This window comes from Nocardioides stalactiti (assembly GCF_014180715.1).
In the GTDB taxonomy this organism is placed as follows: domain Bacteria; phylum Actinomycetota; class Actinomycetes; order Propionibacteriales; family Nocardioidaceae; genus Nocardioides; species Nocardioides stalactiti.
The window spans coordinates 1-57,671 of the sequence record NZ_JACEFC010000008.1 but is presented as its reverse complement, the minus strand read 5'-3'; the positions used below and the strand labels follow the sequence as shown (position 1 = coordinate 57,671).

The following is a 57,671-nucleotide window of genomic DNA, read 5'->3' as shown; positions in this document are numbered from 1 at the left end:
GTCCGCTGCACTGACGGCGAGCGGGACGAAGAGCGCCCCGAGCGGCTCCGTCACCACCGCGTCCCCGAAGTCGAAGAACCGCAGCGGGACGTCCGCGGCGGTCGCGACCACGTTGGCGGAGTGCAGGTCGTTGTGGTTGAGGGTCAGCGGCAGGTCGAGCTCGGCGACCTGGTCCGACCACCGCTCGACCGTCGGGAGGAAGAGCCGGAGCCGCTCGGCGACGTCCTCGGCGAGCCGGCGGGGGTCGCCGGCGGGCAGGGCCCCGAGCCGCCCGATCGCGTTGCCGGCGTACGTCGTGGCCTCCTCCGGCGGGAGCTGGGTCAGTCCCAGGTCGTCGGCGTGCGGGACCGCGGCGCGTTGGAGCAGTGCGGCGTCCCGGACGATCCGGCACCAGGTGTCGACGTCGTGGTCTCCCCCGGCCTCGGCCAGGGTCCGGCCCAGGTCCTCGGTCAGCAGCAGGTCTCGATCGCCGTCGGCCGCAGCGACCGGTACGACGTACCGCGGCGCGATCCGCGCGAGGGTCGCCACGAGACGTGCCTCGTGCGCCTGGCCGGGGCAGTTCTGCTTGGCGTAGTACGAGCGGCCGGACGCCTCGACCCGCCAGACAGCCGCCCAGGGGCGGACCTTGTGCGGTACGAGCAGCGACGGCTCCCCCACCGCCGCGGTGACGAACGCACGGAGCTCGTCGGCGAACGCAGCGCTCCGCCACACGGCGCTGGTCCAGGTCTGCACGCCGCAAGCGTGACCCAGGTCCGGGCCCCGCGCCAACGGCTTTGTTGACCCGCCCAGGGCCACCGCCGGCGCCCGTTGCCCATCGGTGCCCGGAACTCCTACGAAACCGGGGGCCGGCGCCGATGAGAAGAGGAATCTGCACGTCGTCGGACACCGTGGAGGGTCACGTGATCGCGCGCGTCCTCCGGGAGGCTGCACCGCCTCTTGTCTTCGCCGTCGCCTACGCGACCGCGATCATGGTGGGGCGCGCCACCCGGATCCCCGGCAGCGAGATCTCCCTCGTCTGGCCGGCCGCCGCCGTCTCGGTCATCTGGCTGCTGTTCATGGCCGAGCGCGGCCGGATCGAGCTGGTGACCAACGCCCTGCTGCTCGCCGGGCTGACCTACGGGATCAACCTCGTCACCGGCGCCGCCGAGGACCTGTCGGCGTGGTTCGTGCTGGTCAACATGACGTTGGCCGTCGTCACGGTCGGACTGCTGCGTGCGTCGCGGGACAAGGTGGCACTCCGGGACCCCGCAGACCTCAGCCGACTGCTGGTGGCGGTCGTCGTCGGCAGCGTCAGCTCCGCCGCCCTCGCGTGGATGTGGTTCGCGATGCAGGGCAGCGGGGACCTCATGACGACGTTCACCCTCTTCGCCGTCCGGAACGGGGTGACGGCCTTCGTCGGTTGCGTCGTCTGGCTGCGGTTGCGGGAGGTGATCTGGACGGTCCCGGTGATGACGCCGTCGCGAGCCGCCGAGTGGATCGCCACGGCACTCGTGGTGTCGTCGATCTTCGTCTGGGTCTTCTGGATCAACCACGGCCTGGAGATCGCGTTCCTCACGCTCGTCCCCGCGATGTGGATCGCGCTGCGCTACACGACCAACGCCGGCACCCTGTTCGCAGTCGTGGCGGGTCTGGGGATCGTCGCCGCGACGCTCGACGGCCGCGGCGTCTTCATCGAGGAGGAGCACCACGTCCAGGCCCTGCTCTCCCAGGCGATGGTCGGCAGCCTGACCCTCATCGTGCTCGCCCTCGCGTTGTTCCGGGACTCTCGGGCGGCGCTCATCAACGAGCTCGAGCGCGTCCACCAGCAGCTCCGCGAGGACATCGCCCTGCGGCGCAGGGTCGAGACCGAGCTCCAGCGACTGGCGTTGCACGACCCGCTGACCGGACTCGCCAACCGGACCCTGCTCCTGCTGCGCGCCGAGGCCGCGATCGAGCACGCGCGTCGCACCGGCAACCGGGTGGGGCTGATGTTCATCGACCTCGACGGCTTCAAGCAGGTCAACGACGACTTCGGCCACTACGAGGGCGACCGGGTGCTGACGGAGGTGGCGCGACGGCTCGGGTCGATCGTGCGGGGACCGTACGACACCGTCGCCCGCCTCGGTGGCGACGAGTTCGCGGTCCTGTGCCCCGACATCGCCGACACGCAGGCGCTGCGGTCGCTGAGCAGCCGGATCCGGGTGCGCCTGAGCACGCCCTACCGGACGACGACCGGCGAGCCGATCGACCACCTGTCCGCGAGCCTGGGGGTGGCCCTCTCGTCACCGGACTCGACGGCGAGCGCGCTCCTCGACCACGCGGACCGGCTCATGTACACGGCCAAGCGTGCTGGGCGGGCCGGCGCCAGCGCACCGCTGTCGAACGGTCGCTGACCCGCACCTCGCCGAGGACCGCGACGAGCGCGGCGACGTCGCGTGACGCGGCCAGCACCGACCCGTCGGGCCGCACCAGGGCCGCCCGCGACCGCCCCGAGGTCAGCCAGCGCCCGAGCGGGTCCCCGGCACGCGCACGGAGCACCTCGAGCGACCCAGCTCCGAACGGTGCCGCGGCCTCGACGGGGTCGAGCGTGACCAGGCACCAGCGGCCACCGGCCACGTCGTCGTACCGCCGGCCGTCGGGGAGGAGTGCGTTCGGGCAGAGGGTGCCGCCCAGCCCGCCCCGGCGCTGGCGCCGGACCAGCGGGCCCCGGGTGAGCGCCGGGGTGGCGCTGTCGAGGACCCGGGCGCGCAGACCGGGCAGCCGGTGCATCCGCGGTACCACCAGTCGCCGCAGCGCGTCACCGACCCGGCCGCCGCGGGTCATCGCGTTGCCGACGAGGATCGCCATCCGGATGATGCCCGTGGCGTGCGGGCGACGCTCCTGCTCGTAGGTGTCGAGCACGCTGGCCGGCAGGCTCCCCTCGACGACGCCGGCGAGCTTCCAGGCGAGGTTGTCGGCGTCACGGAGCCCGGCCCCCATGCCCTGGCCGATGAACGGCGGCGTGAGGTGGGCGGCGTCGCCGAGCAGGAACAGCCGCCCGCGGCGCCAGCGGTCGGCGACCTGGGCGCGGAAGGTGTACTCGGCGACCCGGACCAGCTCGAGGTCGTCGTCAGGCACGCCGGCTACCCACGGCGCGATGAGCGGCCGGAGCGCAGCGACCGAGGCGAAGTCCTCGCTCGTCTCCGTGTCGACGAGCTGGAACTCCCAGCGGTACCGGCGGTCGCTGATCCGCATGTAGGTGCCGGCCCGCCGGGTGTCGCACACCTGGTGCACGCCCTCCCACTGGTCGAGCTCGCGGTCGGTGTTGACGTCGACGACCAGCCAGCGCTGCTCGAAGCGCAGGTCCTCCATTGTCGCGCCGACGGCCCGACGGACCACGCTGTTGGCGCCGTCGCAGCCGAGGACGAACGAGGCCTCCACGGTCTCCTCGCGGCCCGTCGCGCTGTCGGCGAGCAGCACCCGGGCCGGACCGCCGCCGTCGCGGACCTCCCGCACCTCGACACCGCCGCGGAACGTGATCCGCGGGTGCCGCGCCATGGCGTCCCGGAGCACGCCCTCGAGGACGGGCTGGTCGAACATGTTGGCCTGCGGGTAGCCGTGCCGACCGGTCCGTTCGCCACGGCTGAACTGCGCGAAGACACGGTGCTGCGCGTCCTGGAGCCGCAGGCCCTCGGAGGGCCGCGAGATCGCCGCGAACGCGTCGGCCAGCCCGATCCGGGCCAGAACCCGGTACACCTCGTCGTCGAGATGGACCGCGCGGGGCTGAGGATAGACCTCCGTCCACCGGTCCAGGACCAGCACCTCGACGCCGTACGACGCCAGCAGGCAGGCCGCGGTGACGCCGGTCGGGCCGGCACCCACGACGACCACGGGCGGGGAGGCCATCAGGGGTACCGCACCACGGTGCGCTGCGTGCCGAGGTGGATCGCCCCGTCGTCGGTGGCGACCGTGAGCTCCATGACGTCGCCGTCCGCGAGGTACTTCGGGTTGCTCGCCTGACGCTTGAAGAACGCCTTCCACTTCACGTGCGTCGGCAGCAGGGACCCGATGATCTCGATCGGCTTGGGCGGCGCGCTGAGCGCGGTGCCGACCGGCGTGCCGGTGAGCAGCAGGTCCCCCGGGTCGAGACGCTGGAAGCGGCTCAGCGCCTGGAGCGTCTCGAGCGGCCGGAACACCATGTCGCCCTCGACGATGCCGTCCTGGCGGGTCTCCCCGTTGACGGTCAGCCGGAGCCGAAGGTCGCCGAAGCGCCGGAGCTCGTCACCCTCGAGGAGCACCAGAGCCGGACCGACCGGCGTGAACGTCGGGTAGGACTTCGCCTCGAAGAACTGGGTCTTGGGCAGCTGGAGGTCGCGAGCACTGACGTCGTTGGTGACGACGAGCCCGGCGACCAGGTCGGCGAGGTTGTCGGCCGTGACCGCGGTGCCGACCGGGATCGCCGCGCCGAGGACGATGCCGATCTCGACCTCGTAGTCGAGGAACCGCACGTGGGCCGGCTTGAGGACGTCGTCGTACGGACCGCTGATCGAGCCTGACGTCTTGCGGAAGAACGTCAGCGGCACGGTGTCGGGGTTCATCCCGGCGTCGGCGACGTGGGACCGGTAGTTGGTCATCTGCGCGACGACCCGGCAGGGCGCGGTGACGGGCGAGACGAGCGCGAGCTCGGCGACCGGCACGACGTCGGTCGGGTCCGCGGCAGCGGCCGTGACCGCGGCGCGGTCGGCGATCAGCTCACCCGTCGTCTGCGCCGCGGTGCGGACGGGGGCGGCTCCTGCGGCGGTCTGCACCCACCAGGCCGAGCGGTCGTCGGCGTCGAGCGTGCGGAGGACGGAGAGGGTCATGAGCGGGCAACTTTCATCAGGCCACGGAGGCGGTGGAGGTCGAACTCGTTGTCGTCACGGAGGGCGCCGACCATGGAACCCAGCTCGCGCAGGCTCTCGGCGCGCAGCGGCGAGGCCCCCAGGAAGTCCAGGGACGCCGGTGGCCCCCACTGGGCGAGGCCGGAGGCCGTCATCGGCGACCAACCCGGCTCGAGGGTGTTGTCGAAGAGGTCGCCGTCGGTGAAGTGCTCCACCAGCAGGCCGTCGGGGTCGCGCCAGTAGTCGAAGACCTGGCTCCCCTCGATGTGGCGGCCGATCCCCCAGGACCGGAAGTAACCCCGGTCGAGGAGGTGCTGGCCGCCCGCGGCCAGCGCGTCCAGGTCGGCCACCTGGTAGGCGGAGTGGACGTAGCGGTTGCGCGGCCCCAGGGTCATCGCGAGCGTGTGGTGGTCGGTCGGCTCCGACCCGCGGTCGCACCGGATGAAGCTCATCGTGGGACCGCGCTCGCGCTGGCCCTCGAAGTACTTGAAGTCGCTGACGATCAGGCCGAGGTGCTGGAGGTACCAGTCGAGGGTCTCGACGTACCGGGTGGACTGGAGCACCACGTGGCCGAGCCGCTCGACGGTCGCCGGCACCCGGGGCGGTCGTTGGGTGGCGTTGGTACGACGGACGCCGTCCCCCGCGTTGCCGGTGTTGATCCGCAGCGGCTGCTGCCGGGGCAGCGCCGGCAGCACGCGGGTGTCGGCGACGACCCGGACCCTGGCGCCGCTGGGGTCGGTGAGGTCGACGGTGAGCCCGCCGATCGCCTCGGGCAGCGGGCGCACCGAGGTCCCGGTGGCGTCGGCGAGGCGCAGCAGGTCGCGGGTGTCGGCGGCACGGAAGGCCGCGCCGACGTAGCGCGAGCGGCGGCCGCGCCGCACCACCAGGCACGGTGCACCGGGGTCGGCGCCCCGCAGGTGGAGCTCGTCGGCGGTCCGCGCGGACGTGGCGAACCCGAACGCCTGGGCGAAGAGCTCGGTGCGGTCGAGGTCGGGCTTCTCGAGCTCGAGCCAGGCGATGTCGGCGACCTTGACGACCGGGTCGGCCGCCCGGCCGGGGTGCTCCCCGGCGCGCGCGCCCTGCTCGCTGTGCAGGTCGGTATGGGTTCCGTGGTGGTCGCCGTGGTGGTCGCTGTGGGCCACGTGAGGTCCTCTCGTCGAACTTTCTGACGATATCGTCAGATTTGCGCTATCGTTCTGTCAAGAGAAAATGACGAAATCGTCAGAAATCACAGGGATAAGGTGCCGCCGTGACCGAAGCGCCGAGGCTGGACGGCCGCAGGGCCCGGACCCGGGCCGCGCTCGTCGCTGCCGCCCAGCAGCTCCTCGTCGAGGACCGCACGAACGTGAGCGTCCTGGAGATCACCCAGCTCGCCGACGTCGGACAGGGCAGCTTCTACAACCACTTCGAGTCCAAGGACCAGCTGTTCCAGGCAGCCGTGGACGCCGTCCTGGAGCAGCACGGCGCACTCATGGACGAGGTCACCGCCGGGATCGAGGACCCGGCCGAGGTGTTTGCACGGGCGTTCCGCCTCACCGGGCGGCTGCACCGGCTGATGCCGGGCGTCAGCCAGATCATGCTCCGCCACGGCACCGAGATGCTGATGTCCGAGCGCGGGCTCGCGCCCCGAGCGCTGCGCGACATCAGGTCTGCCGCCGCGACCGGGCGGTTCCGCGTGGCCGACCCCGAGCTCGCGCTGGCGGCCGCTGGCGGCGCCATCCTCGCGCTGGGCCAGCTCCTCCACAGCCAGCCCGAGCGCGACGCGGCCAGGTCCGCCGACGACCTGACCGTCGACCTGCTCCGCCTCTTCGGGCTGAGCGAGGACGAGGCGCGGGAGGTATGTGCCCGGCCGCTGCCCGACCTCAGCGGGCTGACCGACCTACCCGGCTGACCCATGCGGGCCGGTCCGATCGGTCCGACCGGTCGATCCCGGCCTCAGGGCAAGCGGTTAGCCTCGAAGCGTGCTCGACACTGCAACGCTTCGGGTGGCGTTCGGGGTGGTGGGGTTCTGTGTGGTCGTCCTCTTCTGGGGCGTCACCTACCGCACCACACGTTCGTCGTACGCACGATGGTGGTGCGTCTCGCTGACCCTGTTCCTGGTCAGCGCGACCCTCTTCCTCTTCAACGGGACGTCCGCGCAGGTGGTGGCCAACCCGCTCGGCAACACTCTCGCGGTCGCGGGCGCCACCGGTGTGTGGGTCGCCGCCCGGTCGCTCCGCGGCGGGACGGTGCCGACCTGGCAGCTGGCGGCGCTGCCGGGTCCCGTGCTCGTCGCGTCCTTCGTCGACGACCCCGCGAACGACATCTGGTCGGGTGGTGCGTTCTACCTCGCCGGGATGGCGATCGCCCTCGGGCTCTCGACCCTCGAGCTGACGGCGTCGCTGCGTCAGCCGGTCCTCCCCGGGGCCGACCGGCCCCAGATGCGCTTCGCGGTCACCTCGCTCGCCGTCGTGTCGGGGCTGATGGCGGTGTTCTACGCACTGCGGACGATCGCCTTCGTCGTCGTCGGACCTGACGGCGAGATCTTCCGCACCGCCTTCGGCTCCCCCGCCACGACCCTGCTCACGATGGTCCTGCTCGTCGTCGTCACCTTCAGCATGTCCGAGCTGAGCCACGAGCAGCAGACCAGTGAGCTGCGCGAGCAGGCCACCCACGACGGGCTGACGGGCCTGCTCAACCGGTCGGAGTTCCTGCGTCGTGCCGACGACGTGTTCGCCGCCGGCGGCAGCGGCGTCCTGATGGTCGCCGACCTCGACGGCTTCAAGACCCTCAACGACACCCGCGGGCACGCCGCCGGAGACCGGGCGCTGATCTGCTTCGCCTCGGCCTGCCGCGCCGTCACCGAGGGCGACGGGCTGGTCGGGCGGCTCGGCGGCGACGAGTTCGCCCTGCTGCTCACCGACGGCGATCGCGCCGAGGAGACCGCCGACCGGATCAGCCAGCTCTTCGTCGCCAGCGCCAACGTCGGCGTCGACAGCGGCGAGCTGACGCCGACGATCAGCTTCGGCATCGCGCCCGTCGACGCCGCCGTGGGCGTCAAGGACACGATCGTGCGCGCCGACGTCGCGCTCTACCAGGCCAAGGCCGCCGGTCGCGACCGCGTGTTCCGCTACGACGGTGCGACCGGCGCCCTGTGAGCCTGCGTCAGATCGGCGCCGCCCAGGTCGCCTCCCAGGTCAGCGGTCCGACGATGCCGTCGACCGACAGCCCGGCCGAGCCCTGGAACGACGTGCACGCCTGCTTCGACTCGGGGCCGTAGATGCCGTCGATCTTGATCCCGTAGCCACGGGTCACCATCTGGCGCTGCCAGGTCTGCACGTCCGTGCCCTGCGTGTACGGCGGGTAGCGGAGCAACCGGCCAGGGAACGGCGGCGGGACGACCACCGTCCCCTGCGGCAGCGCGGCCAGCAGCGCGGTCGGGTCGACGACGCCCCATCCGTGGTCGTTGTCGAACCCGACCCCGCCGAGATCTACCGCCGTCTTCTGGATGAGGGCACGCAGCTGCTGCGGCGAGAGCGACGCGGAGCTGTGCAGCGAGCGGACCGCGGCCACCACCCCGGCGGCGACCGGGCAGGCCGCCGACGTCCCGCTGTCCGAGCTGCCCGGCCCGAACGCCTCCGACCCGAGGAAGTGGGTGTAGCCGCAGATGTCGGGCTTCTGCGCCGACAGCCGACCAGGCCCCTGCGAGGAGTAGCCGACGCGGGTCCGGCTGGTGTCGACCCCTGCCACGCTCAAGACCGACGGGTGGGAGTTGGCCCCGCCGATCGACGGGGCGGGACCGAAGTTGCAGCGGCCGTCGGGGCAGTCCCGGCCGCAGTTGCCCGCCGCGAACAGGATGTCCGCGCCGAGCGCCTCGAGGCTCGCCACGACCAGGTTGAACGGGTGCTGGGAGTTGTCGCTGTAGTTGCCGGGATGGCCGACCGGGAAGTCCCACGCCGGATCGAACATCCCCCAGCTGTTGCTGACGACCAGTCGGTCCATCGGGTCGTCGGCGTTCAGCATCATCATCAGCATCTGGCCGTACGACGCGATGGCGTCGCTCAGGAACCCGGACATCACCGTCGGCCCGCTCCGCTGGCTCAGCAGGACGGCGTGGTCGAGGAGGGTCGCCGCGGGGGCGGCGATGCCGACGTCGTACGCGCACATGGTGCCGTGGCCGACGACGTGCGCACCCGGCTGGGTGGCGACGCCGGACGGCGTGTAGCTGCGCCGCGTGTCGACGCCCTGGGAGCGGCCCTTGCCCTGGAGGTGCGCGACGTTGATCCCGGTGTCGACGATCGCCACCGGCACGTTGCGGCCATCCATGCCGGCCGCCGCCAGGGCGGAGACGTCGAGGAGCTGGGCCACGTCGGTGTGGCTGCCGAACGGCGGCGACCCGGGACAGATGAGCGAGGACTCGATCTGGGCGTCGGCGAACACCCCGACGACGTCGCTGCGGGCGCTCAGCGCCTCGAAGGCCTCGGTTCCGTCCGGGATCTCTCCGCGGACGGCGTAGGTGGACGCGGCGCTGTCGGTGCTGAACGCGAGGGCGGCGCCGATGCCGGACAGCGGCTGCGGGATCGCCACCGGCGCGAACCCGAGGTCGAGCTCGACGGGCGCGTTGGCCACGTCGAGGCCGGCGACGACCGACGGGTCCTGGGACCGACTGCCTTCCGTCAGCGCGTCGGTGGACGAGAGAAGAACGATGACCTTCATGACTTGCTCCTAAGGGGATGGGGAGGGGTGCTACTGGGGCTCGATCGACGGGTCGGAGAACGGCCCGTCGAGCTGGTCGGTGCCGTCGAGCCCGGGGACCAGGCGCTCGTCCACGCGAAACGCGACGCGCCACTGCCCGAGGTCGAGCGGCTGGATGGGGACGACGCCGAAGTGCGGGTCGAGGTCGTCGGCGCTGACGCCGAACCGAGCGGCGATGTCGGTCAGGCTCGGCAGGCCGTCGGCCGTGCACATGAAGAAGGCGTAGGACGTCATCGAGGCTCCTAGGAGTCCCACCGGAAGTACGGGTTGGGGTCCGGGGAGCGCCCGACGCTCTTGCAGATCAGGGCGAGCAGGATCAGCCGTCCCGGAGGCGTGGTCTCCACGACCAGGCCGGGATCCGGCGCCGGGTCCGGCGGAGCGACGATGACCGGCAACCTCGGCTGGAACACCAGCTGGAAGTCGGGAGCACGTCGCGCCTCCTCGACGACCAGGTCGGTCAGCTCCGGTGCCCGCACCAGGGTCACCGGGACGATCGGTTCCGGCTGCGCGACCAGGTCCGAACCGCGCAACCCCAACCGGGAGATCCGGGAGAGCCCGGCGATCCGCATCGGTGCGACCAGGGCCTCGGTCGAGGGCTCGGTCGAGGGCTCGGTCGCGACCGTCTCCGGCACGGGCTCGGGCGCGGGATCGACCACCGGACCCAGGTCGGGGATCGGGCGCAGGTCGCGCAGGAGCTCGAAGCGGGCCACCCGCGGCAGCAGCAGGTCCATCGACGACTGCCCCGACGAGGGCTCCGAGGGCGTCTCCGGCGTCGGCTCGGGCGGGGGCTCGGCAGGCGAAGCGACCGGCGGCGCCTTCTTCGTGATCGTGACGTTGCGCGCGAGCACGATGGCGCGGACATATCTCGGGCACTCCCCCGACGGCGGGTCCCCGCCGTCGCTCAGCCGACGTTGCTCGTCACTGAACTTCCAGCACTGGAGCCGGAACAGCCGTTCGTCGAGCCACTGGCGGTGCAGCTGGGCCGAGGCGTACTCGAAGGAGATCGAGACGGTCGCGTCCTCCTCGTCCGGCACCGTCAGGTGGGCGAGCAGCTCCGGCGGCGCGGCGGCGGCGAGGGCTGCGAGCTCGACCTCGTCCAGGGACACCCGGTCCCAGTTCTCGGCCTCGATGACCTCCTTCGGCAGCGGCCGCACCGGCGAGAACCTGCCGACGCTGGGGTTGTCGAAGCTGCCGATCCCGGCGTCGATCTGGGTCTGCATCTGCTGGCGGGTGCGGTACGGCGCTCGCGCGTCGAGCGCGACCAGGTCGTCGAGAGCGCGCTCGATGTCAGGGCGCTGCGGATAGGCCACCAGGGCCGCCTCCGCCTGACGCTCGGCCTCGACCGCGACCGGGTCGCCCTGGTTGTTCCTGGACTGCTCGCGACTGCGGATCCACGCGTCCTTGAGGGCGAGGTAGGCGCTCATGACGGGGTTCGTCATGCTCACCAACTGTTGCGCTGCGGCGAACCGCTCCTCCTCCTCGGGGGTGCGATCGCCTGCCGCCCAGATCCCGTCGGCGAGGACCGACCGGACGACGTCGTCGAGCTGACGAGGCTCCGAGGGCGGCCACACCGGCCCCTCCGGGACCCAGTTCATCATCATCGAGAACTCGGCGAGCAGGGCGTGCGCCGGACCGTCCGGCGTCGGCCCCAGCGCCGCGCTCAGCTCGGCCGCGTCGAACGCGACCGGTGAGCGCAGCGGGAACGCCAGCGTCACGTCGTCGCCGGCGAAGACCTGGTGGGCCTTCGCCAGCAGCCCCAGGACCGCTCGGGAGTCGAGCGAGAACGAGTCGGGCATCGCGGGCTCACTCGAAGTCCGCGTCGGTGAGTCCGTCCATGGGGTTGGGCGCCTTCCCGACGAGCTCGTTGACGAACCCGATGATCTGCATACCCGGGACCGTGACGGTGGCGCCGTCGACCTGGGACTCGAAGTGGGTGTCGCCCTCGGCGTGGCTGTAGCTGCCCGAGAGCGAGAACGGACCCCACCCCACCGAGCCGCCGACCTCGGTCTTGCTCTGCGACGCCTGGTAGGCCTGCGCGAACTCCTCGGACTCGATGACGATGTTGCGGGCGAAGATCGCCTGCGTGGAGTAGCCGATGAGCTTGCCCTTCGGCGGACGCGCGCCGTCGGACGGGAAGTCGTCGTAGAACCACCCCTCGCCCGGCCGGAGCGTCCAGCCCCGGTTCTCGAAGAACTCCGCGGCGAACCAGGGCCGGCTGATGAGGACGGGGGCCAGCTCCATCGAGAGCCGGAACTTCTCGCACCGGTAGTCGCTGCTCTGCGAGGAGGACGAGTGGCTGGCGTTCGCGCCGAAGCTGAACAGGCCGAACCCGACACTGCCGCCGGCGCTCCAGCTCTCGTTCTCGTAGTGACTGTTGGACTCGGTCTCCTCGTGGCTCATGCCGTACTTGGTCCAACCGCCGGCGTGCGCGAAGTTGCCGGGGACGACCGTCGTGAACCGGAAGACCGACCCGGGGGTCGTCGCCGCGAGCTCCGCCTTGGCGAGGTCCTCCTGGAGGCCCGCCTTCCACAGGGTCATGCTGCGCTGGGTGGTCTGGTTGATGAACGCGTTCATCTCGTCGACCTCGTTGCGGTAGCCGCCCGAGACCCACGCGTCCTGCGCCGCCTTGACCTTCAACCAGTGGAGCTCGGAGTTCGACGCCCACTCGGCGACCGCGGCGATGCCCTCGGGCCCCTTCGCAGCATCCGCTTTGATACGCAGGCTGTTGTAGGCCGCGCGCTCGTTGACGTACGCCGCGAGCTTCTCGTTGTAGGCGGTGATGACCGGGCCGTCGACGGTCTTCTCGACCTCCTCGTCGGTGACCAGGTTCTTCTCCACCTTGGTGACCCGCATCAGCTTGCGGAACTTGTCGAGCTTGGCCTCCTGCTCGGGCGTGAGCTCGGACTTGGCCACCTTCGAGAACTGGAGGATGTCGCTGTAGACCTGGGAGAGACGCTGCTGGCTGGGTCGGCTGACGTACTCCTGGTCGGCCCGGTTGTAGGGCGCCGCGAGCGTGGGGATGAAGTCGACGAGCTGGGCGAAGTTGAACGCCTGCTGGAGCAGACGGCGGTAGCCCTCCGCGTCGGCTGCCGCGCCGAAGCCCGAAGCGGCGAAGTCGAAGTCGCCGGCGTCGAACGGCAGGCCGGGGGTACACCAGGTGAGGAAGGTGTCCGCCGAGGCGGGGATCCGTCCGTCGCCGCCGTTGACGATGTTGGAGATCTGGGTGAGCAGGGTGCTGCCGAGCTCGTCGAGTGTCTTGCCCATGGGAGTTCCTTTGGCGTCAGGGATGAGGGAGTCGCGGAACCGGGGGCTGGTTCCGCGTCCGTCCCAGTCAGCCAAGGACCGCGTCTCGGAAGCGTTCCGAGAACGTTCCCGGAGGATGTATCAGCCGCCCCGTCGCCCGATCTGACTGTCATGACGCAAGAACTCGGGGTCGCGACGCCGAGGCGGGTCGACGCTTTGCTCTCGCTGCTCGGCACCTTCCGACTGGAGATCGCCGGCACCGTCGTGGCGGTGCCGATCGGCGCCCAGCGCATGCTGGCGCTCCTCTGCCTGCGGCAGTGCATGAGCCGCCACCAGCTGGCGGGCAGCCTGTGGCCCGACTCGTCCTCGAAGCAGGCGCTCACCAACCTCCGTCAGGTGTGCTGGAGGCTGCGCGACGCGACGGCGGGCGCGCCCGTCGTGGTGGAGAACGGGACGCTCATGGAGCTCGGTCCTGAGGTCCTCTCGGACGTGGGCTGGATGAGCCAGTCACTGCTCCTCCCGGCTGGGGAGGCGACTGCTCTCAGCCGGTCCTTCCTGTTCGACCTGACGCGCACCGAGGCGGCCCACCTCCTGGTCGACTGGGACGAGGAGTGGCTCGAGGCCGAGCGGGAGCGCTTCCGCCAGACGCGGCTCCACGTGCTCGAGCGGTGGGCCGTGCATCTCGCCGAGCAGCGCGACCACGGACTGGCGCTCGAGGCCGGCCTGGCGGCGCTGCACACCGACCCGTTGCGCGAGACGGCCCACCGGACGGTGATCCGCCTCCACCTCCTGGAGGGCAACGTCGCCGAGGCTCAACGCGCCTACGCTCGGTGCCGGTCCCTGCTCTGGGCCGAGCTCGGCGTCGAGCCCTCGCTCGAGACGCGCGCGCTGCTGAGCAGCCCACGCCCCGCAGCCGTCTGAGCCCTCGGAGCGACGGTCAGGATGCGGCCAGCTCGCGCAGACAGGTCTCCAGCTGGTCGCTGGTCCGGTCGCCCAGGCGCTTCAGGCCCAGCGGCAGCAGCGGCTCGACGAGCTTGAGCGCTCCGCGCGGGTGGAACTCGGCGCGGTAGGTGAGAGTGGTGCCCGACGCGTCGCCCTCGAAGGTGATCGTGTCGCGCAGCCGCATCCCGCCGTTCGCGCCCTCCAGCTGGAAGAGCCGGAGCTCGTCGCGCGCGACGACCGTGTACTCGCTCTCGACCTCGTTGCCGAGGAGCCGCGACACGTTGCGATAGACGGTGCCCACCCCTCCGTCCCCCGAGACGCGAACGGTGGTCTCGGTGGGCGGGTCCCACTCCTCGGTGGTGGTGAAGTCGACGACGTACTCCCACACGCGCTGGATCGGGGTCGGGACCGCGATCGTCCGCTCGATGGTCTTCATAGGGGTTGCATTACCCGCGCGGTGCGACGACATCCGGACCGGACACGCACGAAGGGCCCCCGACCGCGTCTCCGCGGTTCAGAGGCCCTTCACTTGCTCCCCCGGTTGGACTCGAACCAACAACCCTCCGGTTAACAGCCGAATGCTCTGCCAGTTGAGCTACAGGGGACCGGCGCCAGCATCAGCCGAGCGCCCGCACAGATTAGCAAGGACGGTGCGCGCCGATGAAATCGGACTCGCCGTGCGGGCGCGGACCTACTCCCCCACGTCACCGCGCGCGGCGGTGACAGCCTCGTCGACCTGGGCGGCGACGTCCGGGTCGTCCGGGTCGAGACCGGCGTCGTACTCCACGAGCCAGGCGATCGGGCCGTGACCACCGGGCGCGCGGCGGCCGAGGACGCGGACCCCGAGCCGTCCGCGGATCGCGACGTGGCGCTGGACCACGATGCTGGCGGTGACCCGCTCCCGGACCAGGGCGAGCAGCCGGTCAGGCTCGGTGAGCTCGAGGAGGTGTTGCGGCTGCGGCTGACCGAAGCTCCCCACCTCGACGACCCGCAGCACGCGCTCGTCGACGTCCCAGTCGGCCGTCGCGACCTCCTGCCACGGCAGCCGGGACGGGTCCCGGTCAGGGAGGTAGAGGGCCTCGCGGGTGCCGCCGACGAGCACGTCGCCCGCGGTGGAGGCCCAGGCCAGCAGGCGCTCCCCCCGGGCCATGCCCTCGAGCCGAGGGCGCCTCACGAGCTGACGATCCGGTCGCGGAGGGTCCGGCGGTGCTGCTCCAGTGCCGCGAGCTCGCCGAACATCTTGTTGTAGTCGACGGCCTGCTCGACCGGGTTGGTGCGCTGGAGCCGCGACTTGAGCTCCGCGATCCGGCGCAGCGTCGTGAGCTCGAGCAGCCGGAACACGTGGTGGGCCACGAACGCCGCGTCGGGCTCGTTGGCCGAGGGGATCGGCTCCACCGCCAGCGCACTCACCGCCGAGGAGACGGCCGGGTCGGTCGCGGCGTCACGGACCTTGCTCACCCAGCCCGGGTCGCCGTCGCCGGCGGCCGGACCGCCCGCCGCCTCGACGAGCGCCCACACCCCGCGGTAGGTGGGGTGGGTGAAGTCGTTGGCGCCGATGTCGGCGGTGGTGCGCCCGATGGCGATCGGGTGCTGGAGGACCAGCTTGAGCGTCTCCCGCTCGATGCCGAAGCGGGGGTCGCGCAGGTCCGGTACGTCGGACCGGGCCGGCCGCGCCTCGACGGTCTCGGGGGCGGACGCGCCGCGGCTCTCCGCCCTGGCGCCACGGGCGACGGCGCGTCGTACCTCGGTCCGGGCCTCCTCGACGTCGACCCCGACCAGCCCCGCGAGCTCGCGGGCGAACGCGTCGACCTTGGACCGGTCGCGGACGCTCGCGACGAGCCGGGCCGCCTCGCGCAGCGCGTCGACGCGGCTGTCGGCCCGGTCGAGGTCGTAGCGGCCGACGACGTTGGCGAGCACGAACCGGTACAGCGGCTGGCGGGTCGCGATCAGCTCACGCACCGCTGCGTCGCCCTGCTTGATCCGCAGGTCGCAGGGGTCCATGCCGTCGGGTGCGACCGCGACGTAGGTCTGGGCGACGTACTGGTGGTCGCCCTGGAACACCTTGAGCGCGGCCTTCTGACCGGCGGCGTCACCGTCGAAGGTGAAGATCACCTCGCCGCGGAACTCCTCGTGGTCGGCCAGCAGCCGGCGCAGCACCTTGGCGTGGTCCTCGCCGAAGGCCGTTCCGCACGTCGCGACCGCCGTCGGCACGCCGGCCAGGTGGCAGGCCATCACGTCGGTGTAGCCCTCGACGATGACCGCCTGCGACGAGCGCGCCATCTCACGACGCGCGAGATCGACGCCGTAGAGCACGTGGCTCTTCTTGTAGATCGGCGTCTCGGAGGTGTTGAGGTACTTCGCCTCGATCTTGTCGTCGTCGAAGATCCGGCGCGCACCGAAGCCGATGGTGTCGTTGTTGGTCTCCCTGATCGGCCACAGCAGCCGGCCGCGGAACCGGTCGTAGGGGCTGCGGCCGACGGCCACCAGGCCCGCTGCCACGACCTCGTCGAGGCTGAACTTGCGGTCGCGGAGGTGGCGCCAGAGCGCCTCGCCGTCGCGCGGCGCGAAGCCGACGCCGAACCTCTCCGCCGCTGCCTGGTCGAAGCCGCGCTCCCCCAGGAACTGCCGCGCCGTCACCGCGTCGGGCGTCACCAGGTGCTCGGCGTAGAACTGCTGGGCCACCGCGTGCGCCTCGATCAGCCGCCGCCGCTGCGGGCCCTTCGGCCGGTCGTCGTCGCCGCCCTCGATCCGCCTCAGCTCGATGCCGCACTTGTCGGCCAGCCGCTCGACCGCCTCGATGAACGTCAAGCCGTCGATCTTCATGAGGAACCCGAAGACGTCACCGCCCTCCCCGCAGCCGAAGCAGTGGAATCCACGGCCGGGGCGGACGTTGAACGACGGCGACTTCTCGTCGTGGAAGGGGCAGAGGCCCTTGAGGGATCCGCCCCCGGCATTGCGGAGGGTGACGTAGTCGGAGACGACGTCCTCGATGCGGGCCTTCTCACGCACCGCGTCGATGTCCTCGTCGCGGATCCGGCCTGCCATGCGGCGATCCTAGGCGCAGCCTCCTACCGTCGGGGTGGGGCATCCACACGCGGCTCGGCCGGTAGTGTCCGGCGGGTGGAGACGGTCGAGGCGCGGTACGACGAGGCCGACCGCGAGCGGATCGTGCCGGAGCCGCCGAAGCGGGTCGACGCCCCCGAGCGCAAGCCGTTCGAGCGCGACCGGGCGCGCGTCGTGCATGCCGCCTCGTTCCGACGGCTGGCCGCGAAGACCCAGGTCGTCGGACCGCAGAGCGACGACTTCGTCCGCAACCGGCTCACCCACAGCCTCGAGGTCGCGCAGATCGCCCGGGACCTCTCCCGCGCCCTCGGGACGCACCCCGACATCGCGGAGACCGCGGCGCTCGCCCACGACCTCGGCCACCCGCCGTTCGGCCACAACGGAGAGCGCGCGCTCAACCGGCTCGCGGTCGACTGCGGCGGGTTCGAGGGCAACGCCCAGACGCTGCGGCTGCTGACCCGGCTCGAGGCCAAGACGCCCGGGGCCGGGCTCAACCTGACCCGCGCGACGCTCGACGCCTGCACCAAGTACCCGTGGCCGCTCAGCGAGGCTCCCGTCCCCGGTGGCGTCCACAGCGACGGCATGACCCGCGAGGGCGCCAAGTTCGGGGTGTACGACGACGACCGACCGGCGTTCGACTGGCTCCGCGCCGGCGCACCCGCGGGACGGCGCTGCGTGGAGGCGCAGGTCATGGACCTCGCCGACGACGTCGCCTACTCCGTCCACGACGTCGAGGACGGGACGGTCGCCGGCCGGATCGACCTGACCCGGCTCGACCGCGACGCGGTCTGGCACACGGTGCGGTCCTGGTACGCCCCCGACGTCGACGACGCCGCGCTCGACGCCGTGCTCGAGCGCCTCCAGTCGATCGGCAGCTGGCCGCGGTCGTCGTACGACGGGACCCGCGGCAGCCTGGCCGCGCTCAAGAACCTCACCAGCGACCTCATCGGCCGCTTCTGCGGCGCGGTCCAGCAGGCGACGTTCGCAGCGAGCGACGGCCCGTTTGTGCGCTACCGCGCCGACCTGGTCATCCCCGAGGACACGTGGACCGAGATCACGGTCCTCAAGGGCGTCGCCGCGTACTACGTCATGCAGGCCGACGACCGGGTCGCCCTCCAGGAGCGACAGCGCGAGCTCCTCGCCGAGCTGGTCGAGGCAGTCTGGAAGCAGGCCCCCGCCGAGCTGGACGAGGCGTTCCGGGCCGACTGGCACGCCGCCCCCGACGATGCCGCCCGGCTTCGCGTCGTCATCGACCAGGTCGCGTCCCTGACCGACGCCTCCGCCGTCGACTGGCACGCCCGCCTGGTCTAGCCCGACCGGTCGTCGCAGATCCGCTCGGGCCGATCGGAACCTCGGGGGCTTCCTCGAGCGTCTGACGGGCAGGAGGCATCGGTGCGGTCGAGGATGGTGGCGTGGACCGAAACGGCAGGAACGCGGAGTTCAGCGACTTCGTCGCGTCCCGGTGGCCCCACCTGGTCCGGTCCGCCGTCCTGCTCGGGTGCTCGCACGCCGAGGCGGAGGACGTGGCGCAGGCGGCCCTCACCAAGTGCCTCGCGAGCTGGTCGAAGGTACGACGTGCGGACGACCGCGACGCCTACGTGCACCGCGTCCTCTTCACCACCTTCATCTCGGCCCGCCGGCGGCGCTGGACGCAGGAGCGACCGGTGGCCGACCTCCCCGAGCAGACCTACGACGACGCGTTCGAGGCAGTCGACGGCACCGACGCGATCGCGCGCTCGTTGAGCCGGCTCACGCCGGACCAGCGCGCGGCCGTCGTGCTCCGCTACTACGCCCACCTCACCGAGCAGCAGATGGCCGTCGTCCTCGACGTGGCGCCCGGGACCGTGAAGTCGCGGCTGTCCCGCGCGCTCACCGCCCTGGCTGCCGACCCCGACCTGACCGAGCTCCGAGGTGCCCCATGACCGACCCTGATCACAACGAGCCCGCCCTCGCCGACCTCCTCGACCGTTCCGCCGCGCGGGTCGTCGTCGGCCCGGCCCCGGTGACGGCCATGGTCGACGGGGCCGACCGGCTCCGCCGGCGTCGTACGACGACCCGGGTCGCGGCCACGGCGCTCGCCGTCGGCGTGGTCGTCGGCGGCACCGCCCTGGCGACCCGGCCCGGCGACGGGCCCGGCCGACCGGCCCGACCCGACCTGCCGGCGGCCAGCACCACCCCCGATCCCGCACCCGATGTCGTCCCGCCCGGCACCCGCCTCGTCGGCATCGGCCAGTCGGCGATCGCCGTCCCGGAGACGTGGGCGACCAACGCTTTGCGGTGCGGCACGGCCGAACGGCCGACGGTGGTGATCGACGTCGGCGCCATCGAGTCGTGCCTGTGGCTCGGTGCGCCGGTCTTCGACAACGTCTGGATCGACCGTGGGGTCAACGAGGAGATGTTCGCCCCCGCCGCGACCGTGGAGATCGACGGCGTCACCGCCGAGCGCGACGAGATCACCTGCACCGAGCCCCAGACCCAGGGCGGCACCCGCGTCCCGCGGCGCTGCTCGGGCACCGTCCACCTGCCGTCCGAGGACGCGTCCTACCGGGCCGAGGCGGCCACCCGGAAGCGGGTGGAGGAGATCCTGTCGTGGATCAGGATCGTGCCGGACCGGGTGGCCGTCCCCGGGCTCGGCAGCCGCAACGGTGCCGACTACCGTCGCCGGCTGGAGGCGGCCGGGCTCCGGATCGAGACCGTGACCGAGAAGCGTCCGGCTTTCCCCACCGACTTCGTTCTCGAGGTCGAGCCGGGGCCCGGCACCCTGCTGGTCCCGGGCGACCCGGTCACGATCACCACCGTCGCGGCGCCCGAGGGGCCCGCCGACGAGGTGGCGGTCGACGTGAACTCGAGCGACCCCGGCGGGGACTACCGCGGCCTCACCGACGCCGAGGTGCGCGCCGGTGCGACCATCCGGCTCGAGGTCGGCTCGACGATCTGGGCCTACGGCCACGGCAAGCGCATCGGCACCCTCGCCGGCGAGGTCTCCGGCCCGTCCCTCGTCCTCGACGACTGGGAGGAGGGGCCGAACTACGGCCGCTCGTGGAACGCGACCGTACCCGGCACCAACACGATCCGGCTGACCATCGAGGCCGACGGTCGCCGGATCGAGATCGGCACGATCACGGTCGTCGTGCGCTGAGCGCGGCGCTCACGTGCCGCCCAGCTCCTCGGCGAGGCCGATGAGGATGCCTTCCGGAACGAGCGGTCAGTACGTCGTGACGTGCACGTGGTCGTAGTGGTTGGCGGTGGCGGACCCACGGTCCGACATGCCCCGCCAGCCCTCGCCGGAGCGCTCGACCGACCAGATGTTCTGGGAGTAGATGACGTAGCTGACACCGAGGTCGGCGTAGTGCTCGCGGACGAACTCCGCGACCTGCCAGCCGCGCTCGCCCGACACCATGATGTCGACCGCGATGCCCTGGGAGTGCTCGCCGTCGCTGCGGAATGTGCCGTAAGCGGTGATCTCGGGGAACGCGGCGCAGACAGCCTGGTGGACCTTCTGGATGTTCGGGCTCACCGCTGACGGCACCGAGGAACCGTTCGTGCAGTCGCCACCGAGGGCGAACGGCTTCTCGGCGCTCAGGTAGCCGGCCGTGACCCAGCGGGCCTTGCCGTCGAGGACGACCTCCTCGCGGCCCTTGGCCTTGCGACCGGTCACGAGGACCTTCTCGCTGCTGTCGAGCTCGCCGACCTTCTTGGCCTTGCCGTCGGGGCGGGTCCAGAGGTTGAGGGTGGTCGTCGTCCAGAGCTTCTTGTCCGCGCCCTTGACCGCAGCCGTGACGGCCTTGTCGGTCATCAGCTTGTCGACGGCGCTGAGCGGCGCCTTCTTCTCCTGGACGGTGCCGCGCTCGCCGCCGCCGCGCGACACGACGAGCTGGCGCTCGGGCGCGTCACCGCCGACGAAGCTGGCCGCCACGGAGGCGTCGGTGGTCAGCAGGTCCTGGGCAGGGCCGGACCCTGCGACGCCTGCCGACACTGCGACACCGGTTGCTACAACTGCCAAGGGGGCCGCGATGAACGCTGCCCGAGGCCTGCGTCGCGCGGTCTCCCGCTTGTGGCTGTGATTGCCTGCCACGCGCTGATTCCTTTGCTTTCGCTTCTCTGTCACGTGCCCGATCCACCGGGGTGGCATCGGGCACGAAGAACCACTAGAACACACGACATTGGGCCTGGCGAATCCCCACGGCGTGTCTTTACCGTGGCCTGAGTCACCCTCCGGTGGTCTCGTCGACCGATTCCTGGAGGTGGAAGTCGGCCCCGTCGGCGTCGTCGAGCCACCCTTCCGGCAGCACGACCCTGTTCCGCGGAGACCCTTGGCGACCCCGGGGAGCGCCCAGCTCGGAGACCGGGTAGGGCTCGTCCGGGTCGAGCTCGGCGAGCAGCCGGTCGAGGTCGGCGAGGGTGTCGACGAGACCGAGGTCGCGCCGCCGCTGACCGCCCGCACCGAAGCCCTTGAGGTACCACGACACGTGCTTGCGGAACTCCTTGCAGCCCCGCTCCTCCCCCATGTGCTCGACGAGCAGCTCGGCGTGCCGGCGCATCATCGTGGCGACCTCGCCGAGGGTCGGCAGCGTGGTGACCGCGGTGCCGCCGAACGCGGCCGCCAGGTCGCGGAACAGCCAGGGGCGGCCCAGGCAGCCACGGCCCACGACGACCCCGGCGACACCGGTCTGCTCGACCATCCGCAGCGCGTCGGAGGCTTCCCAGATGTCGCCGTTGCCGAGCACCGGGATGTCGACGTGGTCGACGAGCGCACCGATGGCGTCCCAGTCGGCCTCCCCCGAGTAGGCCTGCGCGACGGTGCGACCGTGCAGGGCGATCGCGGCACAGCCGGACTCCTGCGCGATCCGCCCGGCGTCGAGGTAGGTGAGGTGGTCGTCGTCGAGCCCCTTGCGGGTCTTCATCGTCACCGGCACGTCGTACGGCGTCGCGGCTGCGACCGCCTCCTCGAGGATCCGCGCGAGCAGGCCCCGCTTCCACGGCAGCGCGCCGCCGCCGCCCTTGCGGGTGACCTTGGGGACCGGGCAGCCGAAGTTGAGGTCGATGTGGGCCACGCCGAACTCGTCGCAGAGGATCTCGGCGGCCTTCCCGACGTACGTCGGGTCGGTCCCGTAGAGCTGGACGGAGCGCACCTGCTCGGCCTCGTCGAAGACCAGCATCCGCCGGGTCGTCGGGTCACCCTCGACCAGCCCCCGGCTGGTGATCATCTCGCAGACGTAGAGCCCGGCGCCGTGCTCGGCGCAGAGCCGGCGGTAGGCGGCGTTGGTGATGCCGGCCATCGGCGCCAGCACGACCGGGGTGGGGACGTGCAGCGACCCGAGGTCCAGGCCCGGGTACGGCACAGTGGAGCCGGGGCTGCTCACCCCTGCTGCTCGCCCTTCTTCTCGTCCTTCTTCTTGTCCTTCTTCGGCTTCTCGATCGCGGTGATCTCGCCGCTCCACGTGACCGGCGCGAGCTCGCCGACGAGGTCGAAGGCGGCCGAGCTGAGGGCCAGGCCCTCGGGCAGCAGGTAGACCAGGCAGAGGTCGGCGGTCTTGCCGGGCTTGAGCTTCTCGGGCAGCTCGCCGCCCGGGCACGGCTCGAACGCCTCCTCGCGGAAGGACAGCGGCTCGTACATGCTCGTGCCGTCGGACAGCGCGTAGAGCGGCACCAGCAGGTCGCCGATCGCCGCCCCGCTGACGTTGGTCGCCGTGGCGCGGACGAAGTAGGGCACCTGGCCCTTCATCTGGGGCGTGATGACCCAGCCCTCGAAGGACTCCTTGTAGGACGTCTTGTCGATCCGGTCGACCGTCAGGTCGAGGGCCACGACCGTGTCCTGCCGCGGCCGCCAGGCGATGGTGCCGGTCTCGCCGAACCCGAGAGAGGTGCCGGGCTCGGTGAGGGTCACGCCCTCGGGCACCGGCAGGTAGCTGCTCGGAGTGGCGTCGGCGGACTCGGTCGGCTCGCTCGGCTCGCTGGCGTCGGCGGTCGACCCGGCGCTCGGGTCGTCGTCGGCGGAGTCCTGGGAGTCGCTGCAGCCGACCAGGAGGCCGGCGGCGAGGACGCTTCCGAGGACGGCCGCGCCGGCGCGCTGGACCATCGAGGACACGGATGAGACAGGGGTCACAGGCACATTCTGTCAGTCGCCGGCGGTCAGCAGCCGACGAACCGCTCGGCGAAGTACGCCGTCAGCCGGTCGAGGCTGACTCGCTCCTGCGCCATCGAGTCGCGCTCGCGCACGGTGACGGCCTGGTCCTCGAGGGTGTCGAAGTCGACGGTGACGCAGTACGGCGTGCCGATCTCGTCGTGGCGGCTGTAGCGCTTGCCGATCGAGCCGGCGTCGTCGAAGTCGATCGTCCAGGCCTGGCGCAGCTCGGTGGCGACGTCGCGCGCCTTCGGCGTGAGGTCGGCATTGCGCGACAGCGGCAGCACGGCGACCTTGACCGGCGCCAGGCGCGGGTCGAGCCGCAGCACGGTCCGCTTGCGGACGCCGCCCTTGGTGTCGGGCGCCTCGTCCTCCTCGTAGGCGTCGACGAGGAACGTCATCAGGCTGCGGGACAGACCGGCCGCCGGCTCGATGACGTACGGCGTGTAGCGCTCGCCGGCCGCCTGGTCGAAGTAGGTGAGGTCCTTGCCCGACGCGGCGGAGTGGGTCGCGAGGTCGAAGTCGGTGCGGTTGGCGATGCCCTCGAGCTCGCCCCACTCCGAGCCCGCGAAACGGAAGCGGTACTCGATGTCGACGGTCCGCTTCGAGTAGTGGGAGAGCTTCTCCTTGGGGTGCTCGAAGTGGCGCAGGTTGTCGGGGTCGACGCCGAGGCCGACGTACCAGGCGGTGCGGGTGTCGATCCAGTACTGGTGCCACTCCTCGTCCTCACCCGGCTTGACGAAGAACTCCATCTCCATCTGCTCGAACTCACGGGTGCGGAAGATGAAGTTGCCGGGCGTGATCTCGTTGCGGAAGCTCTTGCCGACCTGGGCGATGCCGAACGGGGGCTTCATCCGGCTCGACGTCACGACGTTGGCGAAGTTGAGGAAGATGCCCTGCGCGGTCTCCGGGCGCAGGTAGTGGAGGCCGGACTCGTCCTCGATGACGCCGAGGTAGGTCTTGAGGAGGCCCGAGAACTGGCGCGGCTCGGTCCAGGCGCCGCGGCTGCCGCAGTTGGGGCAGGCGAGGGTCGCGAGGTCGACCGCGTCCGGGTCGTCGAGGCCCTTCTTCTCGGCGTACTCCTCCTGGAGGTGGTCGGCGCGGAACCGCTTGTGGCACGACTGGCACTCGGTGAGCGGGTCGGTGAAGGTCGCGACGTGGCCGCTGGCCTCCCAGGTCTGGCGCGGCAGGATCACCGAGGAGTCCAGGCCCACGACGTCGTCGCGCATCTGCACCATGGACTTCCACCACTGACGCTTGATGTTGTCCTTGAGCTCGACGCCGAGCGGGCCGTAGTCCCATGCCGACCGGGTGCCCCCGTAGATCTCACCGCACGGGTAGACGAAGCCTCGACGCTTGGCGAGCGAGACGACGTTGTCGATAGCGGACGGCGGGGGCTTGGCCACGATGTGCACTCCTGGGGTCGGCCGGCTGGCTGCCGGTCTGTGAGTGGTCAGCCTAACGACGCGGATCCGGTCGGACCGAACCGGACGCGCGCCCGGCGCCTCAGGTCTACCGTGGGGGTGCACCCAGGAGGCTCCCATGGGCGACCTCGAGTCCTATCAGCTCGCTGCAGTTGCTCTCGGCGCGTCCTTCTGCGGCCTCGCGCTGGTCTTCGCACTGAGCCTCGAACCCACCCGCGCCAACCTCGCCAACGCGGCGTCCGGCGTCGGCGTCGGCATCTCGTTCGCGACTCCCCTCTTCTTCCTGGACGACGTGAGCACCAGCGCACCCGGACTGCTCCCCCGGCTCCAGGGACTCTCCGAGGTGAGCGTCGGGGTCTTCTCCGCGATCTACATGGCGAGCCTGTTCCGGACCGCGCAGATGACCCCCCGCGCCCGGACGGCAGCACGCTGGGTGATCCGCGCCGGCTGGGCCGAGATCGCCTGGTTCGCGGCAGTGGTGCTGCTGTTCCCCGCCCAACGCCTCAACGACTACGAGCTCTCGGCGTTCGACCGGTCGGCCCACGACGAACCCGGGTTCTGGCTCTTCGCGATCACCCTGCTCGTCATCGGGGTGACCTTCATGGCCGGCTGGGCCCTGCTCGCGACCCAGCAGATCGACCCGGCGGAGAGGGCCCGGGCGATCGCCACCTCGGTGGCCTCGGGCCTGCTCGCCTGCTCGACGGCGGTCCCGTGGGAGGCGTCGGGCGTGCTCGCCGTGCTGGTGATGTCCCTCGTCACGTGGGGTCACATGCACTACGGGGCGGCGCACGCGCGGAGGGCGACGTTCCTGGGCCAGTTCCTCTCCCCGCAGGTCTCGGAGATGATCGAGGCCAAGGGCATCTCGACCGTGATGCGACCGCACCAGGCCGAGCTGTCGGTGATCGAGTGCGACCTGCGCGACTTCACGCCCTACTCCGAGGGCGTGCCGTCGCAGGCCGTGGTCGACCTGCTCGCGGAGTACTACGACGCTGTCGGTGAGGTCGTCGCCCGGCACGGGGGCACCATCACCTGCTACGCCGGCGACGGGGTGCTCATGCTGGTCGGCGCGCCTCTCCCTCGGCCTGACCACGCAGCGGTCGCGGTCGCGCTGGCCGAGGACCTGATCACGGCCGTCGACCCGGTCCTCGAGCGGTGGGCCACCAAGCTCCACCCGCTCGGCGTCGGCGTCGGCGTCGCCAGCGGCACCGTCACCGTCGGCACCATCGGCTCCAGCAACCGGCTGGACTACACCGCCGTCGGCACGCCGGTCAACCTCGCCGCCCGGCTCTGCTCGGCCGCCCGGGCCGGCGAGGTGCTGCTCGACGAGCGGACCGCCCAGCTCGCGGCCGACACCCGGGTCCAGCAGCGCGACCCGATGCGGATCAAGGGCCTCGTCGGCCTCCAGTCGGTCTTCGAGCTCACGGCACCGACACTCTGAGCCTCGACCGGCGCCCCGACCCGAGGTCCGTCAGGTCGTGCGGGACTCCGCGACGTTGAGCACCGAGCCCGGCCCGACCACCTCGTAGGCGCTGGGCTCGTCGAGCGCCCGGCTCAGGGTCGGCACGGCGCTCAGCTTGACGTCGTACGACGAGAGCGCGCGGCGGTAGGCGCCGACGGACTCCCAGCGCGTGGTGAGCACCCACAGGCCGGGGTCGTCGAGGTTGCGGCCGATCTCGCCGCCGAGGTACCCGGGGCGGGCGGCGAGGGTCTCGTGCGCCGTCGCCAGGTCAGCCCGGAACGCGACTTCCTGTGACGCCTCGACGCGGAACCTGTTGACGACCAGCACGGGCCGACCCTACTGTCTATGACAGTCGTCATAGAACTGCGGACGGAGCCCCATGAGCAGTGACCCGACAGCACCGGCCTGGCAGAAGAGCGCCTGCATCCTCTGTGAGTGCAACTGCGGGATCGAGGTGCAGGTCGAGGACCGCCACCTGGTCAAGATCAGGGGCGACAAGACGCACCCGGGGTCGGCGGGCTACACCTGCGAGAAGCCGCTACGTCTCGACCGCTACCAGAACGGCACCGAGCGGCTCACCAGCCCGCTGCGCCGCCGCCCGGACGGCACCTTCGAGGAGATCGACTGGGACACCGCGATCACCGAGATCGCCGGACGCCTGCGCCAGGTGAGGGACGAGCACGGCGGCGACAAGATCTTCTTCTACGGCGGTGGCGGCCAGGGCAACCACCTCGGCGGCAGCTACGGCCAGTCCCTCCAGGCCGCCGTCGGTGCCCGGTACCGGTCCAACGCGCTCGCCCAGGAGAAGACCGGCGAGATGTTCGTCGACGGCCGGCTCTACGGCGGTCACAGCAAGGGCGACTTCGAGCACGCCGAGGTCGTCGTCTTCGTCGGCAAGAACCCGTGGCAGTCCCACTCCTTCCCGCGCGCCCGGCCGGTCCTCAAGGAGATGGCCGCCGACCCCGACCGCTGCATGGTCGTGATCGACCCGCGCCGCAGCGAGACCGCCGCGATGGCCGACATCCACCTCCAGGTGCGGCCCGGCACCGACGCGTGGTGCCTTGCCGCGCTCGGCGCCGTCCTCGTCCAGGAGGACCTGGTCGACCACGGGTTCATCGCCGACCACACCAGCGGCGCCGCACCCGTCCTGGCGGCGTACACCGAGGTCGACGTCGCCGACTACGCCGCGCGCTGCGGCGTGCCCGAGGAGCTGATCCGGGAGACGGCGCGGCGGATCGGCTCCGCGCAGAGCGTCTGCACCTACGAGGACCTCGGCATCCAGCAGGCGCCCCACAGCACGTTGAGCTCCTACCTCAACAAGATGCTCTGGATCCTCACCGGGAGCTTCGCCAAGAAGGGCGGGATGTTCCTGCACTCCACCTTCGCGGCGATCGCGGGCGGCGGCGGGGGTGGCGGCGCCAGGACCACCCCGGTCACGGGCGCCCGGATCATCTCCGGCCTCGTGCCCTGCAACTCGATCGCCGAGGAGATCGACACCAGCCACCCCGACCGGTTCCGGGCGATGTGGATCGACAGCGTCAACCCCGCCCACTCGCTGGCCGACTCGGCGGCGTTCCGTCGGGCCATGGCGGCGCTCGAGCTCAGCGTGGTCGTCGACATCCACCTCACCGAGACCGCCCGGCTGGCCGACTACGTGCTGCCCGCGTCGAGCCAGTTCGAGAAGTGGGAGTGCACGTTCTTCAACGTCGACTTCCCGAACAACGTCTTCCACCTGCGCGCGCCGACGATGGACCCGCTCCCCGGCACGCTGCCGGAGCCGGAGATCTACGCCCGCCTGATCCGCGAGCTCGACGCGATCGACGAGGCGACGCTCGCGCCGCTCCGGGAGGCCGCGGAGGCCGGGCTCACCGCCTACGCCGAGGCGTTCTTCGCCGCGGTCGGCGCCGATCCGCGGGTCATGGGCCTCGCCGGGCACGTGCTCTACGAGACGCTCGGGCCGACGCTGGGGACGGCGCGCGGCGCAGCCGCCGTCTGGGGGCTCTCCCAGCTGTGCGTCATGGCCCAGCCCGAGGCCGTCGCCCGCGCCGGCTTCACCGGCACCGGCTTCGAGGCCGGCAACCGGCTCTTCGAGAAGACCCTCCAGGGCGAAGGGGTCGTGTTCACCCGGGATGCGTACGACGACGCCTGGAACTACGTACGTCGCCCGGACCGGCGGTTCACCCTCGAGATTCCCGACCTGATCGAGCGGATGCGAGCGTTGGCCGACGAGCCGAGCTCGTGGACCACCGAGGAGTTCCCGTTCGTGCTGTCGGCCGGCGAGCGCCGGGCGTTCACGGCCAACACGATCATCCGCGACCCGTCGTGGCGGCGGCGCGACGCCCACGGAGCCCTCCGGATCAACCCGGGCGACGCGGCGTCGTACGGCGTGACGACGGGCGACGCCCTCCGCGTGGTGACCGAGCGGGGCAGCGCGGAGGCGGTCGTCGAGGTGACCGACACCCTCCAGCCCGGCCACGTCTCGCTGCCCAACGGGCTCGGGGTCGAGCATGCCGACGGCACTCCGGGCGTCGCGCCCAACGAGCTGACGTCGCTGCACCATCGCGACTGGCTGGCGGGGACCCCGTGGCACAAGTACGTGCCGGCGCGGCTCGAGCGGGTCTGACCCCGAGGGCCGGACCCGCTCGCGACCGGCTCAGAAGACGATGGAGTCCGTGTAGGAGCCGCACCGGGTCCCGAACCTGATGACGCACTGGTTGTCGGCGGTCCGGTTCGGGACGATCGTCACCGTGCCCAGCTCGCGGTTGGTGCCCGCGACGTACCAGGAGACGACGTAGACCGCGCGATAGGCGTAGCGGTTGTTGGGCTGGTTGGCCGGGTTGAAGACCCACCGCGGGAAGCTCATGTTGCCGGAGAACGACCGGCCACTGTGCTCCTGCCAGGTCCAGGCCTCCCAACGACCGCCCACGTACCGCTGGATGACGTAGAAGCCGTAGATGTCCTGGGCGCCGGCGTAGGCCGGGCTCCGGCCGGCGACGAAGCCGCCGAGCTCGAAGCTCTTGGTGGTCATGTAGTAGCCGTTAGCGAGCCGGACCTGGTGGTCGTAGCCGGTGATCATCGGCGTGTTCACCCACACCGGGCCCGGCCGGTAGGAGGAGGTCTGGATCTGGGCGGCGCCCGCGGACGGCGTGTGCAGCAGCGGCAGCAGAACGAGGGCGAGGATCGCGACGAGGCGGGTGATGGTCTTCATGGTGGTCTCCTGGTCTCCTGGGTGAGTGGTCTCCTCGGATGACAGGAGCGTGCGCGCCAGCACTTTCCGCTCACTTAACGCCGGCTGATTGGACAGGCCGGCATCCCTAGTTGAGAATGATTCTCATGCGCTTCGGAATCGCCGTCGTCCCCTTGACCGCCCTCGCCCTCGTCGCGACCGGGTGCTCGGCTTTCGAGGAGAGTGGTGCCGACCCGAGTGACGGGGTGACCGTCGCGGCGGCCTTCTACCCGCTGGCCTACGTCGCCGAGCGCGTCGCCGGCGACCACGCCGAGGTCACCCTCCTGACCCAGCCCGGCACGGAGCCGCACGACCTCGAGCTCGCCGTCGACGAGACCGCCGAGATCGCCGGAGCCGACCTCGTCCTCTTCGAGCACGGCTTCCAGCCGGCCGTCGACGACGCCGTCGAGCAGAACGCCGGAGGCGTCCCCCTCGACGCCGCCGAGGTGGTCGGTCTGCTGCCCGCGGAGGAGTCTCCCGAGGAGCACGCCGAGCACGAGGACGAGCACGAGGACGAGCACGACCACGGAGACGTCGACCCGCACTTCTGGCAGGACCCGGTGCGGGTCGCCGACCTCGGAGACGCGGTCGCCGACGAGCTCGCCGAGATCGACCCCGGGCACGCCGAGGACTACACCGCCAACGCTGCCGCGCTCCGAGCGGACCTGGCCGCCCTCGACGAGCTGTTCACCACCGGCCTCGCCGACTGCGCCCGGGACACGGTCGTGGTGTCGCACGACGCTTTCGGATACCTGGAGAAGTACGGCGTGCGCATCGCGCCCCTGGTGGGCCTCTCCCCTGACGCCGAACCCAGTCCGGCGGTGCTCGGCGAGGTCCAGGAGCTGATCCTCGACGAGGGCATCACCACGGTCTTCAGCGAGCCGCTCGAGCCGGACCTCGTCGCCGGCCTCGCCGCCGACCTGGACCTCGCGACCGGCAGTCTCGACCCGATCGAGGGGCTGACCGACAGCAGCAGCGGGGAGGACTACGTTTCCCTCATGGAATCCAACCTCGCAGCGATCCGCGCGGCCAACGAGTGCCGGTGACGTCCGCCACCGCACCTGCGGCAGTCGCGATCTCGGGCGGGTCGGTCGAGATCGGTGGACGGCCCGTGCTGCGCCGCATCGACCTCACGGTCGAGATCGGCGACTTCGTCGCGCTCATGGGCGCCAACGGCTCGGGCAAGTCGACACTGGTCCGTGCCTTGGTGGGACTCCGGCCGCTCAGCACGGGCGAGGTACGGCTGTTCGGCACCACTCTCGAGAACTTCCACGACTGGCAGCGGCTCGGGTTCGTGCCCCAGCGGGCCACGGCCGCTTCCGGCGTACCGGTCTCGGTCCACGAGGTCGTGGCGTCCGGCCGACTCACCCACCGCCGGCTGTTCCGCCCCCTGACGCGAGCTGACCGGGCGGCGATCGACGAGGCCCTCGAGGTGGTGGGGCTCGCCCACCGTCGCCGCGACGCGGTGAGCCACCTGTCGGGCGGGCAGCAGCAGCGGGTGCTCATCGCTCGGGCCCTCGCCGGCGACCCGGACCTGTTCTTCCTCGACGAGCCGACCGCCGGGGTCGACCTGCCCAACCAGCACGCGCTCGCCGAGGCGCTCGGCGCACTCAAGGAGCGCGGGGCGACGGTGGTCCTCGTCGCCCACGAGCTGGGGCCGCTCGCCCCGCTCGTCGACCGAGCCGTGGTCATGCGCGACGGCCGCGTCGCCTACGACGGAGCGCCGCTCCGCGACCACGAGGCGCACGAGCCCTGGTTCGCAGACCCACACACCCACCACCACTCCGCGCCGGACCGCCGGCACGACCACGTCCCGCACGTCGCCTCCCCGCTCGACCCGTCCGACCGGGGGCCACGATGAACGACCTCGCCGACCTGTTCGCACTCCCGTTCATGCAGCGAGCCCTCATCGCCGCGTTCGTGACCGGACTCGCCGCGCCGGCGATCGGCACCTACCTGGTCCAGCGCCGGCTCGCGCTGATGGGTGACGGGATCGGCCACGTCGCGGTGACCGGCGTCGCGATCGGCCTGGTCACCTCGACCTCACCGACGTGGACCGCGGTGGTCGTCGCGGTCGCGGGCGCGGTCCTCATCGAGATCGTCCGCGAGCGTGGTCACACCAACGGCGACGTGGCGCTGGCGCTGCTCTTCTACGGTGGTCTCGCCGGCGGCATCTTCATCAGCGGCATCGGCGGGCAGAGCACCGGTGCCCTCCAGCGCTACCTGTTCGGCTCGCTCACCACGCTGTCGATCGACGACGTGCTGGTCACCATGGTGCTGGCCGCCGCCGTCGTCGCACTCTGCCTCGGTCTGGCGCCCCAGCTGTTCGCGGTCGCGCAGGACCAGGAGTTCGCTCGAGTCGCCGGGCTGCGCGTGCGGTTCTACAACGTGCTCGTGGCGGTGCTCGCGGCGGTCAGCGTCACGGTCGCGATGAGGACCGTGGGCCTGCTCCTCGTCTCGGCGCTCATGGTGGTGCCGGTGGCGACCGCCCAGCAGGTGACCCGGTCCTTCCGAACCACCATCGCCGCTGCGATGGTGCTGGGGACGCTCGCCTCGGTCGGAGGGCTCGCGTTCGCCGCCGCCGCCTCGACGTACGACGTCGACGCGACGCCGGGACCGACCATCGTGCTGCTCGCACTGGCCGGCTACGTCGTCGCCTGGCCGGTGGGGATGTGGCTCCGGCGTCGCGCCCGGCTCCGGGCCCCCTTCCCCAGCGGCAGCGCACCCGAGCACGAGCCGACCGGCGAGCATCCCCACCAGCACGGACCGGGGTGCGGGCACCTCGCGGTCCCGCACGACGATCACGTCGACTACGTGCACGACGGACACCGGCACGCCGAGCACGGGGCCCACTACGACGAGCACTGACCCCGGCCCGGCCGCCCCGAGCCGGCCGGTCAGCAGGTCAGCAGGTCAGCAGGTCAGTTGGTCATCCCGGGCAGGCACCCCGGCACGCCGTCGGTGCGACCGAGGTTGAACGCCTCGATCCGCTCGAACGAGTCCCCGTGGTCACCGCTCATGCCCCACGGCGCCTCGTCGGCGATGAAGTTGAGACCGTCGACGATCTCCTTCTCGTCACCGGCCTCGAACTCCAGCGTCGGCGGGTTGTCGCGCGCGGCGCCGTAGAGCACCGCGCCGGCGAGGCAGTCGGCCTGGAGCTCGTACTGCACGCTCTGCAGGTCCATCGACAGGTCCGCCTGGATCGCGTGGCCCCACTCGTGGGCGATGATCAGGTAGGGCCAGGAGTCGCCGATCTCGTAGCCGAGCTCGAGCAGGGTCTTGTCCCACGCGACGTAGTCCCCGTCGGGGCAGTAGAACGCGTTGCCCGGCGGCAGCACCTCACCGAAGCAGACCGGCGCGTTCGCCTCGTCGTAGCCGTCGTACAAGCCGACGACGTTGGGCGGCGTGTAGTCACCGGAGAAGAAGTCGTTCCAGTGCAGGGCCCACCACTCGTCGGTCACCTGCTGCGCGAACTGGATGTCCTCGGCGAGCTCGGCCTCGTCGACCTCGCCGGTCGGCGCGATCGTCATCTCCTCGGTCGCGGTCGTCGTCGGCGTCGTCGGGGCAGTGGTGGTCTCGGTCGGCGCGGTGCTGCTCGCGTCCGCCTCCGGTGTACCGGTGACGATCACGGTCTCGACGTCGTCGGCCTCGTCGTCGCCATCACCGTTGCCGCACGCGGCCAGCGAGAGGGATCCGACCAGTGCGAGCGTGACGATGCGCGCGAAGGGGGAGGACTTCATGGCTCGAAGGATAGGGCGGGCCGACCCGCGGCGGGGGCAGATCCGAGGAGTCCGAGCGCGGGTCGGACTCAGGTCTGGTTCGGCTCCGCGCCGCCGTAGCGACGGTCGCGACGCGCGTAGATGTCGATCGCCTCCCACAGGTGCCGCCGGTCGACGTCGGGCCAGAGGACGTCGGAGAAGACGAGCTCGGCGTACGCCGCCTGGTAGAGCATGAAGTTCGACAACCGCTGCTCCCCCGACGTCCGCCAGATCAGGTCGGCGTCGGGCAGCTCGGGGACGTAGAGGTAGCGGCCGAGGGTCCGCTCGTCGACCTTCGCCGGGTTGAGCCGGCCGGCAGCGACGTCCTGGGCCAGGGCCCGCGCCGCGTCGCCGAGCTCGGAGCGCCCGCCGTAGTTGACGCACATGGTCAGCGTGAGGACCTCGTTGTGCTTCGTCAGCTCCTCGGCGACCTGGAGCTCCTTGATCACCGAGCGCCACAGCTTAGGGGCCCGTCCGGCCCACCGCACGCGCACCCCGAGCTCGTGCATCTCGTCCCGACGGCGACGGATGACGTCGCGGTTGAAGCCCATGAGGAACTTGACCTCGTCCGGGCTGCGCGACCAGTTCTCGGTGGAGAACGCGTAGGCCGAGATCGCCTTCACCCCGATCTCGATCGCTCCCTCGACGACGTCGAACAGCGAGCTCTCGCCCTGCTCGTGGCCCTGGGTGCGCGGCAGCCCGCGCTCCTTGGCCCACCGTCCGTTGCCGTCCATGACGATCGCGACGTGGTGGGGCACCAGCTCCGCCGGGATCGACGGCGGCTGCGCGCCCGACGGGTGCGGGTCGGGTCGGCGGGGCTCCCGTCGCTGGGGGGCCGTGGGTCGGCGGGAGCTGCGCACGGATGAAGGCTAGTCGGCGGCGCGTCAGCGCTCGACGTAGGCCAGGGACCGCAGGCCACGCTCGATCTGCCACTGGACGAACGCGGCCACCAGACCGCTCGCCTCGCGCAGGTGACGAGGATCGGCGGCCTCGACGACCGGCCACTCCCCGGCGAGCAGCCCACCGAGCAGCGTCAGCGTCTCGGGGGCGGGGCTCGCCGAACCGGGGATCCGGCAGGTCGCGCAGAGCACGCCACCCATCGCCGGGTTGAACCAGCGGTGCGAGCCGGCCGAGCCGTCGGCGGCCGGGGACGGCGCGCGACCGCAGTGGGCGCAGTCGACGCACGCCGGCGCATAGCCGGCCACCGCCAGCGAGCGCAGCAGGTAGGAGTCGAGGACGTGGCCGGGACGCCGGTCGCCCGAGGCCATCGCGTGGAGGGCACCGAGGAGCAGCAGGAACTGCTGGACGGCCGGCTCCCGCTCCTCCACGACCAGCCGCTCGGCGGTCTCGAGCATCGCCGTGCCGGAGGTGTAGCGGTCGTAGTCGGCACCGATCGACGCGGCATAGGCGGCGCGGGTCTCGGCCTGCGTGATCGTGTCGAGGTTGCGGCCGACGGCGAGCTGGAGGTCGACGTAGGTGAAGGGCTCCAGGCGCGACCCGAACTTCGACGTCGTACGACGCACGCCCTTGGCGACGGCGCGCACCAGCCCGTGCTGACGGGTCAGCAGGGTGATGATGCGGCCGGCCTCACCCAGCTTGTGGGTGCGCAGGACGATCGCCTCGTCGCGATAGAGCACACCCCCATTGTGGGCGGGGGCACCGACAGTCAGGCCCCGGCGCGCCGGGGGCGCCGCGCCGGACGCCAGCAGTCGAGAACGAACTTGGTCGCCAGCAGGTCCAGCCGCTCCGGTGTCCGCCGCCACTCCAGGATCGACCTGGCCCGCTCGAACGTCGCGTTGGGCAGCTCGCCGGCGAGCATCTCCGCGTCCGAGGCCGGGTGCAGCGGGTCGCGCGGGTGGCCCACGACGAGGGCGGGTGCCGTGATCCGGCGCCGCTCCTTGGCCGGCGGCGCGACCCGTCCGAAGAACAGGCCGTGCACGTAGGCCGCGAGCGCGCCGGGCCGGTGCTCGACGGTGTCGAGGCCGATCCCGAGCCACCACGGCAGGATCCCGCGCGGCACCTTGGTCGTCACGAAGCGCATCCCGGAGATCGCGAACGGGAAGACCCGCGCGGTCAGCAGCAGTGGCGCGAACGACACGATCGCGACCTCGAGCGCGTTGTCGAGGACCGGCATCTCCAGCAGCAGCCCGCGGACCCGGTCCGGGGCGATCGCCGCGACCTCGAGGGAGACGTTGGCGCCGAGCGACGTACCGCCGACGATCGCCTGGGACGCACCGAGGTGGTCGAGGAGCGCCACCACCTGCTCGGCGAACGAGGTGACCGAGTAGGCCAGCGGGTCGTCGGGCTGGTCGGAGCGGCCGTGCCCGAGGAAGTCGAGGGTGACGACGTGAGCGCCCGCCGAGGCGAGGGTGCGTGCCACGTGGTCGTGCATCCGTCGCGGCATCAGCAGCCCCGGCAGCAGCACCACCCAGGCGTCGCCCGTGCCGTACTCGGTGTACTCCAGCCGGTCGCGCCCGCCGTCGGACTCCACGAACAGCTGGCCGATGCGCTCAGAGGCGAGGTGTCGTTCGCTCACGTCGTCATCCTGACAGGCCGGTCAGCCCTGGTGCGGGATCGTCTGCGCCTGCGCCCGGTTGGCCGCGCACACGACCGCCCGCAGCGACGCGGTGACGATGTTGTGGTGGATGCCGATGCCCCACACGATCTCGCCGGCGATCTCACACTCGACGTACGCCGCCGCGACGGCGTCACCGCCGGACGACAGCGCGTGCTCGGCGTAGTCGAGGACCCGGATGTCGGCACCCGCCTGGCGCATCCCGTCGACGAACGCGGCGACCGGGCCGTTGCCCATCCCGGAGAAGGTCCGGTCCTCGCCCCGAACCCGCAGGTTCACCTGCTGCTCGTCGTCGCCCTCGGCGTCGGTGACCGAGCTCCAGCTGGTCAGCTCGTACGGCGTCGTGCGGTCGAGGTACTCGGCCTGGAAGATCGACCAGATCTCCTCCGGCGTCACCTCGCCGCCCTGGCTGTCGGTGTGCTGCTGGATGACCCGGCTGAACTCGATCTGGGCGCGCCGCGGCAGGTCCAGGCTGTGCTCGGCCTTGAGCACGTAGGCCACGCCGCCCTTGCCCGACTGGCTGTTGACCCGGATGACCGCCTCGTACGTACGGCCGACGTCCTTCGGGTCGATCGGGAGGTACGGCGCCTCCCACGGGACCTCGCGCACGGAGCGGCCCTGCTCGGCCGCGATCCGGTCGAGGTCCTCCAGCCCCTTCTTGATGGCGTCCTGGTGGGAGCCGGAGAAGGCGGTGTAGACGAGGTCGCCCGCGTAGGGGTGGCGCGGGTGGACCGGCAGCTGGGTGCAGTACTCGACGGTGCGACGGATCTCGTCGATGTCCGACAGGTCGACCTGCGGATCGATGCCCTGGCTGAACAGGTTCATCGCCAGCGTGACGAGGTCGACGTTGCCGGTGCGCTCGCCGTGGCCGAAGAGGCAGCCCTCGACCCGGTCGGCGCCGGCCATCAGCGCCAGCTCGGTCGCCGCGACCGCCGTACCGCGGTCGTTGTGGGGGTGCAGGCTGATCGCCGTGACGTCGCGCCGGGTGAGCCCGCGGCCGAAGTACTCGATCTGGTCGGCGTAGGTGTTGGGCGTCGACATCTCGACGGTCGCCGGCAGGTTGAGGATGATCTCGCGGCCCGGCTCGGGCTGCCACACGTCGGACACCCGCTCACAGACCTCGAGCGCGAAGTCGGTGGGCGTCTGGGTGAAGATCTCGGGGCTGTACTGGTAGCCGAAGTCGGTGGGGTGGGCGCCGGTCAGCAGGCTGTCGGCGTACTTCATCACCCACTCGGTGCCGCGCGTCGCGATCGCGATGCACTCGGCCTCGGAGACGTTGAAGACGACCCGCTGGAAGAGCGGCGCCGTGGCGTTGTAAAGGTGGACGGTCGCCTTGTCGGCGCCGACGAGCGACTCGACGGTGCGGGCGATGAGGTCCTCGCGGGCCTGGGTCAGCACGGAGACGCGGACGTCGTCGGGGATCCGGTCGCCCTCGATCAGCTGGCGGACGAAGTCGAAGTCGGTCTGGCTCGCGGCCGGGAACCCGATCTCGATCTCCTTGTAGCCCATCCGGACGAGGAGGTCGAACATCTTCATCTTGCGGGCCGGGCTCATCGGGTCGATGAGGGCCTGGTTGCCGTCGCGCAGGTCGGTGGAGAGCCAGCGCGGGGCGGCGGTGATCTTCCGGTCGGGCCAGGTGCGGTCCGGCACAGTGACGGGCTGGAAGGCGGTGTAGCGCTGATGCGGCATTCCGCTCGGCTGCTGCTTCGGGATGGTGGTCATGACTTACCTCGGCTGTCTGAGAAGGAGCGCCGGTCGCGCAACAACACTCCGCAGCGAGGGGGTCCGGCTGGTTCTCAGACCTCGCTGCGGCCGCTAAGAAGCAGGGCGCGCATCATGATGGATCGAGTTTAGCGGACAACCGGCGCCGCCGCGGCTAGCGTTCCGGTCCATGGCGAAGAAGCGTCGCTCCCCGCACGTCCGGCGCGTGGTGCGACCCGCGGCAGCGACCACGGCCGCCCTGTCCGCGGCGGCGTTCGGCGTCGCACCACCGAGCACCGCCGCACCAGCCGCGGGGCAGGACGCAGCGCTCGCCTACGTCGCCACCCTCGGCCACATCGAGGACCTCACCGTGGTCGGCGACACGGTCTACTTCGGCGCCAGCGACGCCGCCCACGGTCGCGAGCTGTGGAGGTCCGACGGCACACCCGGCGGTACGACGCTCGTCGCCGACATCAATCCCGGCCCCGGCGACCCGTTCGACGGCCACGGCGAGAGTCGTCCGGACCTCCTCGGCCAGCACGCCGGGCTCGTCTACTTCACGGCCTTCGACGGCGTCCACGGCCGGGAGCTGTGGAGGTCGGACGGAACCGCCGCAGGCACCGCCATGGTCAAGGACATCAGCCCCGGAACGGCCGACTCCTTCAGCCGCATCGGTCCCCCGCGACTCGCGGTCGTGGACGACCAGGTGTTCTTCACCGCGCCGAGCCCGGGTCAGGGCGTCGAGCTGTGGACGACGGACGGGACCGAGGCAGGCACCGAGGTCGTGGCTGACATCAACCCCACCGGGAGCAGCGCTCCGGCGGGATTGACCGCGGTCGGCAGCGTCCTGTTCTTCTCCGCCGACGACGGCGAGCACGGACGAGAGCTGTGGAAGACCGACGGGACCGAGGCAGGCACCGTGCTGGTCGCGGACGTCAACCAGGACCCGTACGACGAGTCGACGTCCGAACCGCTCGCTCTCACCGCCGTGGACGACGCCCTGTTCTTCTCCGCCGACGACGGCATCCACGGCCGCGAGCTCTGGACCTCGGACGGCACCGAGGCCGGCACGGCCATGGTCGCGGACCTGCGCACGGGCTACGACAGCTACTACGGCACCCCGCTCGGGAGCTCCCCGAACCGGCTGACGGTCGTCGACGGCACGGTGTTCTTCAACGCCAGGGACAACGTGAACGGTCGGGAGCTCTGGGTCTCCGACGGCACCGAGGGCGGCACCGCGCTGGTCAAGGACATCCACCCCGGCGACTCTGGCGAGCCTTACAACTTCCCCCACGACGCCGACCCCGACCAGCTCCTCGCCGTGGGCGACACCCTGTTCTTCACCGCCGTCGACAGTACGCACGGCCGCGAGCTCTGGCGCTCGGACGGCACCGCGGACGGGACCACCCTCGTGAGCGACATCGACCCCGACGAGGACGCCGACGTGCTGTCGTCCGCGATCGGGCTGACCACGGTCGGCGGCTCGCTGTGGTTCTCGATCAGCGACGGCACGCACGGCCGGGAGCTGTGGCGCTCGGACGGCACGGCAGCCGGCACCGCGCTCGTCAGCGACCTGAACCCCGGCCGCGGCAGCTCCTTCCCCTTCGACATCGTCGACCTCGGCGGTGCGCCGTTCCTGACCGCGAGGTCCCAGGGCGACGGCAAGTCCCTGTGGGTGGTCGTCACGGACCCCGCGGGGCGGACCTGCAACGACGTGGTCGCCACGATCGAGGGCTCCGGCAGGATCACCGGGACCCGCGGTGTCGACGTCATCGCCGGCAGCAGCCGCGCCGACCGGATCCGAGGACGCGGCGGCAACGACATCATCTGCGGCGCCGGCGGCGACGACACCGTCGACGCAGGCGGGGGCAGCGACCGCGTCTGGGGCGGCCGCGGTGCCGACGCGCTCGACGTGCGCGACCGGGTCCGTAGCAACGACCGCGCCGACGGCGGCCGCGGCCGCGACACGGCCGAGCACGATCGCGACGACACGATCCTCAACGTGCCCTGACCTGCCGACTAGCGTGAGCGGCATGGCCCGCCTGCTCGTCGTCCACCACTCGCCCACGCGGTCCACACAGGCGCTGCTGGACGCGGTGCTGAGCGGGACGCAGGACGACGCGATCGAGGGGGTCGAGGTCGTCGTACGGCCGGCGCTGGAGGCGACTGCGGACGACGTCCTCGGCGCCGACGGCTACCTGCTCGGCTCGCCGGTGAACTTCGGCTACATGAGCGGGGCGCTCAAGCACTTCTTCGACACGACGTTCCTGGCGGTCGGCGGGGCGCTGGACCCGAGCGGGTCGGCGGGCGAGTCCAGTGGCGCAGTGGGGGCGACCCACGGGCGGCCGTACGGGTTGTGGCTGCACGGGCGCTACGACCTGACGGGCGGGGTACGGGCAGTGCAGTCGATCGTCGGGGCACTCGGGTGGAAGCAGTCCTTCGACGTGCTCGAGGTCCTGGGCGAGGTGACGCCCCGGCACGAGGAGGCGGCGTACGACCTGGGCGCTACGATCGCGGCACTGCTGAGCGGCTGACACGAGCGGCTCGGAGACCTGACGAAGAGGGGGACGGCGATGACGCACGCGCGCACCTTCGGCGCGGCCGCCCTCCTCGCGGTGCTGGCGCTCGGCGGGTGCGGCACCGAGAAGCGAGGCGACAACGTCGACCCCGACCAGGTCGACTCCACGGCCGTCCCCGACGTCGGCGTGTGCCGCAACCTCACCCCCGAGGACGTGGGCCAGTCGGCCAACGCGACCCGCACCGTCGACTGCGCCGACAAGCACACCGCCGAGACGTACGCCGCGGGCACCCTGCCCGACGAGTTCGAGGACGCCGACTACCAGGACGAGTCGGTCGGCGAGTTCGCCTACAAGACCTGCACCCAGAAGTTCGAGAAGTTCCTCGGCGGCGACGAGAGCCTCGTGCTCCGCACGATCGTGAGCTGGGCCTGGTTCCGGCCCTCCGAGAACGCCTGGGACGACGGCGCGCGCTGGTACCGCTGCGACGTCATCGGCGGCAACGCGACGAGCGAGGAGTACCGCCCGCTCCCCGAGACCGCCCAGGGCCTCCTGCTCGGCCGGCCCGACGACCGCTGGCTGATCTGCGCGGCCGGGGCCACGGTTGCCGACGGCGAGAAGGTCCCGTGCGCACAGCCCCACACGTGGCGGGCCGCGACGACGATCAAGCTCGGCGAGCCCGAGGACAAGTACCCCGGCGACGAGGTCGTCGCGAGTCGCACGAAGGCCTTCTGCGCCAACTCGATCAAGGCGTGGCTCAACTACCCCGCCCGCTTCGAGTACGCCTACACCCACTTCCACGAGGCCGAGTGGCAGGCAGGCAACCGGCGCTCGGTGTGCTGGGCGAAGACGAGTGACTAGGCGTTCCCTCGCCGCTCGACGCGCGACGTCGTACGTCGTCGCCGCGGTCGCGTTGATCGCGGTGGCGGGCTGCTCCGACGACGAGCCGACCGAGGACGAGCCCGCCCCCACCGCGCCGACGACGACGGCGCCCACTCCCCCGCCGACCGCGGCACCGCCGCCCGCCGGGCCGGAGGACGGGAACTGCTACGCCCTCACCTTCCGTCAGGCGCTCTCGTTCACAACGCGCGTGGGGCCGACGGCCTGCAAGGACGCCCACACCTCCGAGACGTACGCCGTCGGCGTCCTCGACACGGTCGTCGACGGCCACCTGCTCGCGGTCGACTCGGACCGGGTGCAGGCCCAGGTCGCCGAGACCTGCCCCGCGGCGCTGCCCGACTTCCTCGGCGGCGACCTGGAGGACCAGCGGCTCACCATGTTCCGCCCGGTCTGGTTCACCCCGTCGCTGGCCCAGTCCGACAGGGGCGCCGACTGGTACCGCTGCGACGTCGTCGTCGTGTCGGGCGACGAGTCGCTGGCCGAGCCGGAGGGCTCGCTCGAGGGCGCCCTCGACAAGCCTGTCCTCCGCGAGCGCTACGCGATGTGCGGCACGGCCGCCCCCGACACCGAGAAGTTCGAGCGGGTGATCTGCGGGGCCGAGCACGCCTGGCGCGCGGTGTCGGTGGTCGCGTACGACACGAAGACCTATCCCGGCGCCGAGGCCGCCCGCGACCGGCTCGAAGGGCCGTGCGAGGACGCCGGACTCGACGTCGCCGACGACCCGCTCGACTACGAGTGGGGCTACGAGTACCCCACCAAGGAGCAGTGGGCGATGGGCCAGACCTACGGTCTCTGCTGGGCCCCCGACTAACCCGAATCCCGACCTTCCTGCGTCGAATCCCGACCTTCCTGCGTCGAATCCCGACCTTCCTCGGTCGAATCCTGACTTCTCCCCGGTAGGTACGGATTCGACTCAGGTAGGTACGGATTCGACTCGGGCCGTCAGAAGCCGAGCTTGCGGAGCTGACGGGGGTCGCGCTGCCAGTCCTTGGCGACCTTGACCTTGAGGTCGAGATAGACCGGCGTGCCGAGGAGTGACTCGATCTGCTTGCGCGCGACGGTGCCGACCTCGCGCAGGCGGGCGCCCTTCTTGCCGATCACGATGCCCTTCTGGGAGTCACGCTCGACGTACAGGTTCGCGTAGATGTCGAGCAGCGGCCGGTCCTCGTCGCGGCCCTCGCGCAGTCCCATCTCCTCGACAACGACGGCGATCGAGTGCGGGAGCTCGTCGCGGACGCCGTCGAGCGCGGCCTCGCGGATCAGCTCGGCGGCAAGGATCTCCTCGGGCGCGTCGGTGAGGTCGCCGTCGGGATAGAGCGCGGGCCCCTCGGGCATCAGTGCGACGAGCAGCTGGGCGAGGAGGTCGACCTGGTCGCCGCCCACCGACGACACCGGCACGATCTCGGCCCACTCGGTGCCGGTCTCCGCCCCGAGCACGGAGATGTCGAGCAGGTGCTCGGCGATCCGCTCGGGGGTAGCGAGGTCGGTCTTGGTCGCGATCGCGATCTTCGTCGTACGACGGATCTTGGCGAGCTCGTTGACGATGAACGTGTCGCCCGGGCCGATCTTCTCGTCGCACGGGAAGCAGACGGCGACCACGTCGACCTCGGACCAGGTCGCCTTGACCAGGTCGTTGAGCCGCTCGCCGAGCAGGGTGCGCGGCTTGTGGAGACCGGGGGTGTCCACGAGGACGAGCTGGCCGTCGGCCCGGTGCACGATGCCACGCACCACGGTCCGGGTGGTCTGTGGCTTGTCGGAGGTGATGACGATCTTCTGGCCGACGACCGCGTTCGTCAGCGTCGACTTGCCGGCGTTGGGGCGGCCCACGAAACAGGCGAACCCGCTGCGGAAGCCCTCGGCGTCGGCGAACACCGCCGGCGCCGGAGGGGGCAGCGCCCCGAAGTCCTCGTCGAAGTCCTCGTCGAAGTCCTCGTCGAGGTCCTCGTGGTGCTCGTCGTCCTCAAACCCTGGCACTTCGACCCCTCAACCCTGGCAACTCGTCGGTCATTGCTCCACCTGTTCCCGGGCCTGGTCGTAGTCGGCCCAGATCTGCTCGTCGGTCTTGCCGGCGGCCTTGCCGGCGCGCCAGATCGGGCCGGGGTCGACCTGGCGCGGCTGACGGGCGGCGACCGAGCGCCAGTAGCCCATCACGTCGTAGGCGGTCGAGGGGAGCTTGCGGTCGCGCATGAGGAACTTGCGGATCGCGCGCATCTGCGCGGACTCCCCCGCCATCCAGAAGTAGCCGTCGCCCGCGGGCCACTCGATGGTCTCGACCATCGCGGCGAGCCGGCTCGCGCCGTCGTGGGGCAGCGTCAGCCAGGTCGTGCCCGGGTGTGCCGGCAGGTAGCCGTCGAACTCCTCGGGCCGGTCGGGGGTCTCGACCCAGATCCGGGTCGGGACGGCGGCGCCGTGGGTCTCGGCGATCCGCGCCATCGCCGGCAGCGCCGTGATGTCGCCGACGAGCAGCAGCCAGGCCGCGTCGTCCGGCATGGCGAAGGAGCCCCTGGGCTCGGTGATCGTCACCTGGTCACCCACGCAGTCGCCGCCGGCCCACTCGGTGACCAGGCCGACGTCGTGGACGACCACGTCGATCACCAGCGCGGCCCCGTCCCAGGAGCGCACCGTGTAGTAGCGGCTCTGGAACTGGCCCGGGACGACCAGCCCCACCCACTCGTCGGCGATGCCGGTGGAGGTGAAGCCCGCCAGCCCGGGGCCGCCCAGGGTGAGCCGGACCAGGTGCGGCGAGAGCTGTTCGCGACGGAGGACCTCGGCGACGTACTGCTCGGCCCGGGTGCTCACCGGCTCAGGCTAGCGATCCTCGTCCCGAACCCCGCAGTCGAGAGCGCGATAGGAATTGCCATTGGATCTCTCGCGAGGGCCCAGGATCCGGTCTAGTGTGCGACGGGTGAGTGAGCACGCGACGTTCTGCCGGATCTGCGAACCGACCTGCGGCATGGTCGCCACTGTCGAGGACGGCCGATTGGTCCAGCTCCGCCCCGACAAGCAGCACCCGATCACCACCGGCTTCTCCTGCCCCAAGGGCCTGGAGTTCGTGCACGTCCAGAACGACCCCGACCGCGTGCTCCACCCGCTGCGTCGTCGCCCCGACGGGACCTTCGAGCAGATCTCCTGGGAGACCGCGATCAGCGAGATCGGCACCCGCCTTCGGGCCGTCCGGGAACGCCACGGCGGCGAGTCGATCGGCTGGTACGGCGGCAACCCGACCGCGTTCAGCCACTCCCACGCGTTCTGGCTCAGCGCCTTCGTCCGCGCCCTCGGTTCACGGCACCTCTACACGCCGAACACCCAGGACACCTCGAGCCGGTTCACCGCGTCGGCGCTTCTCTACGGCAGCCCGGTCGTCATCCCGGTCCCCGACCTCGAGCGCACCGACTTCGCCCTCCTCGTCGGCACCAACCCCCTCGTCTCTCGCGGCAGCCTGGTGAGCGCGGGCAACCTGCGCGAGCGGTTCACCGAGATCACGGCGCGTGGCGGCCGCGTGGTCGTCGTCGACCCGCGCCGCACCGAGACCGCCCGGGCGTTCGAGCACGTCGGTGTCCGGCCCGACGGCGACGCCTGGCTGCTGCTCGCGATGCTCCACGTGATCTTCGAGGAGGGCCTGGCCGACGACGTTGCGATCGCGAAGCAGGCCACCGGTATCGGCCCGATCCGGCGCGCGGCGGAGCAGGTCTCTCCGGAGAGCGCCGAGGAGCGCTGCGGCGTCCCGGCGGAGGAGATCCGGACCCTGGCCCGCGCCTTCGCCGGCGCGCCGTCGGCAGCCGCGCACGGCCGTACCGGCGCCTGCCTCGGCCGCTACGCGACCCTGGTCAACGTCCTCATCGACGTGCTCAACGTCGTCACCGGCAACCTCGACCGCGAGGGCGGCGTGCTGTTCGGCCGCGGCACCGTCGACTTCACCCGGCTCGCGCACCTGGCCGGCGCCGCCACCTACGACTCGTACCGCTCGCGGGTCGGCGACCTGCCCGAGGTGCTCGGCCAGATGCCCGCGCCGTTGATGGCTCCCGAGATCGAGACGCCCGGCAAGGGCCAACTGAAGGCACTCGTCGTGTCGGCCGGCAACCCGCTCCTCTCGGTCCCGGGGAGCAACGACCTCGAGCGCGCGCTGAGCAGCCTCGACCTCCAGGTCGGCATCGACTTCTACGTCAACGAGACCCACCGGACCGCGGACTACGTCCTCCCCGCGGCCACCTTCTACGAGCGGGACGACCTGGTGCTCGCGGCGCTCGACCTGCACCTCAAGCCATTCGTGCAGTGGACCGACGCCGTGGTCGAGCCGGCCGGCGAGGCGAAGCCCGACTGGGAGATCGTCGACCTGCTCGGCAAGGAGCTGGGCTTCGCTCCGATGAGCGCGCCGGTCACCAAGCTCGTCGGGCACGGCGGCCTCGGCAGGACCGCCCTCAGGCTGGCCCGACCGGTCGCCGGCCGGCTGACGCCGGCGCTGCTCGTCGACCTGCTCATCCGCACCGGCCGCGACGGCGACCTCTTCGGCCTGCGCCGCGGCGGCCTGTCGTTGAAGAAGCTGAGGGCCAACCCCCGCGGCATCGTGCTGGCCGAGCACCTCGAGACCGGGATGCTCCCCCGGCGCGTCTTCCACAAGGGCCGGAAGGTCCGCCTGGACGGCGCCGTCATCGAGAGCGAGCTCGACCGGCTGCTGGCCAGCCCCGGGCCCGACGAGGACTACCCGCTCCTCCTCATCGGTCGCCGCGACGTGCGCTCCCACAACTCCTGGATGCACAACACCCCGAAGCACCGGGACCCCGAGCGCCGCCAGTACGCGATGGTCCACCCCAAGGACGCCGCCGAGATCGGTCTCACCGACGGCGACCCGGTGCGGGTCACCACGGTGAAGGGGTCGGTCGAGATCCCTGCGCGGGTGACCGACGAGGTCGTCCAGGGCTGCATCGCGGTCCCGCACGGCTGGGGCCACCGCGGCGCCGGCTGGCAGATCGCGAACGCCGCGGGCGGCGCCAACATCAACGAGATCCTGCCGAGCGACCCGAGCGACCTCGAGCGGGCCTCGGGCATGGCGCACCTCAACGCCGTACCGGTGCGCATCGAGGCGGCCGTCCCTGCGGTCTGACCGTCGGGCAGGTCAGGACCCGCTGTTGACGACCGCGGTGTAGGCGCGTCGCGTGTCGTCGGTGGGGACGATGAAGAGCGACGTGGTCGTCCAGTCCTTGCGACGCAGGGTGTAGGTCCCCTGCTTCGGGCCAGGGGTCTTGGTGGTGAACCGCAGCCGGAACGCCGTCTCGGACCCGGCATCCGCGCCGTCGAGGTCGTCGACCGCGACGATCCGGAAGGGGAGGCCCTTGAAGGCGCCGCCCGAGAGGCCGAGGTACTTGCCCTGCAGCGCCTTGAACCGCGGCCGCGTGTAGAGCTGCTCGGCCGTCGTGTACGACGGTGCGGCCTGGGCCGGGGCGGCGAGGACCGTGCCGACGGGGACGGAGATCCCTGCGGTGCCGAGCGCGACGCCGGCGGCCCCGGCTCCGATCAGGCTGCGGCGGGAGACGTCGGTCATGGGTTCCTCCTGGCGGTGCCGACTAGGCTCTGGCGGTGGCCGAGACCGGGTTCTTCACGTACGACGACTTCGCCGACCGGGTCGGCGAGGAGTTCCGGGTGGTGCACCCGGACGCGGTGGGTCTCACGCTCGTGCTGAGCAGCGTCACCGGCGGGGAGGTGGCCGGCGGCGCGGGGCCGGACGGCACCGAGCGACGCCAGTTCTCGCTGGTCTTCCGCGGGCCGACCGACCCGCAGCTGAGCCAGGGCACCTGGGAGCTGGACCACGACGCGATCAACGACCTGGCCCTGTTCCTCGTGCCGCTGGGCCCGGACACCGACGGTCCCCGCTACGAGGCGGTCTTCGCCTAGGCGGATCACCGACGCGGTGGTCACGGCGCGCTCCACTCGAGCCGACGGTAGGCGCCCAGGTCGGCGACCGGTCGGAACCCGAGCCGGGCATAGAGCGCGGCGGCCGGGTTGTCCGACGCGACGTGCAGGCTGACGCTGCGACCGGAGGCCGCAGCCTCGTCCTGGACCCGACGCAGCAGCGCGGTGCCCATCCCCCGCCCCCGCACCTCGGGCAGCAGGCTGATGTCGACGACCCGGAGGTCGCGGTCGGTCCGGTCGACGTACAGCCGCCCGACCGGAGCGCCGTCGACCTCGACGACCTCGAAGGAAGCACCGGGGTGCTGCTCCCGGTAGTGCTGGTCCTGGGCGCGGTACTGCATCCGGACGAGGACGTCGTGCTGCTCCGGGTCCAGCGGGAGGAGCGCGAGGTCGGCGCGCGTCGAGCCGTAGAGCGCGACGAGGAAGGACTCGTCGGCCTCGGTCACGGGCCGCAGGCTCGGCTGCACGGTGCTCACGGTCATCGGGTCACGGCCGCTGCGGGAAGATGCCCTGGAGGGCGATGATGAAGTTGAGCGTGAGATAGGGCTGCATGTTGTTGTGCGGCAGGCTGCCGCCCGCAAGCGTGAGAGCCAGCGGGTGCAGCGTCGTGTTGCTCGTGGACTGGTAGATCTTGCCCCCCGAGGACGGCGCGAAGACCGTGTCGGTCCCCGGCGTCGCCCGGTCGCCCGGGTCGACGGCGTTGGCCGACAGCACGTGGGAGTGCACCGGCATCTCGCTCTCGAGGAGGGTGATCGACGACGCCCCTGATGTCTCGCCGAGGTCGCGCAGGCTCAGCCCCGCCCCCTGCCCCGGCTGCATCGGCGCCATCCCCTGCAGGTCCGGCAGCGCGAAGGTCGACTTGCCGTCGCCGCCGTACGTCGTGCCGAGCAAGGAGAACAGGGCGGTGTTCTGCGAGATCGGCATCAGCTGCCCGTTGCAGAAGGCCCACCCGGTGGGCGGGAAGTTGCCGGCGAAGATCCGGATCTCGGCCACGAACTGGTCTGACATGTCGCTCCTGCTCTCAGGTCTGGCTCGGGAAGACGCCGAACATGGAGATGATGAAGTTGATGCAGAGGTAGGGCTGCATGTTCTCGTGCGGCTGGCTCCCGCCTGCGCTGCCCACCGCGCTCGCGTGGAAGTTCGCCGAGGTGGCGTCGGCGATGTAGGGAACCACGTTGAGCGAGATCGCCGGCAGGGCGCCGGTCGGGTCGACAACGTTGCCCGGGGTGTCGGCGACGACGCCGAACGGGTGGCTGTGGTTGGGGATCTGCTGGACGCTGAGCGTCTCCTGCTCGGTGCCCGCCATCTCCCCGAGCTGGTAGGTCGTGCCGTCCGGCCCGGTGCCCATGTGGATCGGGAACCGGCTGGCGAGGTTGGGGAGGTTGAACGTCTCCTCGCCGTCGCCGCCGTAGGTGGTGCCGATCAGCTGGAACAGCACCTCGTTCTCCGCGATGGGCAGGGTCTGTCCCTCGCAGAACGCCCACCCCGCGGGCGGGAAGTTGCCGGCGAACATCCGGATCTCGCCGATGTACGGCGCCATGTCGTCCCCTCCTCAGTTCTGGCTCGGAAAGATGCCCTGGAGGGCGATGCAGAAGTTGAGCACCAGGTAAGGCGCCATGTTGTTGTGCGGCTGGCTGCCCCCGACGCTCGACACCGTCGCCGGGTTCATCGTCGTCGTCGGCGTGTCGGTGCGATAGACGTTGTTGCTCCCGCCCAGGTAGCGCCCGGTGGGGATCGCCGCTCCCCCGGTCGCGAGGGTCGAGGCGTTGACCTGGTGGGTGTGGGTCGGCATCGTCTGGGCGTTGATCGTCACCGAGGTCGATCCGGCCGCCTCACCCAACGTGTAGCCCGCCCCGAAGTGGAGCGGCACCCGGCCGCGCAGGTTGGGCAGCGCGAACGTGGTCACCCCGTTGCCGCCGTACGTCGTCCCGAGGACCGAGAACAGTCCTTGGTTCTGGTTGATCGGCAGGAACTGCCCGTTGCACAGCGCCCAGCCCTTCGGCGGGAAGTTGAACGCCATGAGCTTGATCTCGCCGAGGAACGGTTCAGACATGTCGGCTCCTTTGGTTCGGGATCGGTCCGGGGGTCGAGCCTGTCAAGACCTCTCGTGGTTCGGTCATCAGGGCACCACCGGGGTCGAGCAGGCGGCTCCGCCCACGTAGCCGCCGCCACCACCCGCGACGTTGTTGCTGACGAACGACGACGTCCCGGCGGGGCTGTTGTTGTTGCCGTTGACGAAGGTCTCGACCGCGAAGTCGTCGTTGTTGGCACCGGCGTAGCCAGGGAGCCGGACCGTCGTCAGGAACCGCTGCCGCAGCCGGAGGTCGTCGTCGCCCGCGACGGCAGGCGCCGCGCCGTCGGCGTCGCCACTGGTGTTGACCGCGTTGTCCTGGATGTCCGCGCAGACCTGGTAGGAGTCGCCGGCCCCGGTGCCGGCGTTGAGCCGGATGCCGAAGATCGCGATCCCGGTCCCGGTCCCGATGTGGTCGATCGTGTTGTTGGTGATCGTCATGTCGACGCTGCCGGACTGTCCGGGAACGTCGCCGGCCTGGACCTCGATGCCGCTGAGGCCGTACTCGCTGATCGTGTTGCCGTCGACCGTCCACGCCATCGTGCCCTGGCCGAGCGACCACAGCTTGAGAGCGGCTCCGTTGATCGAGCCGGAGTCGTTGACAGTCGTCGACCCGACGCCGTTGTTGGTGAAAGTGCCCGTCTGCGTCGACGGCCCCGACCCCTTGACGATCAGCACACCGTTGCCGTCGGCACCGAGGATGTCGTTGTTGCTGATCGTCATCGTCGTGGTCGCCGCCATCGCTCCGCCGCTGAAGATCGTCACGCCGCCGCCCCCGCTGGCGATGGCGGCGGGCAGGTGCTGGTTGTCGAGCACGTTGTAGCTGAGGTCCAGGTCGCCCACCCCGGCGCCGTTGTGCAGGAACTGGACCATGTCGCCGCCGGCACCGTTGACCGAGTTGTTGGTGATCGTCGCCTTGAGAGCACCCGCGGTGTTCTCGGTCTCGAGGTGGATCGAGTCCTCCGCCGGCACCTGGTTGCTGTTCGTGCCGAAGGTGTTGGCGTCGAGGGTGATCCGGTCCAGCGACCCGGCGCTGTTCTGGACCCAGAGGTTGTTCTGGGAGCCGCCGGTGATCTCGCTGTTGGCGATGGAGACGGACCCGGTCAGGTTGGTGGCGTAGATGTTGGAGTCGATCGAGCCGACTCCGCTCTGGTTGATCCCGCTCTCGGAGACCAGCACGTTGTCGAGGGTCAGGCCCACGACGTTCGTCGCCCGGATGCCGAAGTTGTAGTTCTGCCGGAGCGACATGTCGGCGAACGACGGGCCGGTCGTGTCCTTGAGGACGATCGCCGTGCCGGTCGGGACCGAGGTGGCGTCGTCCGCACCGGTCAGCTGCTCGATGCTGCCGCCGTTGCATCCACTCGGGTCGGCGATCGAGCAGGGCTGGCCGCCGGCACCGGTCACCACCAGGCTGCCCAGGCTGCCGGTGGTGTCGAGCACGATGCCGTTGGTCCCGGTGCCGGCCTGGACGCCGACCGTCTGGAACGTGACGTCGGCAGCGCCGATGTCGGTGGTCACGATGCTGATCACGCGACCGCCGGTCGTCGACGCCTGGTTGTTGGTCCCGGTCACCGCGAGCGTCCCGCTCGCGTTGGCGTTGAGCGCTCGTCCGGTGGTCGCCGTGAGATACAGGCTGCCACCCGTGAACTGGAGCGTGTGACCGTCGCTGGCGGTCATCGAGACCGCGTTGGTCGTCGTCGTCTGGATGCCGACCGAGCTCGCGGTGAACTGCGTGGTCCCACCGGTGTTGGCGTTGAGGTTGATGCCGCCGCCGGCGTCGTTGGTGTCGGACACAGCACCGGTGAAGCTCACCGTGCCCCCGGTGCGACCGGTGACCTCCACGGTGTCGCCGGTGCCGTTGTTGATGATGCCGGGGTAGGTGATGGCACCGTTGCCGCCGTTGACGTCGAACGCGATCCCGGCCGCGCCGCTGATCAAGCCGTCGGTCGTGGTGAAGGTGCCGGCGCCGAGCCCATCGAGGTTGATCCCGTCGCCCGTGCTGTTGGTCGAGGTGATGTAGTCGAAGCTCAACGTCGCGTCGGACGACTGTACGTCGACCGCAGGGCCCGCAGTGGCCAGGATCTGCGCGGTCGCGGACCCGATGTTGGGCACCGACCAACCGGTCGAGCTGGTCAGCGCGAGGGCCGTGCCACCGGAGGAGGTGAGGTTCACGGCTCCGAGCGTCATCGAGCCGCTGGCGTTCGTGGCCTGGATCCCGCCCGTGCTGGAGCCGGTCACGATCGCCCCGTCGATGACGGAGTTGACGAGGGAGGTCTGGTTGAGGTCGAGCACCTTCGCGCCGGTCGTGGCCACGATGATCGTGCCGGTGTCGACGAAGGTCACCGTGCCCGCGTTGTTGAGCCGGACGCCGGTCGCGCCGGTGCTGTTGACCGTCAGGTCGCTGATGGTCCACAGGCTGCTCGTGCCGTCCAGCTCGAGGGACGGTTGGGTGCCGGCCGTGCCGGTGTCGATGATCCGGACGTCGGCGATGGTGCCGCCCACGTCGCCGGTGCCACCGGCGATGCCGCCACCGGCTCCGCTCGGGTCGACCTCGATCCCCTGGACGGTGTTGTTGTCGTCGAGGGTGACCACGTCGGCGCCGGTGTTGGTGAGCGTCGGCCGCTTCCCGGCGACCCCCGTCGCCAGCGTGTCGGAGCCGATCACCAGGTCGGCCAGCTCGCCGAGGAGGCGCTGGTTGGCCTTGAGCGTGATGCCGGCTGCGTAGCCGGTCGTCGTGTCGTCGCCGTCGTAGACGTAGATCGTGTTGCCGACGCTCGACGCGTTCTGTGCCTCCACCAGGGTGTTGAACGGCGCGTTCGACACCCCGGTGTCGCTCCCCGTCGTGCTGTTGTTGACGTACCAGACACAGCCGGACAGGTCGATCGTCACGGTGCCGGCGTCGGTGTCGGTGCCGTCGGACAGCTCGTAGTCGAACGTGTCGGTGGTGTCGGTGCAGCCGGGGGCCGGCGTGAACACGAAGTCGCCGTCGGCCTCGATGACCGCGCTGCCGCCGTCGGTGCTGGTGACCGTCTCGGCGGTGACCGTCAGCGTGTCGCCCTCGGGGTCGGTGTCGCCGGCGAGCAGGTCGCCCGAGACCGTCTTGTGCGGCCCGGCCTCGCTCGGCGCGGCGTCGGTGGCGTCGTCGACGACCAGGACCGTGTTGCCCACCGCCGCACTGGCTCCGGTGAACGACTCGTCGTCGGCGACCGGGGCGTCGTTGACGCAGGTGACGGTGACCTTCACCTCGGCCGTGTCGCCCGAGCCGAGGGTGTAGGTGAAGTCGTCGGTCGTCACGCCGTCGTTGCAGTAGTCGGCGTCCGGCTCGTACGTCAGGTCCGCACCGGCGTTGGTGATCGCCACCGTGCCGTTGGTCGGCTGAGTCACCGAGGCGACGGTCAGGCCGGCGCTCTCCGGGTCGGAGTCGTTGCCGAGCACGTCGATGGTGGTGGCCGGGTCGTCCTCGTCGACCGTCTTGGTGTCGTCGACGGCCACCTGACCGTCGGTCACGCAGGTGACGGTGACCGTCACGGTGGCGGTGCCGCCGCCCGGGGCCAGGGTGTAGGTGAAGTCGTCGGTCGTCACGCCGTCGTTGCAGTAGTCGGCGTCCGGCTCGTACGTCAGGTCCGCACCGGCGTTGGTGATCGCCACGGTGCCGTTGGTCGGCTGGGTGACGGACGTGACCNCCGCTGAGGTCGTCGAGGCCGGAGCCGCCGCGGAGGTCGTCGGTGCCCGGGCCGCCGCGGAGGGTGTCGGCGTTGTTGGAGCCGTTGAGGAGGTCGGCGCCGCCCTCACCGAGGATCCGGTCGTCGCCGTCGCTGCCGGTGAGCTCGTCGTCACCGGCGCCACCGAGGATCCGGTCGCCGCCCGGCCCGCCGTTCACGGTGTCGGCTCCGCCGCCGGCGCGGATCAGGTCCTCGCCGCCGAGACCGTTGATCGTGTCGTCGCCTCCGCGGCCGCAGATGACGTCCTCCCCGGCCGTCCCGGTCAGCGTGTCCGGCCCGTCGGTGCCGTACACGGTGCACTTGGCATCGGGGTTCGGGAGCGCCGCAGCCGTCGGCGGGCTCGCCGGGAGCAGCAGGGCCGCCACCACGGCCAGGGCGAACGAACCAGTCCTCGACGCACTCACAATGCTCACCGACAACTCCCGAAAAACTTGGGCCCTTCACCATCGCTGGCGCAGGACGAACAGCCCCCGAGTTGGGACTCTGCCAGCACCAGGTCCCGCCCGCGGCAGAATCGGCCGAAATTTGGTCACAACGGACTAGTTCCGAACCGTCACGGCACCGGGGGCGTCGCGCACCCCGCCCCGCCGACGAAACCGCCCCCGGTTCCGCTGACCGAGGCAAGCGAGGTCGTCCCCGCCGAGTTGTTGGCGTTGAGGAAGGACTGGACGGAGGCAATTGCCGTGTTGCCCCCGGTGTAGCCCGGCAATCTGACGGTGGTCGCCCCCTCCTGGCTGATCCGGAGGTCGGTGTCCCCGGGTACGACGGAGCCGCTGCTGCCGTCGGCGTCACCTCCGAGGTGGACGACGTTGTTGCTGAGGTTGACGCAGGCGGTCAAGGAGTCGCCGCCCGCCCCGGTCCCCCACCGCATCCGCACGGCGTACTGCGGCGGGGATGCAGTCGTGGCGGGGCCTTCGATGGTGTTGCCGGTCAGGGTGAGGTCACGGGACGACGTGCCGTTCGACTCGACATGGATGCCGTTGCCCTGATAGTCGCGGACCTGGTTCGAGGTAAAGGCCCACGTCGTCGCCGTGCTCACACTGCTGGTCGTGAACCTGATCCCGTCGCCAGCGATGGCCGCCGACGGGCCTTGGGCGTCGATCGTGTTGTTTGCGAACGTGCCGGTCTGGGCTGCAGCGCCGGTGTCGAGAATGTAGGCCCCGTGGCCCGCGGAACCGGTGACGCTGTTGTCGGAGACCTCATACGACGTGGCCGACCCGGTCGCCGAGTCCCACAAGCGGAAGCCACCGGCGAAAGAGTTCTGTGTCACTTCCACGTCGGCTCCGCCGGTCCCGCCGTCTAACATCAACATGGCTCCGCTGTCGAAGCTGCTGTCCGTCACCTGCGCCGTCCACGGACCGGAGGCGCTGTTGCTCAGGCCGAGCGCACCGCCACTAGGAGACGAGGTTCCGATCCCGAACACCACGTCGTCGATCGTGGTCGCCACCGGTCCTGTTCCCGTCTGCGAGACGAACAAGCCGTTGTGCGTGCCGCCGAGGATGGAGGTGTCGCGCACGGACACGGTGCCCGACGCGTTGTAGACACGTACGCCCCCCTGCTGATTGTCAGCCGTCGTGCCGAGCACGCCGTCCAGGACGCTGTGGGCGAGGCTGAAGCCGCGAGGCGAGATGGCAGTGATCGCAGTGAAGCTCTGGTCGTGGAACCACATCCTGGTGAGCGAGGGAGCGAGCGTGTCCTCCAGCTCCATGCCCATCGCGCCGTCGGTCAGGGTGCCGCCGGAACAGCCGGACGTGTCCAGATGGGTGCAGGTGCCTCCGGCGCCGGTCACGATCAGGCTGCCGAGGTCACCGGTGCCCCACAAGTGGACCTGGACGCCGCCGCCGGCGGCGTGCAAGGACTCGAAGATCAGGTCGTCGGCACCGATGTCAGTGCCCAGCACGCGGAGGGTCACGCCACCCGCCGCGCTCGCCGTGTTGCTGCTTCCTGTGACGACGATCGTGCCGCTCGAGGACGCTTCGAGAGCGGTGCCCGTCGTCGTGCTCAAGGTCAGGTCGCCGCCGGCGAGCCGCAGGGTGTGCCCGTCGCTGTTGGTCATCGACACGGCCTTGCCGGTTCCGGCTTGGATCGTGGACGAGGCGCCGAGGAGCTGGGTGAGGCCACCCGTGTTGTTGGCGAGGTTGATACCACCGCCGTTGTCGGCGCTGTCGGAAACCTGGCCGGTGAGGCTCACCGTGCCACCGGTGCGACCGGTCACCTCGATCGAGGCTCCGGTGCCATTACCGATCGCGCCCTGGTAGGTGATGTCGCCGCTCCCCGCGTTCACGTCGAAGGCGATCCCCGAGGCTCCGCTGATCGTGCCGCCACCCACCAGGAATGTCCCGGTGCTCATGCCGTCGATGTTCACCCCGTCGGTCGCGCTGTTCGTCGACGACAGCGTGTCGAGCCAGAAGAAGCCGGACGTCGACTGCAGGTCGACAGCGGGTCCGGCCGCGGAGGAGACCGTGACGACGGTGTCGCCCGTGGCGTCGTCGGCATTCGGGATCGACCACCCGGGTGCGTTGATGAGCGACAATCCGGTCCCGCCGGTGGTGGCGATCGATAGTTCGTCGACCACCACGGAACCGCCAGCGTTCGTGGCAGAGACGCCGCCCGTCGCGGAGCCGGTTACCCTGACCGCGTCGAAGACGCTGTTGAGCAGACTGGTACCAGTGAGGTCGAGCGCCTTGGCGCCCTTGATGTTGAGCGTGATGGCGCCGGTGTCCGCGAAGGTGACGGTGCCTGCGTTGTTGAGGCGAATCCCGACCGAGCCGGAGGTGGCGCCGGTCGCGGTCGTGTTCTCGAGCAGGAAGTCGGCGAACGTCCACAAGCCGCTGGTTCCGTCGAGCTCGAGACCCGGTTGGGTCCCGGCGCTGCTGAGGTCGGCGATCCGGACGTCGGTGATCGTGCCACCCACGTCACCAGTACCTCCGGCGATGCCGCCACCGGACCCGGTCGGGTTGACCAGTACTCCACGCACGGTGTTGTTGTCGTCGAGGGTGATCACGTCGGCATCGGTGTTGGTGAGGCGTGGCCGAGCGTTCACGAACCCCGTCGCCAAGGTGTCGCTGCCGATGACGAGGTCCACGAGCTCGCCGAGGAGGGCCTGGTTGGCCTTCAGGGTGATGCCGGTGTCGTACCCGTTCGACGTCGTGTCGCCCTGGTAGACATAGATCGTGTCACCGCTGCTCGAGGCGTCCTGCGCCTCGAGCAGCGTGTCGAACGGCGCGTTGGAAACGCCGCCCCCGCCGGCGGTCGCGTTGTTGCGGACGTACCAGACGCAGCCGGACAGGTCGATCGTCACGGTGCCGGTGTCGGTGTCGGTACCGTCGGACAGCTCGTAGTCGAAGGTGTCGGTGGTGTCGGTGCAGCCGGGGGCCGGGGTGAACACGAAGTCACCGTCGGCCTCGATGACCGCGCTGCCGCCGTCGGCGCTGGTGACGGTCTCGGCCGTGATCGACAGGCTGTCGCCCTCGGGGTCGGTGTCACCCGCGAGCAGGTCGCCGGAGACCGTCTTGTGGGGCCCGGTCTCGCTCGGGGCGGCGTCGGTGGCGTCGTCGACCACGAGCACCGTGTTGCCGACCGCCGCGCTGGCCCCGGTGAACGACTCGTCGTCGGCGGTCGGGGCGTCGTTGACGCAGGTGACGGTGACCTTCACCTCGGCGGTGTCGCCCGAGCCGAGGGTGTAGGTGAAGTCGTCGGTCGTCACGCCGTCGTTGCAGTAGTCCGCGTCCGGCTCATAGGTCAGGTCCGCGCCGGCGTTGGCGATGACCACCGTGCCGTTCGTCGGCTGCGTCACCGACGCGACCGAGCGCACGTCGCTCTCCACGTCGGTGTCGTTGCCGAGCACGTCGATCGTCGTCGCCGAGGAGTCCTCGGCCACGGACGCCGTGTCGTCGACCGCGACGGACTCGTCGTCGACACACGTGACCGTGACCGCGACCGACGCCGCGGCACCCCCCGGAGCCAGGGTGTAGGTGAAGTCGTCGGTCGTCACGCCGTCGTTGCAGTAGTCGGCATCCGGCTCGTAGGTCAGGTCCGCCCCGGCGTTGGTGATCGCGACGGTGCCGTTGGTCGGCTGGGTGACAGAGGTGACGNCGCCACGGTGCCGTTGGTCGGCTGGGTGACGGACGTGACCGTGAAGGCGTCGCTCTCGGCGTCGGTGTCGTTGGCGAGCACGTCGATGGTCGCGGCCGGGTCGTCCTCCGCGACCGTCTCCGTGTCGTCGACGGCGACGGGATCGTCGTTCGCACAGGTCACGGTCATCTCGACGGTCGCGGTGTCGCCACCGGCCGCGAGCGTGTAGGTGAAGTCGTCGGTGGTCGTGCCGTCGTTGCAGTAGTCGTCGTCCGGCTCGTAGGTCAGGTCCGCGCCGGCGTTGGTGATCACGACGGTGCCGTTCGTCGGCTGGGTCACCGACGCGACCGAGCGCGCGTCGCCCTCGACGTCGGTGTCGTTGGCGAGCACGTCGATCGTCGTGGCCGGGTCGTCCTCGGCCAACGTCTTCGTGTCGTCGACCGCGACCGGGGCGTCGTCGACGCAGGTGACCGTGACCTCGACCGTGCCGGTGGCCCCGCCTGGCGCGAGCGTGTAGGTGAAGTCGTCGGTGGGCGCCGCGTCGTTGCACGCGTCGGCGTCCGGCTCGTAGGTCAGGCCAGCGCCGCCGTTGATGATGACGACGGTGCCGTTCGCAGGCTGGGTGACCGACGCGACGGAGCGCGGACCGCCATCGGCATCGGTGTCGTCGGCCAGCACGTCGATGGTCGTGGGGGCGGCGTCCTCGGCGACCGTGGCGGTGTCGTCCACCGCGACCGGGTNGGTCGCGGTGTCGCCACCGGCCGCGAGCGTGTAGGTGAAGTCGTCGGTGGTCGTGCCGTCGTTGCAGTAGTCGTCGTCCGGCTCGTAGGTCAGGTCCGCGCCGGCGTTGGTGATCACGACGGTGCCGTCGGTCGGCTGGGTGACCGAGGCGATCGACAGGCCCGCGCTGTCCGGGTCCTCGTCGTTGGCGAGCACGTCGACGGTGGTCGCGGCGGCGTCCTCGGCCACCGTGTCCGCGTCGTCGATCGCGCGGGGGTCGTCGGCGACACAGGTGACGGTGACCGCGACGGTCGCGGAGTCGCCCCCGGGCGCCAGGGTGTAGGTGAAGTCGTCGGTCGTCACGCCGTCGTTGCAGTAGTCCTTGTCGGGCGAGTAGGTGACGTCGGCGCCGCTGTTGGTGATGATCACCGAGCCGTTGGCCGGCTGGCTGACGATCAGCACCTCGCGCGGACCGCCGTCGGCGTCGGTGTCGTTGGCCAGGACGTCGATCTGCTCGGAAGCGTCGTCCTCGGCCACGGTGACGGCGTCGTCGACGCCGACCGGGTCGTCCTGGTCCTGGTCGCGGCGGGTCTCGCAGTCGGCGTTCACCGTGTCGATCGGGTTCATGTTGGCGCGGTCGGTGCCGGCGCCGCAGGTGGCGTCGTCGACGAAGC

Annotated in this window: 50 protein-coding genes, 1 tRNA gene and 1 pseudogene (1 of these 52 running past the window's edge); 18 read left to right on the top strand and 34 right to left on the bottom strand. The window is 71.1% G+C overall.

Annotation, left to right across the window (positions count from 1 at the left end; all coding sequences use genetic code 11):
* Positions 1-732, bottom strand: the 5' portion of a protein-coding gene (locus tag H0487_RS03015) for a phosphotransferase (RefSeq protein WP_183092745.1). The gene continues 264 nt to the left of window position 1, outside the view; 732 of the gene's 996 nt are visible here — the first part of the coding sequence; it begins with the start codon at positions 730-732; its stop codon lies off the left edge, out of view.
* A 167-nt stretch (positions 733-899) separates the two neighbouring features.
* Between H0487_RS03015 and H0487_RS03010 the strand changes: the two genes are divergently transcribed.
* Positions 900-2,372 (top strand): diguanylate cyclase domain-containing protein, encoded by a 1,473-nt coding sequence (locus H0487_RS03010; RefSeq protein ID WP_220793023.1) that lies wholly within the window; start codon positions 900-902, stop codon positions 2,370-2,372.
* Here H0487_RS03010 and mhpA read toward each other — a convergent pair.
* From mhpA to H0487_RS02995, 3 genes are read right to left on the bottom strand one after another with little or no spacing between them, the layout of a single operon-like run.
* Entirely contained in the window at positions 2,308-3,864 is a 1,557-nt protein-coding gene (gene mhpA / locus H0487_RS03005; RefSeq protein ID WP_183092743.1) for a bifunctional 3-(3-hydroxy-phenyl)propionate/3-hydroxycinnamic acid hydroxylase MhpA, read from the bottom strand. The genes H0487_RS03010 and mhpA overlap by 65 nt on opposite strands.
* On the bottom strand, positions 3,864-4,820 hold the full coding sequence (locus H0487_RS03000) for a fumarylacetoacetate hydrolase family protein (RefSeq protein ID WP_183092742.1): 957 nt from the start codon (positions 4,818-4,820) through the stop codon (positions 3,864-3,866). The genes mhpA and H0487_RS03000 overlap by 1 nt, the downstream gene beginning before the upstream one ends.
* Positions 4,817-5,980: a VOC family protein gene (locus tag H0487_RS02995; protein WP_183092741.1), complete on the bottom strand. Its 1,164-nt coding sequence runs from the start codon at positions 5,978-5,980 to the stop codon at positions 4,817-4,819. Before H0487_RS02995 ends, H0487_RS03000 begins: the two co-directional genes overlap by 4 nt.
* A 107-nt stretch (positions 5,981-6,087) precedes the next feature.
* Between H0487_RS02995 and H0487_RS02990 the strand changes: the two genes are divergently transcribed.
* A complete protein-coding gene (locus H0487_RS02990; RefSeq protein ID WP_183092740.1) occupies positions 6,088-6,729 on the top strand; it encodes a TetR/AcrR family transcriptional regulator in 642 nt (213 codons plus the stop codon).
* Positions 6,730-6,799: 70 nt separating this feature from the next.
* A complete protein-coding gene (locus H0487_RS24150) occupies positions 6,800-7,975 on the top strand; it encodes a GGDEF domain-containing protein (protein ID WP_183092739.1) in 1,176 nt (391 codons plus the stop codon).
* Between the two features lie 7 nt (positions 7,976-7,982).
* On the opposite strand, the gene H0487_RS02975 is transcribed toward H0487_RS24150, so the two are convergent.
* From H0487_RS02975 to H0487_RS02960, 4 genes are read right to left on the bottom strand one after another with little or no spacing between them, the layout of a single operon-like run.
* Positions 7,983-9,533 carry a S8 family serine peptidase gene (locus H0487_RS02975; RefSeq protein ID WP_220793022.1) on the bottom strand — a complete coding sequence of 517 codons (1,551 nt, stop codon included), beginning with the start codon at positions 9,531-9,533 and terminating at the stop codon, positions 7,983-7,985.
* 30 nt (positions 9,534-9,563) lie between these two features.
* Complete coding sequence (locus tag H0487_RS02970) at positions 9,564-9,806, bottom strand: hypothetical protein (RefSeq protein WP_183092738.1); 243 nt, start codon at positions 9,804-9,806, stop codon at positions 9,564-9,566.
* Positions 9,807-9,814: 8 nt separating this feature from the next.
* Positions 9,815-11,368: a hypothetical protein gene (locus tag H0487_RS02965; protein ID WP_183092737.1), complete on the bottom strand. Its 1,554-nt coding sequence runs from the start codon at positions 11,366-11,368 to the stop codon at positions 9,815-9,817.
* Between the two features lie 7 nt (positions 11,369-11,375).
* On the bottom strand, positions 11,376-12,836 hold the full coding sequence (locus H0487_RS02960) for a hypothetical protein (RefSeq protein WP_183092736.1): 1,461 nt from the start codon (positions 12,834-12,836) through the stop codon (positions 11,376-11,378).
* 150 nt (positions 12,837-12,986) lie between these two features.
* On the opposite strand from H0487_RS02960, the gene H0487_RS02955 reads away from it, so the two are divergent.
* A complete protein-coding gene (locus H0487_RS02955; RefSeq protein ID WP_183092735.1) occupies positions 12,987-13,736 on the top strand; it encodes an AfsR/SARP family transcriptional regulator in 750 nt (249 codons plus the stop codon).
* Between the two features lie 16 nt (positions 13,737-13,752).
* Here H0487_RS02955 and H0487_RS02950 read toward each other — a convergent pair whose 3' ends face one another.
* The 4 genes from H0487_RS02950 to dnaG all read right to left on the bottom strand — a co-directional run bounded on the left by H0487_RS02950 (position 13,753) and on the right by dnaG (position 16,802).
* On the bottom strand, positions 13,753-14,193 hold the full coding sequence (locus tag H0487_RS02950; RefSeq protein ID WP_183092734.1) for an SRPBCC family protein: 441 nt from the start codon (positions 14,191-14,193) through the stop codon (positions 13,753-13,755).
* A gap of 96 nt (positions 14,194-14,289) precedes the next feature.
* Positions 14,290-14,362, bottom strand: a tRNA-Asn gene (locus H0487_RS02945).
* 86 nt (positions 14,363-14,448) lie between these two features.
* Entirely contained in the window at positions 14,449-14,931 is a 483-nt protein-coding gene (locus H0487_RS02940; RefSeq protein ID WP_183092733.1) for a hypothetical protein, read from the bottom strand.
* A complete protein-coding gene (gene dnaG / locus H0487_RS02935) occupies positions 14,928-16,802 on the bottom strand; it encodes a DNA primase (protein WP_183092732.1) in 1,875 nt (624 codons plus the stop codon). Before dnaG ends, H0487_RS02940 begins: the two co-directional genes overlap by 4 nt.
* A gap of 75 nt (positions 16,803-16,877) precedes the next feature.
* Between dnaG and H0487_RS02930 the strand changes: the two genes are divergently transcribed.
* From H0487_RS02930 to H0487_RS02920, 3 genes are all read left to right on the top strand, one after another.
* A complete protein-coding gene (locus H0487_RS02930) occupies positions 16,878-18,131 on the top strand; it encodes a deoxyguanosinetriphosphate triphosphohydrolase (protein WP_183092731.1) in 1,254 nt (417 codons plus the stop codon).
* A 101-nt stretch (positions 18,132-18,232) separates the two neighbouring features.
* Entirely contained in the window at positions 18,233-18,742 is a 510-nt protein-coding gene (locus H0487_RS02925; protein WP_183092730.1) for a SigE family RNA polymerase sigma factor, read from the top strand.
* Complete coding sequence (locus tag H0487_RS02920; RefSeq protein WP_183092729.1) at positions 18,739-19,959, top strand: PASTA domain-containing protein; 1,221 nt, start codon at positions 18,739-18,741, stop codon at positions 19,957-19,959. Before H0487_RS02925 ends, H0487_RS02920 begins: the two co-directional genes overlap by 4 nt.
* Before the next feature lie 66 nt (positions 19,960-20,025).
* Here the strand turns inward: H0487_RS02920 and H0487_RS02915 are convergent, their stop codons facing one another.
* The 4 genes from H0487_RS02915 to H0487_RS02900 all read right to left on the bottom strand — a co-directional run bounded on the left by H0487_RS02915 (position 20,026) and on the right by H0487_RS02900 (position 24,350).
* Positions 20,026-20,823: a VldE C-terminal domain-containing protein gene (locus tag H0487_RS02915; protein WP_183092728.1), complete on the bottom strand. Its 798-nt coding sequence runs from the start codon at positions 20,821-20,823 to the stop codon at positions 20,026-20,028.
* A 205-nt stretch (positions 20,824-21,028) separates the two neighbouring features.
* On the bottom strand, positions 21,029-22,183 hold the full coding sequence (gene dusB, locus H0487_RS02910) for a tRNA dihydrouridine synthase DusB (RefSeq protein ID WP_312855803.1): 1,155 nt from the start codon (positions 22,181-22,183) through the stop codon (positions 21,029-21,031).
* Complete coding sequence (locus H0487_RS02905; RefSeq protein WP_183092727.1) at positions 22,180-22,926, bottom strand: hypothetical protein; 747 nt, start codon at positions 22,924-22,926, stop codon at positions 22,180-22,182. The genes dusB and H0487_RS02905 overlap by 4 nt, the downstream gene beginning before the upstream one ends.
* A 26-nt stretch (positions 22,927-22,952) precedes the next feature.
* Entirely contained in the window at positions 22,953-24,350 is a 1,398-nt protein-coding gene (locus H0487_RS02900; RefSeq protein ID WP_312855802.1) for a glycine--tRNA ligase, read from the bottom strand.
* A gap of 136 nt (positions 24,351-24,486) precedes the next feature.
* On the opposite strand from H0487_RS02900, the gene H0487_RS02895 reads away from it, so the two are divergent.
* Complete coding sequence (locus tag H0487_RS02895; protein ID WP_183092725.1) at positions 24,487-25,806, top strand: adenylate/guanylate cyclase domain-containing protein; 1,320 nt, start codon at positions 24,487-24,489, stop codon at positions 25,804-25,806.
* A 30-nt stretch (positions 25,807-25,836) separates the two neighbouring features.
* On the opposite strand, the gene H0487_RS02890 is transcribed toward H0487_RS02895, so the two are convergent.
* Positions 25,837-26,154 (bottom strand): antibiotic biosynthesis monooxygenase family protein, encoded by a 318-nt coding sequence (locus H0487_RS02890; RefSeq protein ID WP_183092724.1) that lies wholly within the window; start codon positions 26,152-26,154, stop codon positions 25,837-25,839.
* Between the two features lie 52 nt (positions 26,155-26,206).
* Here H0487_RS02890 and H0487_RS02885 point away from each other — a divergent pair, with 52 nt between their 5' ends.
* A complete protein-coding gene (locus H0487_RS02885; RefSeq protein ID WP_183092723.1) occupies positions 26,207-28,450 on the top strand; it encodes a molybdopterin-dependent oxidoreductase in 2,244 nt (747 codons plus the stop codon).
* A 30-nt stretch (positions 28,451-28,480) separates the two neighbouring features.
* Here H0487_RS02885 and H0487_RS02880 read toward each other — a convergent pair whose 3' ends face one another.
* The gene (locus tag H0487_RS02880; protein ID WP_183092722.1) at positions 28,481-29,035 is read right to left on the bottom strand and encodes a hypothetical protein; all 555 of its coding nucleotides are present in this window, start codon (positions 29,033-29,035) and stop codon (positions 28,481-28,483) included.
* 125 nt (positions 29,036-29,160) lie between these two features.
* Between H0487_RS02880 and H0487_RS02875 the strand changes: the two genes are divergently transcribed.
* The 3 genes from H0487_RS02875 to H0487_RS02865 are packed head-to-tail and all read left to right on the top strand — an operon-like array spanning position 29,161 to position 31,921.
* Positions 29,161-30,099 (top strand): metal ABC transporter substrate-binding protein, encoded by a 939-nt coding sequence (locus H0487_RS02875; RefSeq protein WP_183092721.1) that lies wholly within the window; start codon positions 29,161-29,163, stop codon positions 30,097-30,099.
* Positions 30,096-30,914 (top strand): metal ABC transporter ATP-binding protein, encoded by an 819-nt coding sequence (locus H0487_RS02870; RefSeq protein WP_312855801.1) that lies wholly within the window; start codon positions 30,096-30,098, stop codon positions 30,912-30,914. Before H0487_RS02875 ends, H0487_RS02870 begins: the two co-directional genes overlap by 4 nt.
* Positions 30,911-31,921: a metal ABC transporter permease gene (locus tag H0487_RS02865; protein ID WP_183092719.1), complete on the top strand. Its 1,011-nt coding sequence runs from the start codon at positions 30,911-30,913 to the stop codon at positions 31,919-31,921. The genes H0487_RS02870 and H0487_RS02865 overlap by 4 nt, the downstream gene beginning before the upstream one ends.
* Before the next feature lie 53 nt (positions 31,922-31,974).
* Here the strand turns inward: H0487_RS02865 and H0487_RS02860 are convergent, their stop codons facing one another.
* From H0487_RS02860 to leuA, 5 genes are all read right to left on the bottom strand, one after another.
* Positions 31,975-32,793 carry a neutral zinc metallopeptidase gene (locus H0487_RS02860; protein WP_183092718.1) on the bottom strand — a complete coding sequence of 273 codons (819 nt, stop codon included), beginning with the start codon at positions 32,791-32,793 and terminating at the stop codon, positions 31,975-31,977.
* A gap of 68 nt (positions 32,794-32,861) precedes the next feature.
* Positions 32,862-33,671 carry an isoprenyl transferase gene (locus H0487_RS02855; RefSeq protein ID WP_183092717.1) on the bottom strand — a complete coding sequence of 270 codons (810 nt, stop codon included), beginning with the start codon at positions 33,669-33,671 and terminating at the stop codon, positions 32,862-32,864.
* 24 nt (positions 33,672-33,695) lie between these two features.
* Complete coding sequence (recO, locus tag H0487_RS02850; RefSeq protein ID WP_183092716.1) at positions 33,696-34,448, bottom strand: DNA repair protein RecO; 753 nt, start codon at positions 34,446-34,448, stop codon at positions 33,696-33,698.
* A gap of 29 nt (positions 34,449-34,477) precedes the next feature.
* The gene (locus H0487_RS02845; protein ID WP_312855800.1) at positions 34,478-35,347 is read right to left on the bottom strand and encodes an alpha/beta fold hydrolase; all 870 of its coding nucleotides are present in this window, start codon (positions 35,345-35,347) and stop codon (positions 34,478-34,480) included.
* 21 nt (positions 35,348-35,368) lie between these two features.
* Complete coding sequence (gene leuA / locus H0487_RS02840) at positions 35,369-37,108, bottom strand: 2-isopropylmalate synthase (RefSeq protein WP_220793021.1); 1,740 nt, start codon at positions 37,106-37,108, stop codon at positions 35,369-35,371.
* Positions 37,109-37,277: 169 nt separating this feature from the next.
* On the opposite strand from leuA, the gene H0487_RS02835 reads away from it, so the two are divergent.
* The 4 genes from H0487_RS02835 to H0487_RS24145 are packed head-to-tail and all read left to right on the top strand — an operon-like array spanning position 37,278 to position 41,314.
* A complete protein-coding gene (locus H0487_RS02835) occupies positions 37,278-39,098 on the top strand; it encodes an ELWxxDGT repeat protein (RefSeq protein ID WP_183092715.1) in 1,821 nt (606 codons plus the stop codon).
* A gap of 22 nt (positions 39,099-39,120) precedes the next feature.
* The gene (locus H0487_RS02830) at positions 39,121-39,621 is read left to right on the top strand and encodes an NAD(P)H-dependent oxidoreductase (protein WP_183092714.1); all 501 of its coding nucleotides are present in this window, start codon (positions 39,121-39,123) and stop codon (positions 39,619-39,621) included.
* Positions 39,622-39,660: 39 nt separating this feature from the next.
* Entirely contained in the window at positions 39,661-40,464 is an 804-nt protein-coding gene (locus H0487_RS02825) for a septum formation family protein (RefSeq protein WP_183092713.1), read from the top strand.
* A complete protein-coding gene (locus H0487_RS24145; protein WP_183092712.1) occupies positions 40,457-41,314 on the top strand; it encodes a septum formation family protein in 858 nt (285 codons plus the stop codon). The genes H0487_RS02825 and H0487_RS24145 overlap by 8 nt, the downstream gene beginning before the upstream one ends.
* Before the next feature lie 131 nt (positions 41,315-41,445).
* Here H0487_RS24145 and era read toward each other — a convergent pair whose 3' ends face one another.
* Together era and H0487_RS24140 are read right to left on the bottom strand one after the other, a co-directional pair.
* Positions 41,446-42,477, bottom strand: a complete 1,032-nt coding sequence (gene era, locus H0487_RS02815; RefSeq protein WP_376766662.1) for a GTPase Era — start codon at positions 42,475-42,477, stop codon at positions 41,446-41,448.
* A gap of 30 nt (positions 42,478-42,507) precedes the next feature.
* Positions 42,508-43,302, bottom strand: a complete 795-nt coding sequence (locus H0487_RS24140; protein ID WP_183092711.1) for a siderophore-interacting protein — start codon at positions 43,300-43,302, stop codon at positions 42,508-42,510.
* Between the two features lie 106 nt (positions 43,303-43,408).
* On the opposite strand from H0487_RS24140, the gene H0487_RS02805 reads away from it, so the two are divergent.
* A complete protein-coding gene (locus tag H0487_RS02805; RefSeq protein WP_220793020.1) occupies positions 43,409-45,604 on the top strand; it encodes a molybdopterin-containing oxidoreductase family protein in 2,196 nt (731 codons plus the stop codon).
* Between the two features lie 12 nt (positions 45,605-45,616).
* On the opposite strand, the gene H0487_RS02800 is transcribed toward H0487_RS02805, so the two are convergent.
* Entirely contained in the window at positions 45,617-46,042 is a 426-nt protein-coding gene (locus H0487_RS02800; RefSeq protein WP_183092710.1) for a DUF6916 family protein, read from the bottom strand.
* Positions 46,043-46,077: 35 nt separating this feature from the next.
* Between H0487_RS02800 and H0487_RS02795 the strand changes: the two genes are divergently transcribed.
* The gene (locus H0487_RS02795) at positions 46,078-46,392 is read left to right on the top strand and encodes a DUF6916 family protein (protein WP_183092709.1); all 315 of its coding nucleotides are present in this window, start codon (positions 46,078-46,080) and stop codon (positions 46,390-46,392) included.
* Between the two features lie 20 nt (positions 46,393-46,412).
* On the opposite strand, the gene H0487_RS02790 is transcribed toward H0487_RS02795, so the two are convergent.
* The 8 genes and pseudogenes from H0487_RS02790 to H0487_RS02755 all read right to left on the bottom strand — a co-directional run bounded on the left by H0487_RS02790 (position 46,413) and on the right by H0487_RS02755 (position 57,624).
* Positions 46,413-46,892, bottom strand: a complete 480-nt coding sequence (locus H0487_RS02790; RefSeq protein WP_183092708.1) for a GNAT family N-acetyltransferase — start codon at positions 46,890-46,892, stop codon at positions 46,413-46,415.
* A gap of 4 nt (positions 46,893-46,896) precedes the next feature.
* Positions 46,897-47,418, bottom strand: a complete 522-nt coding sequence (locus tag H0487_RS02785) for a phage tail protein (protein WP_183092707.1) — start codon at positions 47,416-47,418, stop codon at positions 46,897-46,899.
* A gap of 13 nt (positions 47,419-47,431) precedes the next feature.
* A complete protein-coding gene (locus tag H0487_RS02780; RefSeq protein ID WP_183092706.1) occupies positions 47,432-47,950 on the bottom strand; it encodes a phage tail protein in 519 nt (172 codons plus the stop codon).
* A gap of 12 nt (positions 47,951-47,962) precedes the next feature.
* Positions 47,963-48,463, bottom strand: a complete 501-nt coding sequence (locus tag H0487_RS02775; protein WP_183092705.1) for a phage tail protein — start codon at positions 48,461-48,463, stop codon at positions 47,963-47,965.
* Between the two features lie 66 nt (positions 48,464-48,529).
* Positions 48,530-52,129, bottom strand: coding sequence for a beta strand repeat-containing protein (locus H0487_RS02770; RefSeq protein WP_183092704.1), 3,600 nt, complete (start codon positions 52,127-52,129; stop codon positions 48,530-48,532).
* A gap of 133 nt (positions 52,130-52,262) precedes the next feature.
* A pseudogene (locus H0487_RS24440) lies at positions 52,263-52,496 on the bottom strand (calcium-binding protein); the annotation flags it as partial.
* 260 nt (positions 52,497-52,756) lie between these two features.
* Complete coding sequence (locus H0487_RS02760) at positions 52,757-56,197, bottom strand: beta strand repeat-containing protein (protein ID WP_183092703.1); 3,441 nt, start codon at positions 56,195-56,197, stop codon at positions 52,757-52,759.
* Positions 56,198-56,232: 35 nt separating this feature from the next.
* Positions 56,233-57,624 (bottom strand): Ig-like domain-containing protein, encoded by a 1,392-nt coding sequence (locus H0487_RS02755; RefSeq protein ID WP_446685556.1) that lies wholly within the window; start codon positions 57,622-57,624, stop codon positions 56,233-56,235.
* Positions 57,625-57,671: the final 47 nt, after the last annotated feature.

What these genes read in the sequence shown, in the direction of transcription:
- mhpA (WP_183092743.1), bottom strand. Translation starts at nt 3,864, where the DNA reads ATGGCCTCCCCGCCCGTGGTCGTCGTGGGTGCCGGCCCGACCGGCGTC.
- H0487_RS02920 (WP_183092729.1), top strand. Translation starts at nt 18,739, where the DNA reads ATGACCGACCCTGATCACAACGAGCCCGCCCTCGCCGACCTCCTCGAC.
- H0487_RS02975 (WP_220793022.1), bottom strand. Translation starts at nt 9,533, where the DNA reads ATGAAGGTCATCGTTCTTCTCTCGTCCACCGACGCGCTGACGGAAGGC.
- H0487_RS03000 (WP_183092742.1), bottom strand. Translation starts at nt 4,820, where the DNA reads ATGACCCTCTCCGTCCTCCGCACGCTCGACGCCGACGACCGCTCGGCC.
- H0487_RS02865 (WP_183092719.1), top strand. Translation starts at nt 30,911, where the DNA reads ATGAACGACCTCGCCGACCTGTTCGCACTCCCGTTCATGCAGCGAGCC.
- H0487_RS02970 (WP_183092738.1), bottom strand. Translation starts at nt 9,806, where the DNA reads ATGACGTCCTACGCCTTCTTCATGTGCACGGCCGACGGCCTGCCGAGC.
- H0487_RS02800 (WP_183092710.1), bottom strand. Translation starts at nt 46,042, where the DNA reads ATGACCGACGTCTCCCGCCGCAGCCTGATCGGAGCCGGGGCCGCCGGC.
- H0487_RS02835 (WP_183092715.1), top strand. Translation starts at nt 37,278, where the DNA reads ATGGCGAAGAAGCGTCGCTCCCCGCACGTCCGGCGCGTGGTGCGACCC.
- H0487_RS02860 (WP_183092718.1), bottom strand. Translation starts at nt 32,793, where the DNA reads ATGAAGTCCTCCCCCTTCGCGCGCATCGTCACGCTCGCACTGGTCGGA.
- H0487_RS02895 (WP_183092725.1), top strand. Translation starts at nt 24,487, where the DNA reads ATGGGCGACCTCGAGTCCTATCAGCTCGCTGCAGTTGCTCTCGGCGCG.
- H0487_RS02875 (WP_183092721.1), top strand. Translation starts at nt 29,161, where the DNA reads ATGCGCTTCGGAATCGCCGTCGTCCCCTTGACCGCCCTCGCCCTCGTC.
- dnaG (WP_183092732.1), bottom strand. Translation starts at nt 16,802, where the DNA reads ATGGCAGGCCGGATCCGCGACGAGGACATCGACGCGGTGCGTGAGAAG.
- H0487_RS02825 (WP_183092713.1), top strand. Translation starts at nt 39,661, where the DNA reads ATGACGCACGCGCGCACCTTCGGCGCGGCCGCCCTCCTCGCGGTGCTG.
- H0487_RS02880 (WP_183092722.1), bottom strand. Translation starts at nt 29,035, where the DNA reads ATGAAGACCATCACCCGCCTCGTCGCGATCCTCGCCCTCGTTCTGCTG.
- H0487_RS02790 (WP_183092708.1), bottom strand. Translation starts at nt 46,892, where the DNA reads ATGACCGTGAGCACCGTGCAGCCGAGCCTGCGGCCCGTGACCGAGGCC.
- H0487_RS02885 (WP_183092723.1), top strand. Translation starts at nt 26,207, where the DNA reads ATGAGCAGTGACCCGACAGCACCGGCCTGGCAGAAGAGCGCCTGCATC.
- H0487_RS02965 (WP_183092737.1), bottom strand. Translation starts at nt 11,368, where the DNA reads ATGCCCGACTCGTTCTCGCTCGACTCCCGAGCGGTCCTGGGGCTGCTG.
- H0487_RS02960 (WP_183092736.1), bottom strand. Translation starts at nt 12,836, where the DNA reads ATGGGCAAGACACTCGACGAGCTCGGCAGCACCCTGCTCACCCAGATC.
- H0487_RS02775 (WP_183092705.1), bottom strand. Translation starts at nt 48,463, where the DNA reads ATGTCTGAACCGTTCCTCGGCGAGATCAAGCTCATGGCGTTCAACTTC.
- H0487_RS02780 (WP_183092706.1), bottom strand. Translation starts at nt 47,950, where the DNA reads ATGGCGCCGTACATCGGCGAGATCCGGATGTTCGCCGGCAACTTCCCG.
- H0487_RS02830 (WP_183092714.1), top strand. Translation starts at nt 39,121, where the DNA reads ATGGCCCGCCTGCTCGTCGTCCACCACTCGCCCACGCGGTCCACACAG.
- H0487_RS02955 (WP_183092735.1), top strand. Translation starts at nt 12,987, where the DNA reads ATGACGCAAGAACTCGGGGTCGCGACGCCGAGGCGGGTCGACGCTTTG.
- H0487_RS02785 (WP_183092707.1), bottom strand. Translation starts at nt 47,418, where the DNA reads ATGTCAGACCAGTTCGTGGCCGAGATCCGGATCTTCGCCGGCAACTTC.
- H0487_RS02950 (WP_183092734.1), bottom strand. Translation starts at nt 14,193, where the DNA reads ATGAAGACCATCGAGCGGACGATCGCGGTCCCGACCCCGATCCAGCGC.
- leuA (WP_220793021.1), bottom strand. Translation starts at nt 37,108, where the DNA reads ATGACCACCATCCCGAAGCAGCAGCCGAGCGGAATGCCGCATCAGCGC.